The sequence below is a fragment of the Microvirga arabica genome, assembly GCF_016811235.1.
Taxonomy (GTDB): Bacteria; Pseudomonadota; Alphaproteobacteria; order Rhizobiales; family Beijerinckiaceae; genus Microvirga; species Microvirga arabica.
The window spans coordinates 113,589-169,447 of record NZ_JAFBID010000001.1 but is presented as its reverse complement, the minus strand read 5'-3'; the positions used below and the strand labels follow the sequence as shown (position 1 = coordinate 169,447).

Annotated in this window: 54 protein-coding genes (2 of these 54 cut by a window edge); 26 read left to right on the top strand and 28 right to left on the bottom strand. The window is 63.3% G+C overall.

The window, feature by feature from the left end; all coding sequences use genetic code 11:
- Positions 1-1,180: the 3' portion of an ABC-F family ATP-binding cassette domain-containing protein gene (locus tag JQC81_RS00805; RefSeq protein WP_203269813.1), read on the top strand. It extends 413 nt beyond the left edge of the window; only the last 1,180 of its 1,593 coding nucleotides appear in the window; the start codon falls outside the window, past its left edge; it ends in the stop codon at positions 1,178-1,180.
- Position 1,181: 1 nt separating this feature from the next.
- Here the strand turns inward: JQC81_RS00805 and JQC81_RS00800 are convergent, their stop codons facing one another.
- Positions 1,182-4,652 carry an indolepyruvate ferredoxin oxidoreductase family protein gene (locus tag JQC81_RS00800; RefSeq protein ID WP_203269812.1) on the bottom strand — a complete coding sequence of 1,157 codons (3,471 nt, stop codon included), beginning with the start codon at positions 4,650-4,652 and terminating at the stop codon, positions 1,182-1,184.
- A 157-nt stretch (positions 4,653-4,809) separates the two neighbouring features.
- Here JQC81_RS00800 and JQC81_RS00795 point away from each other — a divergent pair, with 157 nt between their 5' ends.
- Positions 4,810-5,265: an Lrp/AsnC family transcriptional regulator gene (locus JQC81_RS00795; RefSeq protein ID WP_203269811.1), complete on the top strand. Its 456-nt coding sequence runs from the start codon at positions 4,810-4,812 to the stop codon at positions 5,263-5,265.
- Positions 5,266-5,279: 14 nt separating this feature from the next.
- Here the strand turns inward: JQC81_RS00795 and JQC81_RS00790 are convergent, their stop codons facing one another.
- Positions 5,280-5,705 (bottom strand): PaaI family thioesterase, encoded by a 426-nt coding sequence (locus tag JQC81_RS00790; RefSeq protein WP_203269810.1) that lies wholly within the window; start codon positions 5,703-5,705, stop codon positions 5,280-5,282.
- A 107-nt stretch (positions 5,706-5,812) separates the two neighbouring features.
- Positions 5,813-7,840 carry a phenylacetic acid degradation bifunctional protein PaaZ gene (gene paaZ, locus JQC81_RS00785; protein ID WP_203269809.1) on the bottom strand — a complete coding sequence of 676 codons (2,028 nt, stop codon included), beginning with the start codon at positions 7,838-7,840 and terminating at the stop codon, positions 5,813-5,815.
- Between the two features lie 201 nt (positions 7,841-8,041).
- Between paaZ and JQC81_RS00780 the strand changes: the two genes are divergently transcribed.
- The 7 genes from JQC81_RS00780 (at position 8,042) to JQC81_RS00750 (ending at position 13,656) form a co-directional block, all read left to right on the top strand.
- Positions 8,042-8,938, top strand: a complete 897-nt coding sequence (locus tag JQC81_RS00780; RefSeq protein WP_203269808.1) for a PaaX family transcriptional regulator — start codon at positions 8,042-8,044, stop codon at positions 8,936-8,938.
- A gap of 225 nt (positions 8,939-9,163) precedes the next feature.
- Entirely contained in the window at positions 9,164-10,159 is a 996-nt protein-coding gene (gene paaA / locus JQC81_RS00775) for a 1,2-phenylacetyl-CoA epoxidase subunit PaaA (RefSeq protein WP_203269807.1), read from the top strand.
- A 14-nt stretch (positions 10,160-10,173) separates the two neighbouring features.
- Entirely contained in the window at positions 10,174-10,464 is a 291-nt protein-coding gene (paaB, locus tag JQC81_RS00770; protein WP_203269806.1) for a 1,2-phenylacetyl-CoA epoxidase subunit PaaB, read from the top strand.
- Complete coding sequence (gene paaC, locus JQC81_RS00765) at positions 10,464-11,222, top strand: 1,2-phenylacetyl-CoA epoxidase subunit PaaC (protein WP_203269805.1); 759 nt, start codon at positions 10,464-10,466, stop codon at positions 11,220-11,222. The genes paaB and paaC overlap by 1 nt, the downstream gene beginning before the upstream one ends.
- A 9-nt stretch (positions 11,223-11,231) precedes the next feature.
- Positions 11,232-11,744, top strand: coding sequence for a 1,2-phenylacetyl-CoA epoxidase subunit PaaD (paaD, locus tag JQC81_RS00760; protein WP_203269804.1), 513 nt, complete (start codon positions 11,232-11,234; stop codon positions 11,742-11,744).
- 16 nt (positions 11,745-11,760) lie between these two features.
- Positions 11,761-12,837, top strand: a complete 1,077-nt coding sequence (paaE, locus tag JQC81_RS00755) for a 1,2-phenylacetyl-CoA epoxidase subunit PaaE (RefSeq protein WP_203269803.1) — start codon at positions 11,761-11,763, stop codon at positions 12,835-12,837.
- A gap of 15 nt (positions 12,838-12,852) precedes the next feature.
- Entirely contained in the window at positions 12,853-13,656 is an 804-nt protein-coding gene (locus JQC81_RS00750; protein ID WP_203269802.1) for a Phenylacetic acid catabolic protein, read from the top strand.
- 29 nt (positions 13,657-13,685) lie between these two features.
- On the opposite strand, the gene JQC81_RS00745 is transcribed toward JQC81_RS00750, so the two are convergent.
- Genes JQC81_RS00745 through paaG form a run of 4 tightly spaced genes read right to left on the bottom strand, consistent with a single transcriptional unit; the run spans position 13,686 to position 16,944 of the window.
- Positions 13,686-14,321 (bottom strand): TetR/AcrR family transcriptional regulator, encoded by a 636-nt coding sequence (locus tag JQC81_RS00745; protein ID WP_203269801.1) that lies wholly within the window; start codon positions 14,319-14,321, stop codon positions 13,686-13,688.
- A gap of 7 nt (positions 14,322-14,328) precedes the next feature.
- Positions 14,329-15,663: a phenylacetate--CoA ligase PaaK gene (gene paaK / locus JQC81_RS00740; protein WP_203269800.1), complete on the bottom strand. Its 1,335-nt coding sequence runs from the start codon at positions 15,661-15,663 to the stop codon at positions 14,329-14,331.
- 13 nt (positions 15,664-15,676) lie between these two features.
- A complete protein-coding gene (paaI, locus tag JQC81_RS00735) occupies positions 15,677-16,153 on the bottom strand; it encodes a hydroxyphenylacetyl-CoA thioesterase PaaI (RefSeq protein WP_203269799.1) in 477 nt (158 codons plus the stop codon).
- Complete coding sequence (gene paaG / locus JQC81_RS00730; protein ID WP_203269877.1) at positions 16,153-16,944, bottom strand: 2-(1,2-epoxy-1,2-dihydrophenyl)acetyl-CoA isomerase PaaG; 792 nt, start codon at positions 16,942-16,944, stop codon at positions 16,153-16,155. Before paaG ends, paaI begins: the two co-directional genes overlap by 1 nt.
- Before the next feature lie 349 nt (positions 16,945-17,293).
- Here paaG and JQC81_RS00725 point away from each other — a divergent pair, with 349 nt between their 5' ends.
- The 5 genes from JQC81_RS00725 (at position 17,294) to JQC81_RS00705 (ending at position 21,836) form a co-directional block, all read left to right on the top strand.
- Positions 17,294-18,460, top strand: coding sequence for an ABC transporter substrate-binding protein (locus JQC81_RS00725; RefSeq protein WP_203269798.1), 1,167 nt, complete (start codon positions 17,294-17,296; stop codon positions 18,458-18,460).
- A 77-nt stretch (positions 18,461-18,537) separates the two neighbouring features.
- On the top strand, positions 18,538-19,410 hold the full coding sequence (locus tag JQC81_RS00720; protein WP_203269797.1) for a branched-chain amino acid ABC transporter permease: 873 nt from the start codon (positions 18,538-18,540) through the stop codon (positions 19,408-19,410).
- A gap of 2 nt (positions 19,411-19,412) precedes the next feature.
- A complete protein-coding gene (locus JQC81_RS00715; protein ID WP_203269796.1) occupies positions 19,413-20,360 on the top strand; it encodes a branched-chain amino acid ABC transporter permease in 948 nt (315 codons plus the stop codon).
- Positions 20,357-21,139, top strand: coding sequence for an ABC transporter ATP-binding protein (locus JQC81_RS00710; protein ID WP_203269795.1), 783 nt, complete (start codon positions 20,357-20,359; stop codon positions 21,137-21,139). The genes JQC81_RS00715 and JQC81_RS00710 overlap by 4 nt, the downstream gene beginning before the upstream one ends.
- On the top strand, positions 21,132-21,836 hold the full coding sequence (locus JQC81_RS00705) for an ABC transporter ATP-binding protein (protein WP_203269794.1): 705 nt from the start codon (positions 21,132-21,134) through the stop codon (positions 21,834-21,836). Before JQC81_RS00710 ends, JQC81_RS00705 begins: the two co-directional genes overlap by 8 nt.
- Before the next feature lie 13 nt (positions 21,837-21,849).
- Here the strand turns inward: JQC81_RS00705 and JQC81_RS00700 are convergent, their stop codons facing one another.
- The 11 genes from JQC81_RS00700 to JQC81_RS00650 form a co-directional block, all read right to left on the bottom strand.
- A complete protein-coding gene (locus tag JQC81_RS00700; protein WP_203269793.1) occupies positions 21,850-22,068 on the bottom strand; it encodes a DUF2783 domain-containing protein in 219 nt (72 codons plus the stop codon).
- Positions 22,065-23,669, bottom strand: coding sequence for an FAD-dependent oxidoreductase (locus JQC81_RS00695; protein ID WP_203269792.1), 1,605 nt, complete (start codon positions 23,667-23,669; stop codon positions 22,065-22,067). Before JQC81_RS00695 ends, JQC81_RS00700 begins: the two co-directional genes overlap by 4 nt.
- A 32-nt stretch (positions 23,670-23,701) precedes the next feature.
- The gene (locus JQC81_RS00690) at positions 23,702-24,658 is read right to left on the bottom strand and encodes an MBL fold metallo-hydrolase (protein ID WP_203269791.1); all 957 of its coding nucleotides are present in this window, start codon (positions 24,656-24,658) and stop codon (positions 23,702-23,704) included.
- Between the two features lie 135 nt (positions 24,659-24,793).
- Complete coding sequence (tolA, locus tag JQC81_RS33735) at positions 24,794-25,693, bottom strand: cell envelope integrity protein TolA (protein ID WP_203269790.1); 900 nt, start codon at positions 25,691-25,693, stop codon at positions 24,794-24,796.
- Between the two features lie 17 nt (positions 25,694-25,710).
- Positions 25,711-26,157 (bottom strand): protein TolR, encoded by a 447-nt coding sequence (gene tolR / locus JQC81_RS00680; protein WP_203269789.1) that lies wholly within the window; start codon positions 26,155-26,157, stop codon positions 25,711-25,713.
- On the bottom strand, positions 26,157-26,843 hold the full coding sequence (locus tag JQC81_RS00675; protein WP_203269788.1) for a MotA/TolQ/ExbB proton channel family protein: 687 nt from the start codon (positions 26,841-26,843) through the stop codon (positions 26,157-26,159). Before JQC81_RS00675 ends, tolR begins: the two co-directional genes overlap by 1 nt.
- Positions 26,844-26,853: 10 nt before the next feature.
- A complete protein-coding gene (locus JQC81_RS00670) occupies positions 26,854-27,318 on the bottom strand; it encodes a Tat pathway signal protein (protein WP_203269787.1) in 465 nt (154 codons plus the stop codon).
- Positions 27,319-28,107: 789 nt separating this feature from the next.
- Positions 28,108-29,625: a D-arabinonate dehydratase gene (locus JQC81_RS00665; protein WP_203269786.1), complete on the bottom strand. Its 1,518-nt coding sequence runs from the start codon at positions 29,623-29,625 to the stop codon at positions 28,108-28,110.
- Between the two features lie 18 nt (positions 29,626-29,643).
- Complete coding sequence (locus JQC81_RS00660; protein WP_203269876.1) at positions 29,644-30,993, bottom strand: TRAP transporter large permease; 1,350 nt, start codon at positions 30,991-30,993, stop codon at positions 29,644-29,646.
- Positions 30,994-31,013: 20 nt separating this feature from the next.
- Positions 31,014-31,625, bottom strand: coding sequence for a TRAP transporter small permease (locus JQC81_RS00655; RefSeq protein ID WP_203269785.1), 612 nt, complete (start codon positions 31,623-31,625; stop codon positions 31,014-31,016).
- Positions 31,626-31,693: 68 nt separating this feature from the next.
- The gene (locus JQC81_RS00650) at positions 31,694-32,680 is read right to left on the bottom strand and encodes a sialic acid TRAP transporter substrate-binding protein SiaP (protein WP_203269875.1); all 987 of its coding nucleotides are present in this window, start codon (positions 32,678-32,680) and stop codon (positions 31,694-31,696) included.
- Positions 32,681-32,816: 136 nt separating this feature from the next.
- Between JQC81_RS00650 and JQC81_RS00645 the strand changes: the two genes are divergently transcribed.
- The 5 genes from JQC81_RS00645 to lpdA all read left to right on the top strand — a co-directional run bounded on the left by JQC81_RS00645 (position 32,817) and on the right by lpdA (position 38,595).
- Positions 32,817-33,533, top strand: coding sequence for a GntR family transcriptional regulator (locus tag JQC81_RS00645; protein ID WP_203269784.1), 717 nt, complete (start codon positions 32,817-32,819; stop codon positions 33,531-33,533).
- 83 nt (positions 33,534-33,616) lie between these two features.
- Entirely contained in the window at positions 33,617-34,849 is a 1,233-nt protein-coding gene (locus JQC81_RS00640) for a 3-methyl-2-oxobutanoate dehydrogenase (2-methylpropanoyl-transferring) subunit alpha (protein WP_203269783.1), read from the top strand.
- 3 nt (positions 34,850-34,852) lie between these two features.
- Positions 34,853-35,866: an alpha-ketoacid dehydrogenase subunit beta gene (locus JQC81_RS00635; protein ID WP_203269782.1), complete on the top strand. Its 1,014-nt coding sequence runs from the start codon at positions 34,853-34,855 to the stop codon at positions 35,864-35,866.
- Between the two features lies 1 nt (position 35,867).
- Entirely contained in the window at positions 35,868-37,193 is a 1,326-nt protein-coding gene (locus tag JQC81_RS00630; RefSeq protein WP_203269781.1) for a dihydrolipoamide acetyltransferase family protein, read from the top strand.
- A 4-nt stretch (positions 37,194-37,197) separates the two neighbouring features.
- The gene (gene lpdA / locus JQC81_RS00625) at positions 37,198-38,595 is read left to right on the top strand and encodes a dihydrolipoyl dehydrogenase (protein WP_203269780.1); all 1,398 of its coding nucleotides are present in this window, start codon (positions 37,198-37,200) and stop codon (positions 38,593-38,595) included.
- Between the two features lie 17 nt (positions 38,596-38,612).
- Here lpdA and JQC81_RS00620 read toward each other — a convergent pair whose 3' ends face one another.
- Genes JQC81_RS00620 through JQC81_RS00605 form a run of 4 tightly spaced genes read right to left on the bottom strand, consistent with a single transcriptional unit; the run spans position 38,613 to position 44,355 of the window.
- Complete coding sequence (locus JQC81_RS00620) at positions 38,613-39,659, bottom strand: adenylate/guanylate cyclase domain-containing protein (protein WP_203269779.1); 1,047 nt, start codon at positions 39,657-39,659, stop codon at positions 38,613-38,615.
- A complete protein-coding gene (locus JQC81_RS00615; RefSeq protein WP_203269778.1) occupies positions 39,656-40,033 on the bottom strand; it encodes a response regulator in 378 nt (125 codons plus the stop codon). The genes JQC81_RS00620 and JQC81_RS00615 overlap by 4 nt, the downstream gene beginning before the upstream one ends.
- A complete protein-coding gene (locus JQC81_RS00610; RefSeq protein ID WP_203269777.1) occupies positions 40,030-43,227 on the bottom strand; it encodes a response regulator in 3,198 nt (1,065 codons plus the stop codon). The genes JQC81_RS00615 and JQC81_RS00610 overlap by 4 nt, the downstream gene beginning before the upstream one ends.
- Before the next feature lie 24 nt (positions 43,228-43,251).
- A complete protein-coding gene (locus JQC81_RS00605; protein ID WP_203269776.1) occupies positions 43,252-44,355 on the bottom strand; it encodes a branched-chain amino acid ABC transporter substrate-binding protein in 1,104 nt (367 codons plus the stop codon).
- Positions 44,356-44,828: 473 nt separating this feature from the next.
- On the opposite strand from JQC81_RS00605, the gene JQC81_RS00600 reads away from it, so the two are divergent.
- Positions 44,829-46,310 carry a mannitol dehydrogenase family protein gene (locus JQC81_RS00600; RefSeq protein WP_203269775.1) on the top strand — a complete coding sequence of 494 codons (1,482 nt, stop codon included), beginning with the start codon at positions 44,829-44,831 and terminating at the stop codon, positions 46,308-46,310.
- Positions 46,311-46,378: 68 nt separating this feature from the next.
- On the opposite strand, the gene JQC81_RS00595 is transcribed toward JQC81_RS00600, so the two are convergent.
- Positions 46,379-47,485 (bottom strand): S8 family serine peptidase, encoded by a 1,107-nt coding sequence (locus tag JQC81_RS00595; RefSeq protein ID WP_203269774.1) that lies wholly within the window; start codon positions 47,483-47,485, stop codon positions 46,379-46,381.
- A gap of 441 nt (positions 47,486-47,926) precedes the next feature.
- On the opposite strand from JQC81_RS00595, the gene JQC81_RS00590 reads away from it, so the two are divergent.
- From JQC81_RS00590 to JQC81_RS00565, 6 genes are all read left to right on the top strand, one after another.
- Positions 47,927-48,088 (top strand): hypothetical protein, encoded by a 162-nt coding sequence (locus tag JQC81_RS00590; protein WP_203269773.1) that lies wholly within the window; start codon positions 47,927-47,929, stop codon positions 48,086-48,088.
- Between the two features lie 740 nt (positions 48,089-48,828).
- Complete coding sequence (locus tag JQC81_RS00585; RefSeq protein ID WP_203269772.1) at positions 48,829-49,236, top strand: DUF1236 domain-containing protein; 408 nt, start codon at positions 48,829-48,831, stop codon at positions 49,234-49,236.
- A 166-nt stretch (positions 49,237-49,402) separates the two neighbouring features.
- Positions 49,403-49,894, top strand: coding sequence for an RNA polymerase sigma factor (locus JQC81_RS00580; RefSeq protein ID WP_203269771.1), 492 nt, complete (start codon positions 49,403-49,405; stop codon positions 49,892-49,894).
- A 30-nt stretch (positions 49,895-49,924) separates the two neighbouring features.
- Positions 49,925-50,674, top strand: a complete 750-nt coding sequence (locus JQC81_RS00575; protein WP_203269770.1) for an anti-sigma factor — start codon at positions 49,925-49,927, stop codon at positions 50,672-50,674.
- Between the two features lie 106 nt (positions 50,675-50,780).
- A complete protein-coding gene (locus JQC81_RS00570; RefSeq protein WP_203269769.1) occupies positions 50,781-51,137 on the top strand; it encodes a DUF1236 domain-containing protein in 357 nt (118 codons plus the stop codon).
- Positions 51,138-51,194: 57 nt separating this feature from the next.
- Positions 51,195-51,929, top strand: coding sequence for a LuxR C-terminal-related transcriptional regulator (locus tag JQC81_RS00565; protein WP_203269768.1), 735 nt, complete (start codon positions 51,195-51,197; stop codon positions 51,927-51,929).
- Positions 51,930-51,993: 64 nt separating this feature from the next.
- Here JQC81_RS00565 and JQC81_RS00560 read toward each other — a convergent pair whose 3' ends face one another.
- From JQC81_RS00560 to JQC81_RS00540, 5 genes are all read right to left on the bottom strand, one after another.
- On the bottom strand, positions 51,994-52,824 hold the full coding sequence (locus tag JQC81_RS00560; RefSeq protein ID WP_203269767.1) for an NAD(P)-binding domain-containing protein: 831 nt from the start codon (positions 52,822-52,824) through the stop codon (positions 51,994-51,996).
- Positions 52,825-52,863: 39 nt separating this feature from the next.
- The gene (locus JQC81_RS00555; RefSeq protein WP_203269766.1) at positions 52,864-53,556 is read right to left on the bottom strand and encodes a 4-carboxy-4-hydroxy-2-oxoadipate aldolase/oxaloacetate decarboxylase; all 693 of its coding nucleotides are present in this window, start codon (positions 53,554-53,556) and stop codon (positions 52,864-52,866) included.
- Positions 53,553-54,275 carry a PIG-L deacetylase family protein gene (locus JQC81_RS00550; RefSeq protein WP_203269765.1) on the bottom strand — a complete coding sequence of 241 codons (723 nt, stop codon included), beginning with the start codon at positions 54,273-54,275 and terminating at the stop codon, positions 53,553-53,555. Before JQC81_RS00550 ends, JQC81_RS00555 begins: the two co-directional genes overlap by 4 nt.
- 30 nt (positions 54,276-54,305) lie before the next feature.
- Positions 54,306-55,394: a 4-oxalomesaconate tautomerase gene (locus JQC81_RS00545; RefSeq protein WP_203269764.1), complete on the bottom strand. Its 1,089-nt coding sequence runs from the start codon at positions 55,392-55,394 to the stop codon at positions 54,306-54,308.
- A 96-nt stretch (positions 55,395-55,490) separates the two neighbouring features.
- A protein-coding gene (locus JQC81_RS00540; RefSeq protein WP_203269763.1) for a LysR family transcriptional regulator crosses the window boundary here: on the bottom strand, positions 55,491-55,859 show its 3' portion. The gene runs 594 nt beyond the window's last position; the window shows 369 of its 963 coding nt (coding positions 595-963); the start codon falls outside the window, past its right edge — the gene reads right to left on this strand; the stop codon is at positions 55,491-55,493.

Sequence of the window (55,859 nt, the reverse complement as noted above, 5' to 3'; positions counted from 1 at the left end):
CTTGTCGGGTGGCCAGGCCACCCGGGCAGGCCTCGCCACGCTTGTCTTCGCCGAGCCCGACTTCCTGCTTCTGGACGAACCCACCAACAATCTCGACCGGGAAGGGCGTGCGGCAGTGATCGATCTTCTCGGCCGATGGCGTGGCGGCGCCGTCGTCGTCAGCCATGACCGCGAGCTGCTCGACACCATGGATGCCATCGTGGAGCTGACCTCGCTTGGCGCAACGCGCTATGGCGGCAACTGGAGCTGTTACCGCGAGCGCAAGGCGCTGGAACTCGCGGCGGCCCGGCACGATCTCGCCGATGCGGAGAAGCGTGTCGCCGAGATCGACCGGAAAACGCAGGCAGTCGCCGAGCGAAAGGCCCGCAAGGACGGGGCCGGTCACAGAAAACGGGCCAAGGGCGACATGCCGCGCATCCTCATGAATGCGATGAAGGACCGGAGCGAGGATACAGGCGGCGAGAACGCGCGCCTGGCCGAGCGGCGGCGCGTACAGGCTCTCGATGCTGCGGCCTCGGCGCGTGAGCGCATTGAGATCCTGCAGCCGTTCTCCGTGGTTCTGCCGCCGACGCACCTGCCGGCCGGGAAGACGGTTCTCACGGTCGACACTGCCAGCGCCGGCTACGCGCCGGAGCGGCCGATCCTGCGCGATCTCTCCTTCTCCATCGTAGGGCCGGAGCGTGTCGCCGTCGTGGGGCCGAACGGCTCAGGAAAGACGACGCTGCTCGCGCTCGTCACCGGAGGCTTGCAGCCTTTGAGCGGGAGCGTGCGGGTCTTCACCGACTTCGCCCTGTTCGATCAGCGGGTGAGCCTGCTCGACCCCAAAACGTCGATCCGTGACAATTTCCGGCGCATCAATCCGACGGCGGACGAGAATGCCTGCCGGGCGGCGCTCGCCCGCTTCATGTTTCGAGCCGACGCCGCCTTGCAGCTCGTCTCCACCTTGAGCGGCGGACAAGTGCTGCGGGCGGGGCTCGCCTGCGTGTTGGGTGGATTGCAGCCGCCCGCGCTGCTGATCCTGGACGAGCCGACGAACCATCTCGACATCGATTCCATTGAGGCTGTCGAGGCGGGCTTGCAGGCCTTTGACGGCGCGCTGCTCATCGTCAGCCACGACGAAGCTTTCCTGGAAGCCGTCGGCATCACGCGCCGGCTCGATCTCGCAAGCCTGCAGGGGTGATTCACGCGTGAGCGGCTTCGCGCTTCCGCGTGTCGATCACCTCCGGCTGCTCCGCCATACGCGACCATAAGCGCTCCACCTCCGCCTGTACATTGTGGATGGCTGTTTCCTTCACGGGGCCGTAGCCGCGGATGTCCATCGGAGCCTTCGCGATGGACAGGAGGTCGGCGAAGCGCTGCCCGTCAAGTCTTTCGAGAATACGCTCGATCTGGGCCTCGTACCAGCCGATCAGCGCCCGTTCCGTGCGCCGCTCGGCCGTGTAACCGAAGATGTCGAAGGGCGTGCCACGAACGATCTTCATCCGGGCCAGCACGCGCATAGGCGTCTGGATCCATTGGCCGAAGGCGCGCTTCTTCGGGCGGCCCCGCGCATCGCGCTTCGAGGACAGGAGCGGCGGCGCCATGTGGTACTTCACCGTGAAGTCGCCGTCGAATTCCTGCTGCAGCTTACCGAGGAAGCCAGTCTCCATGTGCAGGCGCGCCACCTCGTACTCGTCCTTGTAAGCCATGAGCTTGAACAGCGAGCGCGCCACCGCGTCGGTGAGCGCATCGGACCCGAGCGCGGCTTCAGCCTTGCGGACCCGCGACACCATCATCTCGTAGCGGCCGGCATAGAGCGCGTCCTGATAGGCGGTAAGAAAAGCGACCCGCCGCGCGATCACCTGATCGAGCCTCTCGGGCTCCTCCGGCTTGTCGTTCGCCACCTCGTGCACGACGGCCGGATCGGCGCTGAGCAGGCGGCCCCAGGCGAAGGCCTGCCGGTTGCGCTCGACCGCGACGCCGTTGAGCTCGATGGCGCGTGAAAGGGCCTCAAAAGAGACCGGCACGAGCCCCTGCTGCCAGGCGAAGCCCAGCATCATCACGTTGGCGAAAACCGTGTCGCCGAGCAGCGTCTCGGCGAGCGCATTGGCATTGACCGTCGCCATGTTGTCAGCCCCGATGACGCGCTCGATGGCGCGCAGGCGCGTGCGGCTGGCGAGATCCGCATCGCGGAAGCGCACCACGTCGCCGGTGGGCATCTCGGCCGTGTTCATCACGGCCCGCGTGCCATGCCGATAGGTGCCGGAGGCCTTGGGTGAGGAGCTGACCACGACATCGCAGCCGATCAGCGCATCCGCCGCGCCCTGGTCGATGCGCACCTGGTTCAGCGCGCCGGGATGGTTGGCGATGCGCAGATAGCTCAGCACCGGCCCGAATTTTTGGGCAAAGCCCGTGAAGTCGAGCACCGAGACGCCGCGGCCTTCGAGATGCGCCGCCATGCTGATGAGCGCCCCGATGGTCACGACGCCCGTGCCGCCGACGCCGGTGACGAGCAGGTCGAACGGCTTGTCGAGCGCGGGAGGAACAGGCGAGGGCAAGGACGCGGCCCGTGCCGCCGCATCGAAGCCCGACGTGGTCTTCGCCTTGCGCGTGGCGCCCTCCACCGTGACGAAGCTCGGGCAGAAGCCGTCGAGGCAGGAGAAGTCCTTGTTGCAGGTGGAGAGACTGATCTTGCGCTTGCGGCCGAACGGCGTCTCCTTTGGCTCCACGCTGAGACAGTTGGACGCCACCGAGCAGTCGCCGCAGCCTTCGCAGACCAGATCGTTGATATAGGCGAAGCGCTTCGGATCCTCCATCTGGCCGCGCTTGCGGCGGCGGCGCTTTTCCGTTGCGCAGGTCTGCTCGTAGATCAGCACCGTGACGCCGGAAACATCGCGCAGCTCCCGCTGCACGGCATCGAGCTCATCGCGGTGATGGATCGTCACGCCTTTCGGCAGATCGGCCGGCACGAACTTGTCGGGATCGTCCGATACGAGCGCGATGCGCTGCACGCCTTCCGCCCGCACGCTGTGGGCGATGGCGTAGACGCTCACCGGCCCGTCCACCGGCTGGCCGCCGGTCATGGCGACCGCGTCGTTGAACAGGATCTTATAGGTGATGTTGGCGCCTGCCGCCATAGCCTGCCGGATCGCCATGGAGCCCGAATGATAATAGGTGCCTTCGCCCAGATTCTGGAAGATATGGCCCTGGCCGGTGAACTTCGACGAGGCCGCCCAGTTGACGCCCTCGCCACCCATCTGGATCAGCGACGAGGTCTCCCGGTCCATCCAGCTCGCCATGAAGTGGCAGCCGATTCCCGCGAGCGCCTTCGAGCCTTCCGGCACCTTGGTCGAGGTGTTGTGCGGGCAGCCGGAGCAAAAGTAAGGCGTGCGCGTCGCGCCCGGCACCGCGATCACGCGCTCCGCGTCAGGCGACAGGGCGGCGACGCGCTGCGCGAGGTCAAGATCGGGAAAGATGGGATCTAGGCGCTTGGCCAGAACGCCGGCGAGGAAGCGCGGCGTGAGCTCGCCGGTCCAGGGAATGAGGCGCTGGCCTAACTCGTCGTGCTTGCCGACCATGCGCTCGGGCTTGGAGCCCGGATAGTCGTAAAAATATTCTTTGAACTGGCTCTCGATGATGCCGCGCTTTTCCTCGACCACGAGGATCTCGCGCTTGCCTTTCACGAACTCCATGGCGTCGTGCAGCGGCAGCGGCCACACCATGCCGACCTTGTAGATGTCGATGCCGTGCTGGCGGCAGGCGGCCTCGTCGAGGCCGATGAGGCGAAGCGCCTCCATCAGGTCGAGATGGGCCTTGCCGGCCGTGACGATGCCGTAGGAGGCATCGCGAATGTCGTAGATGCGCCGGTCGATGGGGTTGGCCTTGGCGAAGGCATAGACCGCGTGCTTCTTCGCCTCCATGCGCTCCTCGATCTGCGGCCCCGGCAGATCCGGCCAGCGGTAGTGCAGGCCACCGGGCGGCGGTGTCAAGTCGGGCGTGATGAACCGGCGCGGCGGGAGAAGCTCGACCGAGGTGCCGGACTCCACGATCTCGGACACGGCCTTGAACCCGACCCACATGCCGGAGAAGCGGCTCAGCGCATAGCCGTATTCGCCGAACTCGAGATATTCGGCGACGCTCGCGGGATGGAGCGTCGGCATGAACCAGCTCATGAAGGCCACGTCGGATTGGTGCGGCATCGACGAGGACACGCAGCCATGGTCGTCGCCCGCCACCACCAGCACGCCGCCATGGGGCGAGGAGCCGTAGGCGTTGCCGTGCTTCAAGGCATCGCCCGAGCGGTCGACGCCCGGGCCCTTGCCGTACCAGAGGCCGAACACGCCCTCGACCTGCCGGTTGGGGTCCGTCTCCACCTGCTGCGAGCCCAGCACGGCGGTGGCCGCGAGATCCTCATTGACGGCGGGCAGGAACTCGATCCGGTGTTCCTTCAGCTGCTCCTTCACGCGCCAGAATTCGAGATCCACGCCGCCGAGCGGCGAGCCGCGATAGCCCGAGACGAAACCTGCCGTGTTGAGGCCAGCCAGCCGGTCGCGTCTGGCCTGATCGAGCACGATCCGGATGATCGCCTGCGTGCCGGTGAGGAACACCCGGCCGGTCTCGCGGGCATAGCGGTCGGAGAGCCGGTAATCGTCGAGGGACGGAACGCCTGTCATCAGCCTGACCTCAAGGAGAAAGCCCTGTTCTGGCTAACTATGGTAGTCCCGAACGGCTGGTAGGTGCTTTCTCTTTATCCCTTAGAATAGCTTCTTTGTGGTAGATATTCGAACTGTTGGCGTTGTATCTGGTAAAAGTGACCAACGGGAGGGCGCCATGCTGGAGAAGCAGGACGAGCACATTCTGGTGCAGCTGCAGAAGGAAGGGCGCACCACCAACCAGCAACTGGCCGAGGATGTGGGCATGTCCACCTCCGCCTGCTGGCGGCGCGTTCGAGCGCTGGAAGAGACCGGGGTAATCACCGGGTACTCGGCGCTGGTAGACCGGGAGAAGGCAGGCTTCACCACTTCGGCGATCCTGCACGTGTCCCTGGAGCGGCACGACGCAACATTCGTCGACGAGTTCGTCGCACGTGTGACGGAGCGGGCCGAAGTGCTGGAATGCTTCGCCACTACGGGCGATGCCGATTATCACCTTCGGGTCGTGGTGCGCGACATGAAGGCCTACAACGCGTTTCTCGACGAGTTCATGTTCCGCCTGCCCGGCATCCGCTATGTGCGCACCAACGTGATCCTGAAGGAGATCAAGACCAGCGTGGCGCTGCCGTTCTGAACGATGGGCTTGGTTTATTTGGTATCGGGCAGCAGGGCATAGGCGAGCTGCGCGATGGCGACGGTGCGGCTGTCGCCCACGGTCGTGAGCGTCACGCTGCCGAAGGCCATGGTGCGCCCGAGCCGAACGACCTTCGCGTCCGCCAGCACATCGGCGCTCGCAGCAGGGCGGAGGAAATGCATGGTCTGGTCCACCGTGGTCATGGGCCGGTACGCCCTTCCGGCGGAGGAGACGGCAAACACCATGGCGGTGTCGGCCAAACTCATGAGCGCCTGCCCGCAGATCACGCCGTTGTCGCGACACAGCCTCTCCGAGAACGGCATCCGCAGAACCGCGCCCTCGGGGCTGAGGCTCTCGATGGACAACTCGAGTGCCTGGATCCAGGGCGCAAAGACATCGGTGAGCATTCTCTCGGCGGTGGCTTCGTCGAACGCAGACATTGATTCCCCCAATCATTCTTCTTCTGATATCCGCTGCCAGCCGTGACGAAGCGGCGGGTACCAGTCTTATCTCAAAGCAACTGGCATGCGTTGCCAATATTCTTCCATCAGGGACGCACCGCGTTCATGGTGAGAAGGTCGTAGGTCGCGACCGTCTCGTCTTTGTCGGTGGTGATCTCAACGTCCCAGCGCACCTCGCCATACTGCTCGTTGCGCGGCGACTTGGATTTCGCCGTGAGGCGAACCTTGATGGTCTCGCCTGGCTGAACGGGCTTGAGGAAACGCAAGGAGTCGAGACCGTAATTGGCGAGAACCGGCCCGAGATCCGGGTCCACGAACAGGCCGGCTGCGAAGGACAGCAGCAGATAGCCATGGGCGACACGGCCGGGGAAGAACGGATGGTCCTTCGTGGCCTCCTCGCTCATGTGCGCGTAGAAGGTGTCGCCGGTGAATTCTGCGAAGTGCTCGATGTCCTCCAGGGTGATCGTGCGCTCCTTCGAGATGAAGGTCTGTCCGATAGCCAAATCCTCGAAGTGGTAGCGGAATGGATGCCGACCCTCCTGAACCATCGGGGCGCCTTTGATCCAGCTCTGCGTGACGCGCGACAGCATGGCGGGCGAGCCTTGCAGGGCCGTGCGCTGCATGTAGTGGTGGACGCCGCGCATGCCGCCGAGCTCCTCGCCGCCGCCGGCGCGTCCCGGCCCGCCATGGACCATATGCGGCATCGGCGAGCCGTGGCCGGTCTGCTCCTTGGCGCAGTCGCGGTCGATCAGCACGAGGCGGCCGTGGAAAGCGCCGACGCCGAAGACGAGATCGGATGCCACTGCGGGATCGTACGTATAGACGGAGGCGACAAGGCTGCCGTCGCCGCGATTGGCGAGAGCGATGCCCTGATCGAGCCCGTCATAGCCCATCACGGTGCAGACCGGGCCGAAGGCCTCGACGCTGTGCACGTTGGTGGCGCGGATCGGATCCGGGCAGTGCAGCAGAAGCGGCGGGATGAAGGCGCCACGCTCGCGATCCGCGCCCTCGACCGCGAAGTTCTCCGGATCGCCGACGACGATGTCGGCCTCGCTCCGCAGCTTCGCCACCTGCGCCAGCACGTCTCGACGTTGACTGAGACCGACGACAGGACCCATGCGGACATTCTCAAGCTCGGGGTTGCCGACCGTGACCCTGGAGAGCCGCTCGCGCAATGCCTCGATGACCGCAGGAACATGGGTGTTGGGCGCAATGGCACGGCGGATTGCGGTGCATTTCTGTCCCGCTTTGACGGTCATCTCCTTCGCGACCTCCTTGATGAAAAGGTCGAATTCCGGGGTGCCGGGTACGGCATCGGGCGCAAGGATCGCGGCGTTGAGCGAGTCACGCTCCGCAATGAAGCGAACGGATTCTCTGGCAATCACGGGATGCCGCTGCAGCTTCTGAGCCGTGTCGGCGGAGCCAGTGAAGGAGACCACATCCTGGCAGGTGAGGTGATCGAACAGATCGCCCGTGGAGCCGATGATGCACTGAAGCGCGCCTTCGGGAAGAATGCGGGACACCGCGATCATGCGCACCAGGGCATGCGCTACGTAGGATGTGATCGTCGCCGGTTTCGTGACCACCGGCACGCCGGCCAGGATAGCCGGAGCGAGCTTCTCAAGCATTCCCCAGCAGGGGAAGTTGAAGGCATTGATGTGGACCGCAACGCCGTGCATCGGCGCCATCACGTGCTGTCCGACGAAGCTGCCGCCCTTCGACAAAGGCTCCACGGCGCCATCGATGAGGAAGGTAGTGTTGGGCAGTTCGCGGCGGCCCTTGGAGGCATAGACGAGCAGGGTGCCGATGCCGCCGTCCACGTCGATGAAATTGTCGGACCGCGTGGTGCCGGTCTGGTAGGAAATCTTGTAGAGCTGCTCCTTGCGCTCTGACAGATAGATGGCAAGAGCTTTCAGAAGCTCTGCACGCTGATGGAAGGTCAGCCGCCGCAGATTGGGGCCGCCGACCTGCCGGGCATAAGCCAGCACCTCACCCATATCGAGGCCACCGCTGGCGACCTCGGCGACCACGTCACTGGTCACCGCACTGCGAATCTCGGCGAGTTCCTGGCCGGGGGACATCCAACTTCCGCGAACGAAGCTTTCAAGTCTCATGGGGCACCTTGGATGATGAATGGGGGCTGCATTGGCAGCGCCGGATCCTGCAGCATTATTGACCGACCGGTCGGTTAGTCAAGGAATTTTGCCAAGGTCAGGGCGGGCTATATCTCGACAATCGAGGAAAAGAATCGATAGGTGAGAGCTGCGGCCGAGAGGCGAAGCGTCATATTTGACGAGCAAGTGGAGTGGGTTTGAATGGCCGGGTTTGTGGAAGCCCTCCTGGACAGGTTCCATGAGCGGACCCCGATCAGAGCAGGCTCCCTGATCGTGACCGTCTTCGGGGACGCGGTCGTGCCTCGGGGCGGGGTGCTGTCGCTGGCCTCGCTTCACGAGGTCATGCGCGCGTTCCGGATCAGCGACACGCTCGTGCGAACGGCTTTGTCCCGCCTCGTGTCGGACGGATGGTTCGAGCGGTGGAAGTTGGGGCGCAACAGCTATTACCGGCTCGCTCCCCGGGGGCGGGAGGCTTTTGCCCAGGCGACGCAGCGGATCTATGCCGACCTGCCCCAGGATTGGCGGGGCGCCTTCGACCTCCTGCTGCTTGAAAACGCCCAGGACCGGACCGCCCTCAAGGCCGAGTTGTCGGAGGCCGGGTATGGGGTCCTTGGAACGGACCTTATGATTGCCGCTTCCGCATCGGCTGGAGAAGCCGCCGCCTTTCTGCGGCTTTCAGCTGTACCGGCCGATCTGCCCACGGCCCGGCGGCTCGTGGAACGGGCTTGGCCGCTTGCGGAAATCGAGAGCCGGTATCAGCGCTTCATCGACACCTATTCGGGTATGCTCTCGGCGCTTGAGCGAGGGGCCGGGTTCACAGATCTGGATGCCCTCCTGGTCAGGATCCTGCTGATCCACGATTACCGCCGCGCTGTCCTGAAGGATCCCCTGCTGCCGGCGCAGCTCCTTCCGAAGCCATGGGCGGGAGCCCGCGCCCGTGAACTCTGCGGGACGATCTACAAGACCCTGCTACCGGCCTCCGAGCAATGGATCGACACCCATGCCCAGGACGACAAGGGGCCGCTGCCGGAGGCCGGCAGGGGCTTCGCGGAGCGGTTCCAGTCGATTCCGGTCTCGGCCAAGCTGAAGGCGGTCTGAGAAATAGATTACAAGAAAATCTTGAAAAACGCATTTTTTGTGACATATTAAGGAAAGCTCGTGAGACGCTGACGAGGCAATTCGCTTTGCTTTGGAGCGCCGACGACCGGAACAGCGTTGACTATGCGCCTGGATGGGCGATGCCTCCGATCTTTTGAAGCTGCTTGGTCCTTTTTAGGAGGTGGCTCGGGAGGGGGGAACGAACGAAGGCGAGGGAGAAGCGCCGTGTACGCACAGATGGTGAAGACGGGCGTCGATCATGTCCAGTCCAAGGAAGAGATGTCTCCCGAGGAGCGAGCCTTCCAGGACCGCGTCGATCAGGACATCAAGATCGAGCCCAAGGAATGGATGCCGGAGGCCTATCGCAAGACGCTGATCCGGCAGATCTCCCAGCATGCCCATTCCGAAATCATCGGCATGCAGCCCGAGGGCAACTGGATCACCCGCGCGCCGACGCTCGAGCGCAAGGCCATTCTGCTCGCCAAGGTGCAGGACGAGGCGGGCCATGGCCTCTATCTCTACTGCGCGGCCGAGACGCTCGGCGTGAGCCGAGACGAGCTCATGGGGCAGCTCAACAGCGGCAAGGCCAAGTATTCGAGTATCTTCAATTACCCGACGCTCACCTGGGCCGACATCGGCGCCATCGGCTGGCTGGTGGACGGGGCCGCGATCATGAACCAGGTGCCGCTGCAGCGCTGCTCCTACGGTCCTTATTCGCGCGCCATGATCCGCATCTGCAAGGAGGAGAGCTTCCACCAGCGCCAGGGCTACGACATCATGACCAAGCTCGCGCGCGGCACGCCCGAGCAGAAGCAGATGGCCCAGGATGCGTTGAACCGCTGGTGGTGGCCGTCCCTGATGATGTTTGGCCCGTCCGATGCGGAGTCGGTGCATAGCGCCCAGTCCATGCGCTGGAAGATCAAGATCAACTCGAATGACGAGCTGCGCCAGAAATTCGTCGACCAGACGGTGCCGCAGGCCGAGTATCTCGGACTGACCGTTCCCGATCCCGATCTCAAGTGGAATGCCGAACGCGGGCACTACGATTTCGGCGCGATCAGTTGGGACGAATTTTATCAGGTGATCGCCGGCAACGGCCCCTGCAACCGGGATCGGCTGCGCACGCGGGTCAAGGCCTATGAAGAGGGCCGCTGGGTGCGCGAAGCGGCCGACGCCTATGCGGCGAAGAAAGCGGCCCGCGCCAAGGCCAAGGCGGCGTGAGCGGGAGAGGAACGATGACCGACAAGAAGGAATGGCCTCTCTGGGAGGTGTTCATCCGCAGCCAGCACGGGCTCGCCCACCGGCATGTGGGCAGCCTGCATGCGCCTGACGCCGAGATGGCGATCAAGAATGCGCGCGATGTCTATACGCGCCGCAATGAGGGCGTGAGCATCTGGGTGGTGCGCGCATCCGACATTGCGGCGAGCTCCCCTGGCGAAAAGGGTCCGCTGTTCGATCCGGCCAACAGCAAGGTCTATCGGCACCCGACCTTCTACGAAATCCCGGAAGAGCTGGGGCACATGTGATGAGCGGGCAGGATGCGCTCTTCGAGTACCTGCTGCGGCTCGGCGACAACGCGCTGATCCTCGGGCATCGTCTGTCGGAATGGTGCGGGCATTCGCCCGCATTGGAAGAGGACCTGGCGCTGTCCAACGTCGCCCTCGATCTCATTGGACAGACGCAGCTCTGGCTAAACCTCGCCGGCGAGGTCGAAGGCAAGGGGCGCGATGCCGACAAGCTCGCCTATCTGCGCGACGCCCGCGACTTTCGCAATCTCCTGCTCGTCGAGCAGCCGAACGGCGACTTCGCCGCCACCATGGCGCGCCAGTTCTATTTCGATGCCTGGCACTACCTGCTGCTGCGGGAGCTCACGGGCTCGAAGGACGGGCGCATCGGCGAAATTGCCGCGAAGGGTCTGAAAGAGGTGACCTATCACCTGGAGCGCAGCCGCGACTGGATCCTGCGCCTCGGCGACGGCACGGAAGAGAGCCATCGCCGCATGCAGGCGGCCATTGACGATCTCTGGATGTACACGGGCGAGATGTTCGAATCCGACGAAGTGGAACAGGCCATGATGCGCGAGGGCATCGGCGCCGATCTCTCGTCGCTTCACGAGCCATGGCTCGGCCTGATGCGGGCCACAACTGATGAGGCCACACTGACCCTGCCTCAACCCGGATGGGCGCAGCGGGGCGGCAAGCGGGGCATGCATTCGGAGCATCTCGGCTACATCCTCGCGGATCTTCAGTTCCTGCAGCGGGCCTATCCGAACGCAGTGTGGTAGGGGGCGGCGATGACGAGCAGCCTGACGCGGCCGGATCTGGAGCAGATCAGAACTTGGCTGGAAGAGGTTTCCGATCCGGAAGTGCCTGTCGTCTCCGTCGTGGATCTCGGCGTCGTCCGCGATGTGCAATGGTCGGGCGACGACCTCGTCGTGGCGATCACGCCCACCTATTCAGGCTGCCCTGCCACGAGCGTCATTGCGCTCGACATCGAGTCAGCGCTGCGGGCGAAGGGCGTTGATCGCCTGCGCGTCGAACGCAGGCTGTCGCCGCCTTGGACGACGGACTGGATCAGTGCTGAAGGAAGGCGCAAGCTCGAAGCCTACGGCATCGCGCCGCCGGCCGAGAGTGCGGGTGGTCCGTCGGTCTTCGACCGCCTGCTGCGCAAGCCGCTGGTAATCGCCTGCCCGCGCTGCAAATCCGAGAACACGACGCGCGTGAGCGAGTTCGGCTCGACGCCCTGCAAGGCGCAGTACCGATGCGACGATTGCCTCGAGCCTTTCGACTATTTCAAGTGCATTTGAAACGAGCGGACGCTCCATGACAAAGTTCTACCCCGTCACAGTAGCCGATGTCAGGCGCGAGACACGCGATGCCATCATCCTCACGCTGGACGTGCCGGATGAGCACAAGGAGGCATTCAGCTTCTCGCCAGGGCAATACCTGACACTGCGCACGAATATCGACGGCGACGAGGTCAGGCGGTCCTATTCCATCTGCGCCGCGCCCATGGAGGGCAGGCTCCGCGTCGGCATCAAGAAGATTGCCGGCGGCGTGTTCTCGAATTGGGTGAGGGAGCAGCTGGCTCCCGGCCATGTGATCGAAGCCATGCCGCCGATGGGCAACTTCTTCGTGCCCCTCGATCACACGCAGAAAAGGCACTTCGTGGGCTTTGCGGCGGGCAGCGGAATCACGCCGCTTTTGAGCATCGTCAAGACGACGCTTCTGGCGGAGCCGCAGTCCTTCTTCACCCTCTTCTACGGCAACCGCGCATCGAGCTCCATCATGTTCCGGGAGGAGCTGGAAGATCTCAAGAACGAGCATCTCGAGCGCTTCAGCCTCATCCATATCCTCAGTCGCGAGCAGCAGGACATCGACCTGTTCAACGGCCGCCTGACCAAGGAGAAGTGCGACCAGCTCCTTGAGCACTGGGTTGACGCGTCCACCATCGACACCGCCTTCATCTGCGGGCCGCAGGACATGATGCTGGGGGTCGCGAAAAGCCTTGAGGAACACGGCCTCGACAAGCGCAAGATCAAGTTCGAGCTCTTCGCCACATCCACACCAAGCCGCCGCCCGCGCAAACTCGAAGAGGAGCAGGCCAGGAACCACAAGGATCTCTGCGAGGCCACCATCGTCATCGACGGACGCGCCCGCACCCTGTCTTTCGAGAAGGGCACCGCATCGGTGCTCGATGCGGCCACTCAGGAAGGGCTCGAGCTGCCTTACGCCTGCAAGGGCGGTGTCTGTTCCACCTGCCGGGCGATGCTGGTCGAGGGCGAGGTCGACATGGATGCCAACTTCGCCCTGGAGGATTACGAGATTGCCCGGGGCTACATTCTCACCTGCCAGAGCTACCCGGTAAGCGACAGGATCCTGGTCGATTTCGACAAGTGACCGACGAGGTGCGCCATGGTCGATGAAGAAGGCCTTGTCAGTTTTGTGGCCGGCGGCGGCCGCCTGAGCGCACCGGATAACGTGACGCCCCGTTATCGCGCGGAGCTCATGCGCCTGATGTCGATCTTCGTCGACTCCGAGATGGCCGGCGCCTCAGGCTTTGCGGATTGCATCAATCTGGCGCCTGGCCTCAGAGAGCGGATCACGGCCACGCACATCGTCCTGCAGAAATTCGATCATGCCCGGCAGGTTCTCCAATTGATGGAGCAGTTCGGGGCCAACATGGATCAGTATGTGGGGGCTCATCCCTGGGCCTCGCGCCTCGATCGCAGCGTCAATCTTGGCACTCGGCGCATGGACGGAGACATGCGCCTCAACGTGTTTCACTATCCGATCAACGGCTGGGTTGATGCGGTGGTCATGAACTGCCTGATGGAACAGGCGACCGTGGTGCAGCTCGATGAGCTCAGCCGCGGCTCCTACCAGCCTCTTGCCGATGTCCTCACGGTTATCCTTCCTGTCGAGAGGCAACATGCGGAACTCGGTGAGCACGGGCTGCAGGCGGAACTGGAGAGGGGTCACGACAAGACGGATGCTCAAGCCTCGGTGAACTACTGGTATCCGCGGGTTGCTGATACGTTCGGCAGCAGCATGTCGGATCATTTCACGCAGCATAGGAAATACGGATTGCGCCAGAAAGGTAGGGAGGAACTTCTCGCCCAATGGCAGGGTATCGTCCGCCCGCTTCTCTCGCGGTTCGGTCTTCTTGCTCCCGGCGATGCGCCGCATGATATCGACGAGCAGGTCTCCTTACAGTAATCTCAATCCCGCGCAGATTTGACCGTTGGCTATTCCGCGGCCGTGGCACGTCGTGGCGCCGCTGCGGATTCGGCCTGGAGATTGCGGGTTCCGTCCACGATCAGCTGCGAGACAAGCTCCGCGTAGTCCGCCCGTGTCACCTGGCCGTTGCTCTTGAACCAGAGATAGTGCCAGTTGATCATGCCGAAGAGCGACATGGTCACGGGCTTGAGCAGCTTCGTTCCCTTGAGTTGAGGTGCGACGCCCGCCACAGCGTCGGAGAAGATCTTCACCAGATCGCGCTCCATGGATTTGAGCTCGGCTTGACGGTCGGACGGCAGCAGGCGAAGGCCGTTGATCTGCACGCTGTGTTGGGCATCCGCGTCCCGGTAGGCTTCAAGGATCGCAGCAACGAGCGTCCTGAGACGATCGCCGGGTGCAAGGTCCGGCCGGTCGGCGGCTTCCACCACCTCGAGCAGTTCCTCCAGGTGAAAGCGGATCACGTCGAAGAGCAGTTCCTCCTTGTCCCGGTAATAGTGATAGAGATTCGCTTTCGAGACCCCGCAGGCCTCGGCGATCCTGCTCATGGAGGCGCGGTCATAGCCATGCTCGGCAAAGAGCTCGGCCGAGCGATCAAGGATCGCCCGGCGCTTGTCGTCGTAATTGCTGGCGCGGGTGCGGGCCATGAGTTTGCTATTCTTTCGGTCTGCGGTCGATCACGCGCTTCGCCTTGCCCAGCGAGCGCTCAATCCCTTCGGGGTCGAGGACGTTTACCTGAGCCGTGATGCCGATGGTATCCTTGATTGCCTGGCCCAAGCGGTCGGAGGCGGCCTTGCGGGTTTCCGGGTAGTCGGCCTCGGGCCGGATCTCGGCCCGGATCTCCATTTGGTCCATGCGGCCTTCGCGGGTCAGCACGATCTGGTAATGGCCAGACAGGCTCGGGATCTGCAGGAGCTTTTCCTCGATCTGGGTAGGGAAGACATTCACGCCCCGGATGATCATCATGTCGTCGGTGCGGCCCGTGACCTTCTCCATGCGCCGCATGGTGCGCGCGGTGCCGGGCATGAGCCGGGTCAGGTCGCGGGTGCGGTAGCGGATGACCGGCATCGCCTCCTTGGTGAGCGACGTGAAGACGAGCTCGCCTTCCTCGCCGTCCGGCAGCACCTCGCCGGTCACTGGATGGATCACCTCGGGATAGAAGTGATCCTCCCAGATATGCAGGCCGTCCTTGGTCTCGATGCACTCGCAGGCAACCCCCGGCCCCATGACCTCGGAGAGGCCGTAGATGTCCACCGCATGGATGTCGAAGGCCTCCTCGATCTCGGCCCGCATGGCGTTCGTCCAGGGTTCCGCGCCGAAGATGCCTACTTTAAGCGACGATTGGCACGGGTCGAGACCCTGCTTGCGGAATTCGTCGAGGATCGCCAGCATGTAGGACGGCGTGACCATGATCACGTCGGGCTGGAAGTCGTGGATGAGCTGCACCTGGCGCTCGGTCATGCCGCCCGACATGGGGATCACCATGCAGCCGAGGCGCTCGGCGCCGTAATGCGCGCCCAATCCGCCGGTGAAGAGACCGTAGCCGTAGGCCACGTGCACCTTCATGCCCGGCCGCGCACCGCTCGCCCGGATCGAGCGGGCCATCACGTCGGACCACGTATCGATGTCGCGCTTCGTGTACCCAACGACCGTGGGCTTGCCGGTGGTGCCCGACGAGCCGTGCACGCGGGCGACCTGATTCTGGGGAACGGCGAACATGCCGAAGGGGTAGTTGTCGCGCAGGTCCGCTTTCGTCGTGAACGGAAATTTGGCGAGGTCGCTCAGTTCCTTGAAGTCATCCGGATGGACGCCAACTGCGTCGAACTTCGCCCGGTAGTGCGGCACGTTCTGGTAAGCATGGCGCAGGGACCAGGCGAGACGCTCGCGCTGCCATGCGGCCAGCTCGTCACGGGATGCGCGTTCGAGACGGTCGAGGTCAGGGGCCTGGGGGTTGAGTTCGGACAGCTTGCGGAGCGGAATCTGATTCAAGCAAACCTCCCATTCATGTTCTTGTTGGTTCCGTCTCGTCCGCGCCTGACGCGAGCAGCGTGCCGGAAATCGTGCGCGAATGTCCGCGGAACTCGGCGACGACCTCGCCCTGGCCGTTGCGAACCGTCACGTCGTAGATGCCGGAGCGGCCCGAGCGATTGCGCTCCACCGCATGCGCTGTGAGCATGTCGCCCCGGCGGCCAGGCTGCAGGAACGTGACATTGCATTGCTGCGCAACGGTGCGCTGGTCGTAGGTGTTGCAGGCGAAGGCAAAGGCCGAGTCGGCCAGCGTGAAGATGAAGCCGCCGTGGCAGATGCCGTGGCCGTTCGTCATGTCGGGCCGGATCAGCATGGACAGAACCGCCTCGCCCGGCGCGACCCGCTCCACAACCATGCCGAGGCCCTGGCTTGCCTGATCCTCGGCCCACATGGCCTGCGCGCAGGCTTGCGCGATGTCGTGGGCGGCGATGGCGGAGGAGGGCGCGTCCATCAGGCTTTCCCCGTGAATTTGGGCTGCCGCTTCTCGAAGAAGGCCATGACGCCTTCCATATAGTCCGGCGTGCGGCCGGCCCGGCCCTGCAGATCGCGTTCCAAGTCGAGCTGCTGACTGAGATCATTCGTCTGCGAAGCGTCGAGCGCTTGCTTGATCAGCCCGAGCCCGATGGTCGGCTGCGTCGCGAAGTGCGCCGCGAGTCGATGCGCTTCGTCCATCAGGCTTGCATCGTCGACCGCCTTCCAGATCATGCCCCAGGCCTCCGCCTGTTCGGCCGCAACCGGCTCGGCAAGCAGAGCGAGAGCGCGTGCGCGCGCCGAGCCGACGAGGCGCGGCAGGAACCAGGTGCCGCCTGAATCGGGGACGAGGCCGAGCTTCGCGAACGCCTGGATGAACTTCGCCGAGCGGGCCGCCAGAACGATATCGCAGGCGAGCGCAATGTTGGCGCCGGCACCCGCGGCTACGCCGTTGACGGCGCAGACCACTGGCATCTGTAATTCGCGCAGCTTGCGTACCAGTGGGTTGTAGAGCCGCTCCAGCGTCGAGGAGAGATCGGGAGCCTGCCCCGGGCTGAAGACCCGGTCCGACAGATCCTGGCCTGCGCAGAAGCCGCGCCCGGCGCCTGTGATGATCAGCGCTCGGCAATCCGTGTCGGCCTCCGCATCGAGAAGCGCCGCCATCAGGGCCGCGTGCATCGCCTCGTTGAAGGAGTTGAGACGATCGGGCCGGTTGAGGGTGATGACGCGGTATCCCTCTCGCCTGTCCGTGAGGATGAGATCAGTCTCCACCATGGCCCTCCCGAATTCTTCGCTGATGGCAAGCGGGTGGTCTTGCGACTTGTTTACTATTGACCAACCGTTCGGTCAATTATATTGATGTTACGCAAAGGGTCAATGAGAGCATTCACAGCTCGCACGGAGCCGCATGAGATGGGATTTTTCGAAGACCATCGGGATACGCTCACCCAAGCCTCGCAGGCTGTGACCACACACGACCGCCGAAGCATCCATCCCTGCTTCACCACTACTGCTTTCCCACCCCGCTGTGTTCGAGCCGCCGTGACCTGAAGGGCCGTGGGGGACCGATTCACCGTGCAAGAACGAACAATAATAAACGACAACAACCAGGAGGAAACGGATGAAGTCACAAACGACGCTCAAGATGATGCTGGCCGCAGGTGCGTTCAGTGTCGCTATGTCTCACGGCGCCCATGCGCAGGACACGGTCAAGATCGGCTCGGTTCTGTCGGTCACCGGACCGGCCTCCTTCCTCGGTGAGCCTGAGGACAAGACGCTCAGACTCTATGTCGACAAGATCAACGCGGCCGGCGGTGTTGCGGGCAAGAAGCTCGAGCTGGTGATCTACGACGATGGCGGCGACGCCAACAAGGCGCGCACCTTCGCGACGCGCCTCGTCGAGGATGACGAAGTGGTCGCCATGGTCGGCGGCACGACGACCGGCACCACCATGGCCATGATCCCCGTGTTCGAGGACGCCGAGATCCCCTTCATCTCGCTTGCGGGTGCCATCGAGGTGATCGATCCCGTGCGCAAGTTCGTCTTCAAGACGCCTCATACCGACAAGATGGCCTGCGAGAAGATCTTCGAGGATTTGAAGAAGCGCAATCTGACGAAGATCGGCCTCATCTCCGGAACCGACGGCTTCGGTGCCTCCATGCGGGCGCAGTGCGTGAAGGTCGCGCCCAATTACGGCATGGAGATCGTGGCGGACGAGAATTACAGTCCGCGCGACAGCGACATGACCGCTCAGCTCACCAAGATCAAGAACACGGCCGGCCTGCAGGCGGTGGTGAATCCCGGCTTCGGCCAGGGACCCGCCATCGTGACCCGCAACTATGCCCAGCTCGGCATGAACACCATTCCGTTCTACCAGAGCCACGGCGTGGCCTCGAAGAGCTTCATCGATCTTGCCGGCGCTGCGGCGGAAGGCGTGCGCCTGCCGGCCGCGGCGCTGCTCGTCGGCGACAAGCTGCCGGCCAACGATCCGCAGAAGAAGGTGGTCACGGAGTACAAGCAGGCCTATGAGGCCGCCACCAAGCAGCCGGTTTCCACCTTCGGCGGGCATGCCTATGATGGTCTCTTCATTCTCGTCGAGGCCATGAAACGCGCCAACTCCACGGATTCCGGCAAGATCCGTGACGAGATCGAGAAGACCAAGGGCTTCGTCGGAACCGGCGGCATCGTGAATATGTCGCCCACCGACCACCTCGGTCTCGATCTCTCGGCCTTCCGCATGCTCGAGATCAAGGGCGGTGACTGGAACCTCGTGGCATCGGGCAGCTGATCCTCGGTGATATGGACTGAACGGGAGGCGGATCATCCGCCTCCCGTTCGCCGATCCAAAGGTCGCGGGATATCATCATGGCCGAGTTCCTCCAGTTTCTCGTCTCAGGGTTGACGGTGGGTGCCGTCTATGCGCTTGTCGCGCTGGGCTTCACGCTGATCTACAACGCATCCGGCGTGGTGAACTTCGCCCAGGGTGAGTTCGTGATGCTCGGGGGCATGGTGACCGTGTTCGCATCGGCCGCCGGCGTGCCGCTGCCGCTGGCCGCTGTCATTGCCGTGGTGGCCGCCGTGGTGATCGGGCTTCTCCTGCATCGCCTCGCCATCGAGCCTGCCCGCGGCGCATCGGCCGTAACCCTCATCATCATCACCATCGGCGCGTCGATCCTGCTCCGTGGATTGGCCGCAATCGTCTTCGACAAGCAGTTCCACAAGCTCCCCGGCTTTACGGGCGAGGCGCCCATCGACATTCTCGGCGCGGCCGTTCAGCCGCAGAGCTTCTGGGTTCTCGGCGGAACAGCCGTGGTCGTGGTGGCACTCTATGTCTTCCTCGAACACACGCTTCTCGGCAAGGCTGTTCTGGCAACGGCCGCCAACAGGCTGGCCGCGCGGCTGGTCGGCATCAACACGACCACGATCATGGCGCTGGCCTTCGGAGGCTCCGCGGCCATTGGAGCTATCGCGGGCATTCTCGTGACGCCGATCACCCTGACGAACTACGATGTCGGAACGCTGCTGGCCTTGAAAGGCTTCGCCGCCGCCATGCTGGGGGGCATGGGCAATCCGCTGGGCGCCGTCGTGGGCGGACTGCTGCTGGGTCTGCTGGAGGCCTTCGGTGCCGGCTATCTGAGCTCCACCTACAAGGACGCTTTTGCGTTCCTGGTCATTCTCATCGTCCTGTTCGCAGCCCCGCAGGGCCTGTTCGGACGTCGAGCCGTCGAGAGGGTGTGAGAATGGGTGCTCTCCTGAACCAGCGCTTCCTGACACTCGCCGTGCTGGCGGTTGTCATCGCAGTGCTCCCGCTCGTCTTTCCATCGAGCTATTACTTCCGCGTGGCGTCGCTCGTCTGGGTGTCGGCGCTGGCTGCTATTGGGCTCAACATTCTCATGGGGCAGGCGGGGCAGGTCAGTCTCGGCCACGCGGCGTTCTTCGGGATCGGAGCCTATTCCGTCGCCATCGGGCCGGCCCATCTCGGCATCCCGCCCTGGGCGGCGCTTTCCATCGGAGCCGCGCTGTCCGCCGTGCTCGCCTATCTCGTAGGACGCCCGATCCTGCGGCTGAAGGGACATTATCTCGCCATCGCGACCCTCGGCCTCGGCGTGCTGGTCGCGCTCGTGATTTCCACGGAAAGCCGTTGGACCGGTGGACCGGACGGCATGCCGGTCGAGCGCCTGACCCTGTTCGGCTGGCGCGTGAGTGGATCATACACATGGTATTGGGTGACCGGCGCGCTCCTGCTCGTCGGAACCTGGATCGCCCTCAACCTCGACGAGACGCCCACGGGACGGGCCTTCCGCGCTCTGCATGACAGCGAAGTGGCCGCGCAGGTGGTGGGCGTCGATGTCGCCCGCTTCAAGCTGCAGGCCTTCGTGATCGCCGCCGTCTATGCGTCGATCGCCGGCTCGGCGCTGGCCTTCATGAACGGCTTCATCAACCCGGATCAGGCAGGATTCCTGCATTCCGTGGAACTCGTCACCATCGTGGTTCTCGGCGGGCTCGGATCAGTTGTCGGCAGCATCGTCGGAGCGGCCGTTCTGGTGACGCTGCCGCAAGCTCTGACAGTCTTCCACGAATACGAGCATCTGCTGCTCGGCCTCATCATCATCGTGTCCATGATCTTCATGCGCAGCGGCATCGTTCCGAGCCTCTCGGGTTTGTTCCTGAGGAGGGCACGGGCATGAGCATCCTAAAAGCAAACGATATCGGCATCTCGTTCGGCGGCGTGAAGGCCGTCGACGGCGTGAGCTTTGCGGTCAGTCCTGGCCAGATCCTCTCGATCATCGGGCCAAACGGAGCCGGCAAGACGACCCTCTTCAACATCGTGTCCGGCATCTATGCGGCAAGCCGCGGCACGATCCGGTTGGCCGACGAGGATGTGACTGGCCTGTCACCCCACAAGTTGGCGGAACGCGGGCTTTCCCGCACGTTTCAGAACCTGCAGATCTTCCAGCGCATGACGGCCTGCGAGAACGTGATGGTCGGGCGCCATTTGCGCGAAAAGTGCAGCCTGCTGCCGGCACTGTTCAGAGCCCCGTCCGTGACGCGCCAGAACAGGGAGACGCGAGCGGCGGCGCTCGATCTCCTTGCCTATGTGGGGCTGAAGGATGTGGCGGACATGCCCGCAGGATCGCTTCCCTACGGCGCCTGCAAGCGCCTCGAAATCGCCCGAGCCCTTGCGGCAGAGCCGCGCGTCCTGCTCCTCGATGAGCCGGCGGCCGGCTGCAATGCGGTCGAGACCGAGGAGATCGACCATCTGATCCGGCAGGTTGCCGACCGGGGTGTGGCGGTCGTGCTCGTGGAGCATGACATGAAGCTCGTGATGAAGATTTCCGACAGGATCCTGGTTCTGGAGCGAGGCAGGCCGCTGGCCGAAGGAACGCCGCGGGAGGTGCGCGATGATCCAAAGGTCCTTGAGGCTTATCTGGGACAGCACGGAGCCCAGGAGGCTGCCCGTGCTTGAAGTGGAGAACCTGCGCAGCGCTTATGGCCGGATCGAGGTCCTAAAAGGTGTCAGCCTCGAGGTTCGAACGGGCGAAGTCGTGGCGCTTGTTGGCGCAAACGGCGCCGGAAAGACCACGCTGCTGCGCGCGCTTTCCGGTGTGCAGCCGATCACCGGCGGTGAGATCCGTTTCAAAGGACAGCGCATCGATCGCCTGCACCCCCACCAGCGGGTGGAACTCGGCATCACCCAGTCGCCCGAGGGCCGACAGGTGTTCGGGCCTCTGACCGTCGAGGACAACCTGCGGCTCGGAGCTTACAGGCGGCGCGACAAGGAGATCGAGCAGGATCGCGACCGCGTCTTCGCGATGTTCCCGATCCTGGCCGAGAAGCGTCACCTCCTGGCGGGCGGTTTGTCGGGCGGCCAGCAGCAGATGCTAGCCATCGGCCGGGCGCTGATGGGCCGCCCCAAGCTCCTGCTGCTGGACGAGCCCTCGCTCGGCTTGTCGCCGCTTCTCGTCGATCAGATTCTCGATGCCATCGTGTCTCTGAGGAAGAACGGCATCACGGTGCTTCTCGTGGAGCAGAACGCCAGTGCGGCGCTAGGCATCGCCGATCGCGGCTATGTGCTTGAGACCGGTAAGGTGGCGTACAGCGGAACAGGTTCCTCCCTGCTTGCAGATCCTCAGGTGAAGGCGGCCTATCTCGGGGTCGCGTGATCCGTTCAGGCGTTCACTTGGATGCGTCATTGACTGGTTCCATGCTCTGCTTAGCGAGAGCAATGGCCTCTTGGAGAACCGCATGCTCGCCGATGTGGTTGGCCAGGATCAGGACCAGGCGGCTGTTGAGCGCAGCGCTGTCCTCATCCGACAATCCCCGATGCGCCTCGATCAGCGCACGATAGGTACGATCCGGATCGGCCAAGCGGCTCTCGGTGGCGAGCACTTTCATACATGGTCTCCCTCAAACCCTCGCAGTCGACGCGAGGCGCTCTCAAGCAGCGAGGGCGTCCCATGACGCCAGCGCGCCGCAAGGTGCTGATCGGGGCGCACGAGATAGGTGCTCCCGGGACTTGCATCGAACCGTTGAGCGAAGACGCCGTGCGCGTCGATGAGATCGTCTCCGAGAACGATAACGCGGGAGCCTTGCTGCGGCGGAGTGCCGTTCGGCACCTGCAGGATCGTCTCCTCGCCGCCAATCGCATCAAGCAACCAGATCGGTTGCCCTTTGCGGTCGCGCATGGGAGCGTCGGGAACAGGGGCGCCGAGGCGCGCGGAGCCGGACCAGGTGTCCACGTCCGGGGTCGAGAGAGGCGTGTCGTAGGTGGACGGCATCGACAGCCTGCCTGAATTCACCATGCGCTTTGCAAAGGGCGTGTGTCGCGCAAGTGTAAGGGCCGCATTTCGGAAGCGAAGTTCCTGGGCTGAGCGCGGTGCGATGAAATCCGTCGAGCGGGTCGAGTGACCGATATTCTCATCGGCCGCAGCGGAGCGTTCGAGATCGTAGGACTCGATCAGCCGCTCCGGCGCCTCACCCTTGATGATAAGAGCAAGCTTCCACGCCAGATTGTCCGCATCCTGAATGCCGGAATTCGCGCCGCGCGCGCCGAAGGGCGAGACCTGATGGGCTGCGTCCCCGACGAACACTACATGGCCATGCACGAAGCGCTCCAGGCGACGGCACTGGAAGGTGTAAACCGAGACCCACTCGAGCGAGAAGTCGTCGTGGCCCAGCATCTGCCTGAGGCGCGGCATCACACGCTCGGGCGTCTGCTCGGCCTTCACGTCCGCATCGCGCCCGAGTTGCAGGTCGATGCGCCAGACATCGTCCGGCTGCTTGTGCAAGAGAGCGGAGTGACCCTCATGGAACGGCGGATCGAACCAGAACCAGCGCTCCGGCGGGAACTCGCCCTTCATCTTCACGTCGGCGATGAGGAACCGATCCTCGAACACCTCGCCCCGGAAGGCGAGGCCGAGCATGCCGCGCAAGGCCGAGCGCGCCCCGTCGGCGGCCACAACCCACTCGGCATCGAGATCGTAGAGACCTTCGGGCGTCTCGACCGTGAGCGTGGCGCCGTCGTTGCGGCGGTTCAGATTGACCACCTTGTTGCGCCAGCGGATCTCGAGGTTCGGGAGTGCTGCAGCTCGCTCCACAAGGGCGTGTTCCAGATAATATTGCTGGAGATTGATGAAGGCCGGCATCTTGTGCCCGTCCTCGGGCAGAAGATCGAAGGCGTAGAGCAGGTCGTTGCGCTGAAAGACCTTGCCGACCTTCCAGGTGACGCCTTTCTCAAGGCAGGGATCGGCAACACCGAGACGGTCGAGGATCTCGAGCGTGCGCTCGGCGTAGCAGATGCCGCGCGACCCTTCGCCGATCCGGTCCGCATCGTCGAGGAGCACCACCGGAATGCCGCGCTGCGCGAGGTCGATGGCGGAGCACAGCCCGACAGGCCCCGCGCCGACGACGACAACGGGATGCCGGGCGGCAGAGGGGCGGTCCTGATCGGCGCAGCGGCGGTAGCCGTATTGATAGAGGGCTTTGCGGGTGTTCATCACGCCTCTCAATTCTCCTCCCCGTCTGACCGTCAGCCCTGAAGGGCCGCCCACATCTCGCGGTCGCGCTCGGCCGTCCAGATCACCGGATGGTCGATGCCCGAGGCTTCGTCGAAGGCGCGCGAGACATTGAACGGAAGGCAGTGCTCGTAGATGGCGAAGTCCCCGAATTTCGGGTCCATCGCCTCGCGTGTCGCCGCAAAGGTCTCCTTCAGCGAGCGCCCGCGCGCCACCGACAGTTCGGCCGTCCCATAAAGGCTGGTGACGAAGTCGCGGGTCATGGCCGCTGCCTCGCGCACCTGCTGGCTGCCGCGCAGGGCATCGCCGCGGCCGGGCGCGATGGCCTGCGGTTGGAAGTCCAGAATGGCATCGAGCGTCAGCGGCCATTCGCGTAAGTGAGCATCGCCGCAATAGCAGGCCGAGCGATATTCCACGAGATCGCCGGTGAACATCACCTCCGCGTCCGGCACCCAGGCGATGATGTCGCCTGCCGTGTGGCCGGCGCCGAGATGGAACAGCTTCACCTCGCGTTTGCCCAGAAACACCGACATGCCGCTCTCGAAAGTGAGGGTGGGCCAGGTGAGGCCCTCCGGAATGCTGCTCTCGCCCTTGAACAGGCGCGGGAAACGGCCGATCTCGGACGCCTTGTCCTGCTCGCCGCGCTCGACGATGAGGTCATACGTGGCATTCGAGGCGATGATGCCCTGCGCATTGTACGCCGATGCGCCGAGAACGCGCACTGCGTGGTAATGGGACAGAACCACATACTTGATCGGCTTGTCGGTCACGGACCGCACGCGGGTGATCACATCCTCGGCCATCATCGGAGTGGCCTGAGCGTCGATCACCATGCAGCCGTCGTCACCGACGATCACACCGGTATTGGGATCGCCCTCGGCGGTATAGGCGTAAAGATCCGGCCCTATCTCGGTGAAGGACACTTTCTTGTCAGACATGTCTCCCGTCGAGGCGAAAGCCTTTTCGGTCATGGCGTTATTCCTACCGATAATGTGTTCTTACCGATCTCGCCCAGTCGTGTGCAAGGTCGCGAAGAAACAAGCGCTTATTACCAATAGGTTAATCGCGATCCTACAAGCGTCAAGGAAAACGAATACAGGAGATCCTTAGCGCGGGCTAAAGCGTAGCGGCGCTGTAATTGTGAATAGCTGCTGTGGCACAGAATCTGGCGGAGATGGCAGGGACGAGCCGGGCCGTGCCGTCGCTAGCGCTGCTTGATCCAGCAACGGATTGCCAGTGCTGCGCACCAGAGAAACGCTAAGAACTTGCCCTGAGCGGTCCAGTGTGAAGCGTATCTCTGCAGTCCCGACTATTCCTCGGCTCTCTGCCGATGAAGGATAACGTAAACGACTCTTCACCGCAGCATAGAGAGTTGCTCTGTAACGATTGAGCGCAGTCGGATCGGCCGAGGCCGCGGCGCCTCCCATGTTCTCACGCGAAGAGGACGCCTGTCCTTGACGTGCCTCAGAGGGCTGCTGCTGCTGCTGGGCGACAGTCCGGCGTGCAGGAGGTTTCCGCTCCACGGGCTTAGGCGGTGGCGGCTTTTTCTCGGGCTTCGGCGGAGGTGGCTGCTCAGCAGGCTTTGCGACAACAACCTCGGGTGGGGGAATAGCCACGACAGGCTCAGGCTCCACCGCCATCTCCGCTTCGGCCGGGGGCACTTCCGTCGTGTCTTGCGGTTCAGGGAGTTCCGCTACTTCCACAGGCTGCTCAGCCGTCACTTCTTCGGGCGACAGAGGCTCGATGGTTTCCGGTTGCAGCGGCACCGGTTCCGGTTCGACTGGAGGCGCTGCAACTGCGGCCATCTCCGCAGGTGCGACGGACACTGCTTCTTCCATGGCAGGAGCAAGATCAACGGTGATCTCCTGCTCACCCGGGGTGTTATCTACGCTGGATCGCCAGAACGTCAGCGCTCCCAGAGCAGCCCCATGCAGGGCAAGCGCCGTGATGAAGGCGATTCCGAGCCGGCTTGGCTCCTGCGTCGAACGGATGCTTTGTGCGAACATCGAGCTTGGTTCAGGTCCTACCTGGCCGGCATTCCGCCCGGCGCCTGGGCGATGAGCGAGACCTTGCTGAAGCCGGCTGCACTGACTTGCCCCATGATCTCGACAATGCGTCCATAGGGAACAGACCTGTCTCCGCGGACCAGCACAACCTGCGCTGGATCGGCACTCGCAAGCGCCTTGAGCTTGGGCATCATTCCATCCGGCGTGAGTGGCTCCCTATCGAGAAACGGCTGACCCTGCTCGTTGATGCTGATGACAACAGGCGCCTTCGGTTGCGACACCTTCGCCGCTGCCGTTTTCGGCAGGTTGACCGGCACGCCGACGGTCATCAGAGGGGCGGCCACCATGAAGATGATGAGCAGCACGAGCATGACGTCCACAAGCGGCGTGACGTTGATCTCGGACAGAGGCGCAACGCCGAATTCGTCGTCCGGCTCGCCGGCGCGGAGGGGTCCTATGCCCATTATTCGGCAGCCTCTGCGCGCAGATGAGGCTTGCGGTCGCGCGCGAGCCTGTCGCCGAGCGATGTGATGCCTGCCGCAAAGGATTGCTGGAGGCGTCCGAGATCCGTCGTGAGCTTGTTGTAGGCGATCACCGCCGGAATGGCGGCCACAAGGCCGATGGCTGTGGCAAACAGGGCCTCGGCAATACCAGGAGCCACCACCGAGAGGCTGGTGTCCTGGCTTGCTGCGATGGCGGAGAACGAATTCATGATGCCCCAGACTGTGCCGAACAGGCCGATGAAGGGCGCGGCCGATCCTGTAGTGGCCAGAAACGGCAACCCTACCTGAAGCTGCCGCATGTCGGCCGACAGGGCAGCGCGCATGGCCCGCTCAATCCGCTCCCGACGCTCTGCGCGACTCTCCGACGGGTCCTGATCACGCCAGGCTTCTTGACCGGCGGCGACGATCCGCCCCGTCGTCCCAGCCAATTTCTGGTGAAGTTTGTCAGCCGAACGCACAGCCATTTCGAAGGCGCGCGCCTGGCGACGGACGCTCTTGAAACGCAGGAGCTTTTCGACAACAATCGTCCAGCACCCGAGCGATGCCAGCACGAGCAGGATCATGACGCCTTTGACGATGGGGTCGGCCTGCAGGAACAATCCAACGAAGGAGAGATCGTGCGGAGTGGCGGGTACGATGTCGTTCATCACAGCGATCTCATTTCGTGAACGAAACAGTGTCGATCTTGGAGGATGTTTCGAGGGCGGACAGACACTCCTCCCGTGAATTCGCAACGCCTTCGCAGGTCATGACATCTTTGAGGAGAACGCGTCCGAACCGGGAGCAGCTCAAGCTAGGAAAATCGAACAGCTTGATGAGGGTCTTGCGGCCCGGCACCGGGCCAACTTCAACAGCCAGCCTCTTGGCCGCGACACCCTCCATATCAAGGGCGAAAAGATCGAGCTTCAGAGAGCGCCAGCTGTCGCCCTTCTGATTGTCGATCAGGAAATAGGTTCGGCAGTTCTCGCCAGCAGCCTCGATCTTGTTCAGCTCGATCCGCAGAGGCGAGGGCGAGGCACGATCCTGAGCCAGAGCCGCTCCGCTGAAGGGAAGAAGCAGGGCGAGGCATGCCCAGATTCCTGCTTTCGAATAGCCGGGCTCGTTCCACGTGCTTGTTCCCATGAACTCTTCCTTCCTCGTTCGTGTGGACGAGTGCGCGAATGCGCGGTCGCACGGATGCGAGATCGAACGCTGGCGCCTCCGTGGTCCGCCGGTCGGGCGCATGCCTGAGATCGGCGGGAACGTCCCGTGAGGCGATGAGAGGAATATCTGGGAGAAGCTATTCAGATCAAGGGGTTAGACGAAAGTCAGAGGCGTTCTAAAACAGGTGCTACGATGTTGAGAACGGGAGCGATTTCGCTTCCTTAAAAAGTCTTCAAAGTAAAATTTTCTGTTTTCAGCTGCGCGGGAGCTTGCCGGGTTCCCTCAGAAACACCCCAACAGTGTTTCACAAAAATACCGTTTTGGAAAATGACAAGGGATCGACATGGGGCTTGCATCGAGGAGTTTCAGCGTGGGTTTCAATGGTCACGAAAAGCCATTTCCAACTTGGTATCCCTATGCTCTGATCGGCGGGATCGCTGCCCTTGCAACGGCGTTTTATGTGTTGGGCTGATGTGGCTCGAGTCAGGGCGAGAGTCAGGCCAGCGCCTGCGCCGGGAATCCTTGATCTCATTCATGTCCGAGGATGAAGGCGTGGGCTTCAGGAAGCCCTGACACTGCATCCCAAAGCGAAGCGAGGCAGTACATCCGTGCCCCGTTCACTTTTGGGAGAGTGTTGATCCTCATGTGGATCAGCCCGGGCATGATCGCCGGAAGATGGTTAACACATCGTTAAACGATGCTTCCTTTTGGTAAGGATCCACTTATGTCGCAGCCTGTCGGCTGCTCATGGAAGCGGTCAGCCCTCCGCTACATGACGGCGCCCACTTGCCAGGGAACGAACTCGAGGTCGCCATAGCCCAGCTCCTCGGATTTCGTGGGCTCTCCGGAAGCGACCTTCAACAGGGTCTCGAAGATTTCCTGTCCCTTCTCTTCAAGAGAGACACCGTCGAGGATATCGCCGCAATTGATGTCCATGTCGTCGATCATGCGGCGGTAGATATCCGAGTTGGTGGCGAGCTTGAGGGATGGTGCAGGCTTGCACCCGAACGCGGAGCCGCGCCCCGTGGTAAAGGCGATCAGGTTTGCCCCGCCGGCCACCTGACCCGTGGCGGCGACAGGATCGTAGCCGGGTGTGTCCATGTAGACGAAGCCGCGATCCTTCACCAGTTCGGCATATTCGTACACGGCCCGAAGTGTGGAGCGTCCGCCCTTGGCGGCTGCCCCCAGGGACTTCTCGAGAATCGTCGTGAGGCCGCCGGCCTTGTTGCCGGGTGACGGGTTGTTGTTCATCTCGCCGCCATTGCGCTCCGTGTAGGCCTCCCACCACTTGATCCGCGCCACGAGCTTTTCGCCGACCTCTCGGGTTGCGGCGCGGCGGGTGAGCAGATGCTCCGCGCCGTAGATTTCCGGCGTCTCGGACAGAATGGACGTCCCGCCGTGCCGCACGAGCAGATCGGACGCGACGCCCAGGGCCGGATTGGCGGTCAGGGCGGAATAGCCGTCCGACCCACCACATTGAAGGGCTAAGACCAGCTCCGATGCCGGACGGGTCTCCCGCTGCGCCTTCGCAACGACAGGGAGCATGCTCTTCACGGCATCGACGATGGCCTGCACGGTCTTTCGCGTGCCGCCTGTCTCCTGGATCGTCAGGGTGCGGAACGTGTCCGTCTCCGAGAGTCCGTATTCCTGTTTCATGCGCCCGATCTGGAACACCTCGCAGCCGAGACCGACCATGATCACGCCGGCGAAGTTGGGATGGCTGGCATAGCCCCACTGCGTGCGGCGCAGGATCTCGAACCCTTCGCCATAGGCCGCATGGCCGCAGCCTGTGCCATGGACGATGGCCACTATGCCGTCGATGCCTGGATAGTCGCGCAGGATTCCGGAGCGCTCCACTTCGGCAGCCGCGAAGCGGGCGACCGAGGCCGAGCAGTTCACGGAGGTGAGAATGCCGATGTAATTGCGGGTGCCTGTCCTGCCGGAGGCGCGCCGGTATCCCTGGAAGGTCGCCTGCAGTTCCGGCGGCAGCAGGCTGTCGTCTCCTGCCTCGGCGCAGAAGGCATAGTCCCGCTCGAAATCGTGCAGGCCGACATTGTGTTCATGCACCCACTCGCCCGGCGCGATATGGATTTTGGCAAAGCCGATGATCTGGCCGAACTTGCGGATGGGCTCTCCCTCGCGGATCGGCTCCACGGCCATCTTGTGGCCGCGCAGGATGCGCTCCCGCGCGGTCAGGCCTGCGGCGTCAGAGCCCTGGTTCACGAGGTCGATGGCGATGGCCACGTTGTCGTCGGGGGAAAGGCGGATGGTACGGGAGGTGCTCATGATAATAGCTTTGCAAAATCAGAGGTAGCCGAGTTCCTTCAGGAACTGCGGCAGCCAGAGGACGGTTTCAGGGACGAATGTGATGAGGAGAAGAACGATGAACAAGGGCACCAGCCACGGTGCGCATGCCTTCATGCACTCCTCGAAGGAGATCCTGGCTACCCTGGTGAGCACGTAGAGAACCATGCCGACAGGGGGCGTCAGGAGGCCGATCATCAGGTTCAGCACCATGATGATACCGAAGTGAACGGGATCGATCCCGAGCTTGATGGCCACCGGCAGCAGCACCGGCGTGAGAATCGTGATGGCCGCGATGGTCTCCATGAAGCAGCCGACAACCACCAGGAACACGTTGACGAGGATCAGGAAGGTGATGGGATCGGCCGCGAAGGTGATGATCCACTCGCCCAGCGCGTCGGTGGTGCGGGTGGTGGTCAGCACCCAGCCGAAGATCGAGGCTCCCGCGACGATGAAGAGAACCACGGCCGTCGTCTCGATCGTGTCCATCGTCACGCGGATGAACTGGCGCAGGCTCAGAACCGAATAGCGGGGTCGCTGGCCGCGGGCGCTCAGCACCAGATTGAAGCTGCCGTGGATCACCGTCGAGAGGAGCAGCGCATAGGCGCAGGCGAAGACGGCCGCTTCCGTCGGCGTGAACAGACCGAAGCTCATGCCGCCGATGATTATGGCCGGTGTCAGGAGCGGCAGAAAGGCATTCAGGAAGGAGCGCCCGAGACGCCCAAGCTCGAAGCGCGCATCCCGCCCGATGCCGTAATGATGGGCATAGAGGGCCACCGTGGCCGACATGAAGAACGCCATGATCAGGCCAGGCAGGATGCCAGCCACGAAGAGCGCGTTGATTGAGGCATTGGCGACGACGCCGTAGATGACCAGCGGCAGGGACGGCGGGATGATCGGCCCGATGGTCGAGGAGGCGGCGGTGAGGCCCACGGCGAACTTCGTGTCGTAACCATGGTCGCGCATTGCCTTGATCTCGATGGTCCCGATGCCGCCTGCATCGGCCACCGCGGTTCCGGACATTCCGGCGAAGATGACGGAGCCTGCGACATTCACGTGGCCCAGGCCGCCTCGCAGCCAGCCCACCGCCGCGACGGCGAAATCGTAGATCTGCTTGGTGATGCCGGCGGAGTTCATCAGGTTGCCGGCCATGATGAAGAAGGGCACTGCCAGGAGCGGAAAGGAATCGACCCCGTTCACCATCCGGTGGATCACGGTGATCACCGGGGTGGTGACTTCGCCCGTCAGGTTTCCGACGAGCAGGAACAGGAGCGAGGAACCTGCCAGCGCCACGGCAATCGGCACGCCGATGACGATCATGACGAGGAGCGCGACAAGCATCAGGGTGATGAGCATGTGAATCTCCGCCGTCAGTCGAGAGCCAAGCCGTGAGGGGCATCGGCCTCACGGCCGCGAAGGCGCCGCAGAAAGCGTAAGCTCGCATGCACGGTCACCCCGGCCAGGGCTGCGGAAACTGCCCAATAGATGTAGCTTTTCGGGATATCGATGGACACCATGTAGCCTGGGGCGAGCGCACCGAGCCGATAGGCGTACCAAGCCATCGCGCCGCAGAAGAGGGCCACGAGCCCGTCAACCGCCACGAGGGTCCAGTGTCTGGCTCCGCGCGGAAGATAGATCAGCAGGGCTTCGACGGCGATGTGCGAGCCCTTGCGCATGGCCGTCACCGAGCCCACGAAGGTGATCAGGATCAGAAAGTACCGTGCGATCTCCTCCGTCCATCCCAGCGAGTTGTTCAGCACATATCGCGTGAAGAACTGCAGGAAGACGATTCCGAACAGGATCCAGAAGATCGCGAAGACCAGCGCGTCCGACCAGCGCAGATCGGAGAGGTCCACATGCGATTCCTCCTCCTGCCATTGCTCGAACAGCTCATCCACCTCCTGGTGAATATCCTCCGGCGGCGCCGAGGCGCTTCTCGGGTCGACAAGGGTAGGAGTCTGGCTGTTCTGCATCGCGGGCATGGGCGGGCTTTTCTCACTGGATCGGAAAGGGCCCTCTCCGGAATGGGAGAGGGCCGAGGAGCGTCGATTCAGTTCGTGGTTGCCTTGATGGCCTGCAGACGGTCGTAGACTGCCTTATCCCAGGTGGCGTCCGGTCCCATGTGCATCTTGACCACTGCTTCGCGGAACGGCGCGCGATCCACCGCCGCCACGTTCTTGCCTTGGCCTTTGAACCACTCGACCAGTTCCTTCTCCATCTTGGCGATGTCGTCGGTGCACTTGTCGGCCGCCTCCTGGAGGATCGCTGTCAGGGCCTTCTGCTCGTCCGCCGACATGCGCTTCATCGTGCCGCCGGACACGATGGTGAGAAGAGCGTCGGTGATGTGTCCGGTCAGCACGATGTTCTTCTGAACCTCGTGGAACTTCTTGGCCTGGATGGTGACGAGCGGGTTCTCCTGCGCGTCGACCACGCCCTGCGAGAGCGCCAGATACACCTCGGCGAAGGCGATCGGCGTCGGGTTGGCGCCGACGGCTCTAGGGAACATGGTATAGAGCGGCGCATCGGGCACGCGGATCTTCAGCCCCTTCATGTCCTCGGGCTTGGCGATGTCCTTGTTCGCCGTCACATGACGCTCGCCGTAATAGGTGAGGCTCACGACCCGGTGGCCGGTCTTCTTCTCGTATCCGTCACCGAGCTCCTTGAAGAGATCGGACTTGCGGAAGGCATTCCAGTGGCCGAAGTCGCGGAACATGTAGGGGGCGCCGCCGATGGCGACCGGGCCATGGGCGCGGCCGGCGAAGAGCTGGCCGGTATAGATGATGTCCACCGTGCCGAGGGACAGTCCCTCGTTGATGTCGCTTTCCTTGCCAAGCGACGAGGCCGGGAAGACCTCGATCGTGTACTTGCCGTTGGTCCGCTTCTTGAGCTCCTCCCCGGCCCAGAGGGCCCATTTGTGATAGGGCTCGGACGTCTCGTAGACATGGGCCCATTTGAGCTTGGTCTGGGCGCTGGCCGGCAGGGCGGGCAGGGTGACGGCTGCGGCGGCGATCAGGCTGAAGGCTAGGCGGCGGGTCAAAGATGGCATAGGCGTTCCTCTGAAAAGTAGCCCGGCTCTTCGTCCGGTTGATGGTGGTCGGCGGGCCGATGACCCGTCCAGGACATCCGACAAGCTGTTGGCATTTGCCCGTCGGCTGAACTAACATGTTAGGCATATGGACGCGTTCGACAAGCAAAAATGCTACGAATTCCTTACGCCCCTGCCGCGGGGGCCTCGGGGGAATACGACCGAGCAGGTCGAACGCGCGCTCCGGTCGGCCATCGTCGTCCTCGATTTCCAGCCCGGGGAGTTCATCGACAAGGGGGCGGTCTGCCTTGCCCTCGGCGTGTCCCGGTTCCCGGTCTCTGAGGCGCTCGCGCGCCTCGCCACGGAGGGGCTGGTGGAGATCCTGCCCCAGCGCGGCACCCGTGCCGCGCGCATCCGCCTGCCGGAGATCAGGGAATCGATGCTGATCCGCCAGGCTCTCGAGTGCATGGTGGCGGAACAGGCGGCCGAGCATCTGCCGAAGCCCGATCTGGAGGCCCTTCGCCGGAACCTGCAGGCCCAGCAGGAGGCCGTCGAACGGGGGGATCGTCCCGGCTTCTATGCTCTGGACCTCGTTTTTCATACGATCCTGGTCGAAGGGCTGAACCTGCCGCGCATGGCAGCCGTGATCGATGCCTCCCGGGCCAATATCGACCGGGTGCGCCGGCTCCTCTCGTCGCCCCGCCGCCATACCGTGACCCTGGCCGAGCATCGCGAGATCTTCCACGCACTCGAAACCCGTGACCCTCAGGCGGCGCACAGGGCCATGGCGGCCCATCTCCAGGCGGTCATGGAAGAGCTGGGGCGCTTCTCGACCGAACACGCGGACGTCTTCGTGCATACCTGAGGGCGAGCCCGGCATCCCCATCGCTGCACCTATGGCCGGATGGCGATTCATTCCTAGTTTTCTCCCCAGGAGAACAAAGAACCATGACGACTGACGCGCCCCTGTCCCTTCACGTGCCGGAGCCGGCCGTTCGTCCGGGAGGAACCCCGGATTTCTCGAATGTCAAAATACCCAAAGCGGGAGCCGTCCCCAGGCCCAACATCGATGTCGATCCGGAATCCGTCCGGGATCTCGCCTTCTCGATCATCCGCGTTCTGAACCGGAACGGCGAGGCGGTCGGTCCATGGGCTGGCCTGCTCAGCGACGAGGAACTGGTCGAGGGCATGCGTCACATGATGACGCTGCGCACCTTCGACGCGCGAATGCTCATTGCCCAGCGCCAGGGCAAGACATCCTTCTACATGCAACATCTCGGCGAGGAGGCGATCAGCTGCGCGTTCCGCAGGGCGCTCTCGCCGGGCGACATGAATTTCCCGACCTACCGCCAGGCTGGCCTCCTGATCGCGGACGGCTATCCTATGGTCGACATGATGTGCCAGATCTATTCCAACGCGCGCGATCCGCTCAAAGGACGCCAGCTGCCCGTCATGTACAGCTCCAAGGAGCACGGCTTCTTCACGATCTCCGGAAACCTCGCGACGCAGTACATCCAAGCCGTCGGCTGGGCAATGGCCTCGGCGATCCGCAACGATACCAAGATTGCCGCAGCATGGATCGGCGACGGCTCGACGGCCGAGTCGGATTTCCACGCGGCGCTCGTCTTCGCCTCTACCTACAAGGCGCCGGTGGTCCTCAACATCGTCAACAACCAATGGGCGATCTCGACCTTCCAGGGCATTGCGCGCGGCGGCTCGGGCACCTTTGCGGCGAGAGGCCTGGGCTTCGGCATCCCGTCGCTCAGGGTGGACGGCAACGACTATCTCGCCGTCTATGCCGTGGCCAAATGGGCTATCGAGCGGGCCCGTCGCAATCTCGGGCCGACGCTCGTCGAGTACGTGACCTACCGGGCTGGCGCGCATTCTACGTCCGACGATCCGTCGGCCTACCGGCCGAAGACCGAATCCGACGCCTGGCCTCTCGGCGATCCGATCATCCGCCTGAAGAACCATCTCATCGTGCGAGGCGTCTGGTCCGAGGAGCGGCACAAGCAGGCCGAGGCCGAGATTCTCGACACCGTGATCGCCGCCCAGAAGGAGGCGGAGAGCTACGGCACGCTGCATGCCGGCGGCAAGCCATCCGCACGCGACATGTTCGACGGCGTCTATGCCGAGATGCCGCCTCATCTGCGGCGGCAGCGTCAGCAGGCGGGGGTTTGATCCATGGCACGCATGACGATGATCGAAGCCATCCGCGATGCGATGGATGTGATGATGGCGCGCGACGAACGCGTCGTGGTGTTCGGTGAGGATGTGGGCTATTTCGGCGGCGTCTTCCGCTGCACGGCGGGCCTGCAGCAGAAATACGGCAAGACCCGGTGTTTCGATGCCCCGATCAACGAGGCCGGCATCGTGGGCGCGGCCATCGGAATGGCGGCCTACGGGCTGCACCCCTGCATCGAGATCCAGTTCGCCGATTACATGTATCCGGCCTATGACCAGATCGTGTCGGAGGCGGCGCGTCTGCGCTACCGCTCGAACGGCGAGTTCACTTGTCCGCTCGTGGTCCGTATGCCGACGGGCGGCGGGATCTTCGGAGGCCAGACCCACAGCCAGAGTCCCGAAGCCCTGTTCACCCACGTATCCGGATTGAAAACCGTCGTGCCGTCAAACCCATACGATGCCAAAGGCCTCCTGATCGCAGCCATCGAAGATCCCGACCCGGTGATCTTCCTGGAGCCGAAGCGTCTCTATAACGGCCCCTTCGACGGTCACCACGACCGCCCGATCACGCCCTGGTCGAAGCACGATCTCGGCGAGGTGCCGAACGGCCATTATACGCTTCCGCTCGGCAAGGCATCCATCGTGCGCGAGGGAGCGGCCGTCACGGTGCTGGCCTACGGCACGATGGTGTATGTCGCGCAGGCGGCTGCGGCGGAAACGGGCGTCGATGCGGAGATCATCGACCTGCGCACCCTGCTTCCCCTCGACATGGAGACTATCGTGGCATCGGTGAAGAAGACGGGCCGCTGCGTCGTCGTCCATGAGGCGACGCTCACCTCCGGCTTCGGGGCGGAGCTTGCATCCCTCGTCCAGGAGGCCTGCTTCTTCCAGCTCGAGGCGCCGATTGCCCGCGTGACGGGATGGGACACGCCTTACCCGCATGCGCAGGAATGGGACTACTTCCCAGGACCGGCCCGGGTCGGGCGCGCGCTCGTCGAAACGTTGGAGGCCTGACATGGGTGAGCACCTGATCAAGATGCCGGATGTCGGCGAGGGCATCGCCGAAGCCGAACTCGTGGAGTGGCACGTGAAGGTCGGCGATCTCGTGCGCGAGGATGCCCTGCTCGCGGCCGTAATGACCGACAAGGCCACGGTGGAGATTCCCTCTCCCGTCGATGGCGAGGTTCTATGGCTGGGCGCGGACATCGGCGACGTGGTGGCGATCGGATCGCCCCTGATCCGCCTGAAGACAGGCGACGAGGAGGGTGCTGCCTCCGCGCGTGATACCGACAAGGCGCCTGAAGCGCCGGCCCGGCCGAAGGAGATCGAAGCTCAGGCCGATGGTGCAGTGAAAACTTCGGATGCCATCGTCGAGAAGCAGGCGAAGGAGGCTCCCCAGCCTCGTCCAGTCGAGGCGCCGCAGAGCCCGCCCGTACGGATGCACCGCCCGTCCGCCCGGCGGATGGAAGGCGACAAGCCGATTGCCTCCCCGGCCGTGCGACTGAGAGCCCGCGAAGCGGGCATCGATCTGAGGCAGGTTCCGGGCAGCGGTCCGGCCGGGCGGATCACGCACGAGGATCTGGATGCCTTTCTCGCGCATGGGCCGCAGGCTGCCGGAGCAGAGGGGCTTTCTCAGGATACATCTGTCCAGGCCATTAAGGTGATCGGCTTGCGCCGCAAGATTGCGGAGAAGATGGCGCTTGCGAAGTCGCGCATCCCCCACATCACCTATGTGGAGGAAGTGGACGTGACGGCACTCGAGGATCTGCGGGCGTCCCTGAATGCGAGCAAGCGCGCAGAGCGGCCGAAACTGACGATCCTTCCGTTCCTCATGCGCGCCATGGTCAAGGCCATCGCCGAGAAGCCGAACCTGAACGCGATCTACGACGACGAGGCGGGCGTCGTTCACCAGCATGGCGGCGTTCATATCGGCATCGCCACGCAGACCGGGTCGGGCCTCATGGTGCCGGTCGTCAGGCACGCGGAGGCGCGGGACCTGTGGGATTGCGCCACGGAGCTGAATCGTCTCGCCGAGGCCGCCAAGGCGGGGCTTGCCACCCGCGAGGAACTGAGCGGCTCGACCATTACCATTACGTCGCTCGGCGCGATGGGCGGCATCGTGACGACGCCTGTCATCAATCATCCGGAGGTTGCCATCGTGGGCGTCAACAAGATCATGGTGCGGCCGGTCTGGGACGGCTCCACCTTCATCCCGCGCAAGATGATGAATCTCTCCTCCAGCTTCGATCACCGCATCGTCGACGGCTGGGACGCGGCGGTCTTCGTGCAGCGCATCAAGACGCTGCTGGAGACGCCCGCCATGATCTTCGTAGAGGCTTGACGTTATGAAGGATATCTCCTGCAAGCTCCTCGTCATCGGAGCCGGTCCGGGTGGCTATGTCTGCGCCATCCGCGCCGGGCAGCTCGGCATCGACACGGTCATCGTGGAAGAAAGAAAGCCAGGCGGCACCTGCCTCAATGTGGGGTGCATTCCCTCCAAGGCGCTCATCCATGCGGCCGAGGAATACGACCGGATCGCTCATCTCGCATCGGGCGCGAACCCGCTCGGGATCAGGACCACACAGCCCGAGATCGACCTGTCCCAGACCATCGCCTGGAAGGACACCATCGTGGGCCGCCTGAACAGCGGCGTGTCGGGCCTCCTCAAGAAGTCCAAGGTCAAGATGGTGCAGGGACGGGCGCACTTTCGCGACGGCAAGACCGTCGAGGTGGAGACCGAGACCGGCCGGCAGATCATCCGCGCCGAAAGCGTCGTGATCGCCACCGGGTCGGCGCCCGTCGAACTCCCCGGCCTGCCCTTCGGCGGAGCCGTGATCTCCTCGACCGAGGCGCTCTCGCTCACATCGGTGCCGGACCGGCTGGTGGTGGTCGGCGGCGGGTATATCGGCCTCGAACTCGGCACGGCCTTTGCCAAGATGGGCGCGAAGGTCACCGTCGTCGAGGCGCAGGCGCGCATCCTGCCGCAATACGATGCGGAACTCACCCGTCCTGTGTCCAAGCGGCTGCAGGCGCTGGGCATCGAGGTCATGACGCGCGCAAAAGCCAAGGGTTTGGCCAAAGGCGGCAGCGCTCTTCTGGTGGAAACCGAGAACGGATCCGAAGTGTCGCTTCCGGCCGACAGGATCCTCGTCACGGTGGGCCGGCGGCCGGTCACGCAGGGGTGGGGCAGGGAGGAACTCGTCCTCGACATGGACGGACCCTTCATCCGGATCGACGAGCGGTGCCGGACCTCCATGCGCGGCATCTATGCCATCGGCGACGTGACGGGCGAGCCGATGCTGGCCCACCGGGCCATGTCGCAGGGCGAGATGGTGGCCGAGATCGTCGCGGGCCATCAGCGGGTGTGGGACAAGCGGGCCATCCCGGCCGTGTGCTTCACCGATCCGGAGATCGTCGCGGTCGGCATGACGCCCGACGAAGCGCATAAGATCGGCAGCGAGGTGCGTATCGGCCAGTTTCCCTTCGCGGCCAACGGGCGCGCCATGACGAAGCTCGGCGAGGAGGGCTTCGTGCGCGTGGTGGCGCGGGCGGACAACCATCTGGTGCTCGGCATCCAAGCGGTCGGGCAGGGCGTGTCCGAACTCTCCGCTGCCTTCGGTCTTGCCGTTGAGATGGGAGCGCGCCTCGAGGACATCGCCGGCACCATCCATGCACATCCCACGCAGGGAGAGGCATTCCAGGAGAGCGCGCTGAAATCGCTCGGACGCGAGCTCCACATCTGATCTGCCGTCCGCTCCGTCTAGTCGGGAGGCGACACCCTATAGGCTTCCACATCGCCCTTGCCCTTGATCGGCACGGGCCCGAGGGGAGCGGCGTCGATCCGCGTGCGCACCCGCTCCCAGGCGGCGGCGCTGAGATTGATGCCGCTCTGTCTCCCATATCCGGCGAGCCGTGCGGCAACGTTCACTGTGTCACCCCAGATGTCGAAGCTGAACTTCTGCCGCCCGACGACTCCGGCCACGACCGGGCCCACATGGATGCCGACGCGCACATCCCACGGCAGCGGCAGGATGCGGGCGGAGGCGATGGTCGCCATGGCGCAGGCGATGCTGGCCATCACCGGATCCGGATTGTCCAGGAGCAGGCCGGCCGTGGCGAGAAACCCGTCGCCGACCGTCTTGATCTTCTCGAGGCCGTGCTGCGAGGCGATATCCTCGAAGGTCGAGGCGTAGACGTGAAGGTTCGCGACGATCACCTCCGGCGCGAGGAGGTCGCAATAGGCCGTGAACCCCACGATGTCGGCGAAGAACACCACTACGTCGTCATGACGGCGGGGTGTGACGGTTTGAAACTGCTCCAGTTCGTCCACGGCCTGCGAGGGCAGAATCGCATGGAGGAGAGCCTCGGCCCGCCGCCGCTGGCGGTCGATCTCGGCCAGATAGCTGAGCTCCTGGTCATGCAGCCTCTTCTTCTCGAGGCAGGCTCCCACGCGTGCCCGCAGCAGCGCTGGGTTGAAGGGCTTTGGCAGGTAGTCCTCGGCTCCGAGCTCGATGCAGCGGACCACGCTCTCGAACTCCGACAGGGCGGAGATCATCAGAACCGGAATGTCGCGCGTGGATGGATCCGTCTTGAGGTGCCTCAGGACCTCGTAGCCGTTGATCTCGGGCATCATAATGTCGAGAAGGACGAGGTCAAAGCGCTCCCGGGCGATGCGGTCGAGCGCCTCGCGCCCGTTCTCGGCCGTGGTCAGATCCATCCACCCCTCCCGCTGCAGCCTGCGCGTCAGCGTGTAGCGGTTGTCCTCGTTGTCATCCACCACGAGGATGCGCACCCCGGCATCGGTCATGGAGCGCCCCGCGTCCGGATCAGGGCATCGATCTTCTCAAGAAGCCTTTCGAAATCGATGGGTTTCGCATCGTAGTCGTCGCAGCCGGCGTCCAGCGCCTTTTCCCGGTCTCCCGGCATCGTGTGCGCGGAGAGAGCCAGAATGGGAACGTCCTTCGTCTCCGGCATCTGCTTCAGCTGCCGGGCCGCAGTCCAGCCGTCGAGAGCCGGCAGGCTGAGATCCATCAGGATCAGGTCTGGCTTCTCCCGGCGCGCCATGTCGATTCCTTGAGCGCCGTCCGACGCGATGCTGACCGTGAAGCCATGCCGGGTCAGGCGTTGGGTCAGCATGTAGACATTGTCCTCGTTGTCCTCGACATAAAGAATTCTGGTCATGCCCGCTCCTGGTGCTCCGGCCGGCTGAGCCGCAGGCAATCGGCGATCACGTCCCGCAAGGTGGCGATCACCTCGTCCCGGCCGCCGAGCTTCTTGCGCAGGATCTTTCGGATGCCCCCGCTCAAGCGGCGCTGGGCCTCCTCGTCCACATCGGCGGCCGTCAGCACGACCAGGGGAAGATGCCGCGTCTCCTCCTTGCGATGGATCTCATCGACGAACGCGAAGCCGTCCATCTCCGGCATCATCAGGTCGAGCAGGACGATGTCGGGGCGGACGAGCGGAAGCCGCTCCAGGGCAACCCGCCCGTTCTCTGCCTCGGCCACTTCCCATCCATCCTCGCGCAGAATCCGGGCGAGCCATCCCCGGGTGTGTGCGTCGTCCTCCACCACCAGAACCCGCGAGTTCGCCGGGCTGGTGCGGCAGGCGGCAAGAGCCTTCAGGAGGCACTCGCGGTTGACGGGTTTCGTCAGATAGGCGGCGGCTCCCAGGGCATAGGCCTGGTTCTCCTCGTCGACGATGGTGACCATGATGACGGGAATGTCCTGCAACTCGGGATCGCGCTTCAGCTGCTGGAGGGCGCTCCAGCCGTCGAGGCCGGGCATCAGCACGTCCAGGGTGATCACCGTCGGGTGGATCCTGCGGGCGATCTCGATTCCCTCCTGGCCGCTTTCCGCCGTCACCACGTCGAAACCCTCGCGGGTCAGGATCTGGCGCAGGATCTCCCGCGATGTCAGCTCGTCGTCGATGATCAGCGCGCGCTGCCCGCGTCCGAGCGGCTGCGGACCCGCCAAGGGGTTTCCGGCGCTGGGACGCCTCCTGGGCCGGCCGGCGACCCCGCCTGCCGGCAGGGATACGGAAAACGTGCTTCCGACCCCAACGGTGCTTTCTACCGTGATGTCCCCGCCCATGAGACGGCAGAGCCGGCGGCTGATGGCAAGGCCGAGCCCCGTGCCGCCGAACTTGCGCGTCGTCGTGTTGTCGGCCTGGCTGAATTCCTGGAAGAGCCTGTCCCGCTGTTCGGCCGTCATGCCGATGCCCGTGTCGTGGACGGAGATCGCAATCCTGTCGCCTTCCCGATCCGTGATCCGGGAAGCCCTCAGCGTGACGGTTCCTCCTTGGGTGAATTTGCAGGCATTGCTCAGCAGATTGAGCAGAACCTGCCGCAGGCGCACGGGATCGGTCTGCATCCGGCCGATGTCCGGAGCAATCTCGACCCTGATCGAGTTGCCGTTGCGCTTTGCGAGAGGCTCCGCCGTCATGGCAGCATCCCGGAGCAAGAGCTGGAGATCGACCTCCTCCGGATGGAGTTCCAGCTTGCCGGCCTCGATCTTGGCGAGGTCGAGAATTTCATTGATCAGGGCGAGCAGATGGGTGCCCGCGTGACGGATCCTGTCCAGGGGCTCGACCAGAGGCCTGTCGCCCGTCTCCTCAGCCTCCTCCTTGAGCATCTCGGTAATGCCGATGATCGCATTCAGCGGCGTCCTCAACTCGTGGCTCATATTGGTGAGAAACTGGCTCTTGGCCCGCGTGGCAGCCATGGCCTCGTCGCGAGCCAGTTCGAGTTGCGCGGCATGGTGCTTGATTTCCGTGATGTCGGTATAGACCGCGACGGTGCCGCCTCCCGCGATCCGGCGTTCGCACACTTGGATCCAGCGGTTACCCTGGCGCTGCTGGATCTCGGCCGCGACCGGGTTTCTGTGCCGCGCCAGCCTTTCGGCCACCCAGGCATCCACCCGCCCTTTCGCCTCGAGGATAAGGCCGCGCTCCGCCGCACGCCGGATCACCGTTTCGAATGGCGTTCCGGGCTCCATGGGGGCATCGGATCCAGGGTAGAGGAGTTCTTCGTAGCGGCTGTTGCACAGGATGAGCCGATCGTTGGCGTCGTACAGAGCAAAGCCCTCGTTGATGCTCTCGATGGCGTCGATCAGCCGTTGCCGGGCATCGGCCACCTCGCGCAGGTTCTTTTCCTCGACCTCGATGGCCGTGTCTCGGAAGACCGCGAGAGCCTTTGCCATCTGGCCGATCTCATCTCCGCCGTCCTTGGGCAGAGGAGCGCGCAGGTTACCGCCGGCGATCGCCAGCATGCTGTTGCTCAGGCTTTGCAGCCGCGCGACGAGGTTGCGGTCGACATAGAACCAGACGATCAGCAGGGAGCTCAGCAGGCTGAGGGACACCACGGTCAGCAGGATGCTCCGGCCGACGCGCTGTGCCGTCATGGCCTCCGTGCTGGCTGCGCGGATGTCGTTCCGGGCCGCCGCGATGAGCCCGTCGACCGCTTGTGTCAGTTGTGCGGAAAGACCGGCATTCTCCACAAGAAGCCGTTCAGCATCCTCCACGAGGATGAGCTCCGTTCTCCGTGCGGACAGGATGCTGTCCTGTCCATCGGTCAAACGAGCAAAATCGGAGATACGCTGATCGAATCGGGATCGCAGACGTTGGTCCGCCAGTTCGGAGGCGATTTGGCGCAAGGCTGCCAGGGAGCGGTTGAGAGGAAAGCTCATTACGGAGATATCGGCAGGCTTCTCGGCAAGCGACGCCTTGAGCAGGCCGTCACTGATCGAAGCGAATTCGAGCTGCGCCTTCTGCATGAGAAGATTCTCAGCAATCTCCTGGACAATCACCGAAGGAGGTTGCGGAAATCCGGCCGTTGTCTGCTCGCCGCGGTCTAGGCGGCGTGAGGCTGCAAACTTTGCGTCCAGAACCACCAGGGCAGGGGCGATCAGGCGCTGCGCGGCGACCGTTGCGTTCGTAAGGCGCTGGACGAGCGCATCCTTCTGTGCACCCACTGCGAGACGCCCCGCTACCAGTCCGGCAAGCGCTGTGAGGTTGCGCCGCAATCCCGCGACGGCAGGCTCCATGGCAGCGACGGCCGCGGGATCACCCTCGCTCCGGATCCGGGCCAGCAGGTCTTCAAGACGTTCCACCTCTGTCGAAATGGCAGCGGAGATCTCCCTGTACTGTGCCTGTGAGCGGGCCGTGAGAAGCGTCGGCGCCGCAGCAACGGTACGTTCTGCCTGTCGTGACAGGTCGAGAGCGGTAAGGGCGAAGGGTACGCGCTGTTCCGTGATCCGCTCGATCACGGCAGCCATCTGGCGGAAGGCATAGGTTCCCGTAGCCGCAGCCAGCACGGCGAAAGCGCTGATGCCGAGAAATGCAAGAAGCAGACGCCAGCGGACACTCAGGTGAAAAGGCATGCCGTCAGGGGCAGAGCCCCTTCCTCATTCCAGAGGTACATATCGACCACTCCGCCAGATGAACCATTCGAAGCCGGGTTGCCGCACGTCTCCCCTGGCATCAAAGCTGATGCGCCCGAGAATGGTCTCGAACGCGTGCGACCGAAGCGCGCTCACCACGGCTTGTGGCTGGATGGAGCCCGCTTTCGTGACCGCCTGGGCCCAGGCCTGAACGGCACCGTAGCTGTAGAGCGTGTAGCCCTCGGGCTCGAATCCCTGGCGTCGGAATCGCTCAACGAGAGAGGCTGCGCCGGGATTTCGGCGCGGGTCTCGAAAAGACGTGAATACGGTTCCTTCGCCGGCCTCATCGGCAACCTGGATGAAGGCTTCGCTCGCGATGCTGTCGCCGGATACCAGCTGCAGGTCATAGCCCTGTTCACGGGCATTGCGGATCAGGATGGCGGCTTCCCGGTAATATCCGCCGAAATAGGCAATCCGGATTCCGGCGGACTGCAACTTTGCAATCAGGGGAGAGTAGTCGCTCAGACCCGGATCAAGGGTGTCATACAGCGCTTCCAAAGCGCCGCGATTGCGCAGGTGGCGCTGGGTTTCCTTGGTGATCCCATCCCCATAGATCGAGCCGTCGCTGAGGATGGCGATCTTTGAATCCTGCCCTCGCGACGCGAGATAGGCGGCGGCTATCTCGCCCTGCTGGTCGTCTCGTCCACAGATGCGGAAAACATTCGCGCGCCCCTCTTCCGTCAATCTTGGATTCGTCGAGGCCGGGGTCATCTGGATGATGCCGGCTCGCTCGTAAACACCGGCTGCTGGAATGGAGGCGCCCGAGCACTGGTGCCCGACCACGAACGCTACCTGCTCGGCCACGAGCTTGTGAGCCGCCGCGATGGCCTGGCCGCTGTCGCAGGCATCGTCGACGGAGATGAGACGCAACGGCTGTCCGAGCACGCCGCCGGCAGCGTTGATGTCGACGATGGCCATCTCAACGCCCTGCTGCTGCTGCTCGCCCTGATAGGCATTGGGACCGGTGAGGGCTCCTGCCATGCCGATGAGGATTTCAGCCCCGGCCGAGCCAACCTTCGCCACGGCGAAGACGATCGCCGCTGTGAGACGCAACAGGTTTCGGTCCATGGCGAGCCTCCCGCCATCAGCTGCATCGACGTCCTCGGAGCGCACACACGTCGCAGAGCAGTGCTGTCGTTATAACGAGCCCGGTTTGTTTTGCCGGTCATGCGCAAAAGAGCCGGTGCTCTGCTGCAAGGCAAAACAAGTCGTCCGCCGCAAGTGATCGCTTGCGCTCCGCATCGCATCCTAAACGATAGGACAGCCATGGTCGATTCTTGAATGGTGTCGGCGGATGCCGCGCCTGGGCAATAAGGGAATACACCATTGGGAGTGCAGTCGAGGTCGATTCAGCGAAACACATTGCAGAAAGCCGCTGCACGGATCGCGATGGAAACTCCGCTGGTGCCGGTCCGATCTAAGCCCATGTCGGCAATGCCGGCCATTCGGCCGGGACGTTGACATTGTTACAGGCGACGGCAATGGATGAGGCGATGCCGCTCTTCCGACAGCTCCCTATCCAGCCAACCGAGACCCATCCCATGAGCCGTGCCTTGAACCTCATCCATCTCGCGGATCTGCCGCCCGCCATCGCAAAGCCGGGCTATGAGCGCGCGCAGTTGCAAGCCGGCATCCTCCACATCGGCGTCGGCAATTTTCATCGTGCGCACCAGGCCGTGTACCTGGATGATCTCTTCAATGCGGGACGGGATCGCGACTGGGCCCTGATCGGCGCGGGCATCCGCCCTAACGACAAGGCAATGCGGCAGGCGCTCGAGTCTCAGGACTGGCTCACCACTGTGGTGGAACTCGAGCCCGGCGCCAACCATGCGCGGGTGACCGGCGCGATGGTCGACTTCGTGCCCGTGGAAGACGACGGCCGCGCGATCATCGCGGCGCTCGACGATCCGGCCCTGCGGATTCTGTCCCTCACCGTCACGGAGGGAGGCTACTGCATCGATCCGGCCACGGGCGCCTTCAATCCCAAGCATCCGGACATCCTTCACGATGCCGCTCACCTGCACGCGCCCAGAAGCGTGTTCGGCGTGATCCTTGCCGCGCTCAAGCGCCGGCGGGATGCGGAGCTTGCGCCCTTCACGGTGATGTCGTGCGACAACCTTCCCCATAACGGACGCGTCGCCCAGGAGGCCGTCGCCGGGCTGGCCAGCCGGATCGATCCTGCCCTTGCAGCCTATGTGCGCGAGCAGGTGGCCTTTCCCAACAGCATGGTCGATCGCATCACGCCGGCAACCACGGACAGGGAGCGCGCCGCCCTGACGGAGCGCTTCGGCATTCGGGACAACTGGCCCGTCTTCTGCGAGCCGTTTCGTCAGTGGGTGCTGGAGGATCATTTTCCCGCCGGCCGGCCGGCGCTCGAGGAGGTCGGTGTCACCTTCACGCCCCATGTGGCGGCGTACGAACTGATGAAGCTGCGCATCCTCAATGGCGGCCATGCGGCCATTGCCTACCCGGCCGGGCTCCTGGGCATTCACTTCGTCCATGAGGCCATGCAGGATCCGCTGGTGCGCGGCTTCCTCGATAAGCTTGAGGCGGAGGAGATCATCCCCTGCGTGCCGCCTGTGCCGGGGGTCGATCTCCAGGACTACTACCGGCTGATCGCCCGCCGCTTCAGCAATCCCGATGTCGGCGACACCATTCCGCGCCTCGCCCAGGACGGCTCCAACCGGCAGCCCAAGTTCATCCTGCCCTCGACCCGTGACCGGCTGAAGGCTGGCGGCGACGTCCCAGGACTCGCCCTCGTTTCGGCCCTGTGGTGCCGCTCCTGCGTGGGCCTGGACGATCAGGGCCGGCCCGTTGCTCTCGACGACCCGAATGCCGGCCGCCTGCAACCGGCCGCATTGGCCGCACGGGAAGATGCCTCTGCGTTCCTGAACCTGACCGACATCTTCGGCGACCTCTCCGGGAACCCAGTCTTCCGCTCCCGGTTCGAGGCGGCGCTGAGCGGGCTCTGGCGCGAGGGCACCCGTGCAACCCTGCAGGCCTATCTCGGTGGTGGGCTCTGATCCATCGGGAGCAACCTGCTTCCAGTCTATCAGGAAGCTCCTGCCAGACGTCTCTCCGTCCGTGCGCCTCAAGGAATGCTGGGGGGCACGTTCACCTTCGATTGTGCGACAGGTGTTTCGTCCGCCTGAGGCGCACACAGGTTTGCGGCCTGCAGGAGTCCGTTTCCGTAGGTCTTGTCACGGCCCGGCTTGCCCAGGTCCATTGTGCTGCTCTCGAGAGCAGCCTTGAGGTCGGCCGGTTTCAGTGTTGCGTTGGACGCGTGCAGGACTGCCGCAGCCGCGGAGATGAATGGCACGGCATAGGATGTGCCGCTTTTCGCAGTTCCGCCTCCGCCCGGCGCAGCAACCCACAGATCCACCCCGGGCGCGGCAAGGTCGATGTAGTCGCCCTGGGTCGCGCGGCGGTAGACATCGCGCTTGTTGTCGACAGCCGTGACGGCGATCACGCCCGGATAGGCGGCAGGGTAGGAGGGTTCGGCGCCTGCGCCATTGTTTCCGGCGGCCGCGATGATGACCATCCCCTTCGCCTGGGCGGACTCGATGGCTCTCCTGAGCACCTCGTTGGGAGGCCCGGACAGGCTCATGTTGACGACGCGGACGTTTTTCTCCGCCAAGGCCTCCAGAGCCATCACAAGTGCCGTCACATCCGTTCGGTCCGCCGTTCCGCCATCACGATAGAAAGCGTCGACGGCCAGAATATTTGCGTCAGGCAGGAGGCCGGGCGCGCTGCTTCCGCTCCGGCCGACGAGAAGTGCCGCCACAGCCGTGCCGTGGTCGCGCTGAGAGGGCTTGCCGCGCAGTTGCAGTCCGGAGACGATCTCGATCGATTGGCCCTGAAGGGCCTCGTGCTCGCGGTCAATGCCCGTATCGATGAGGCCGATTGTTGGCACTGGGCCGCATTGTCGGGCGACCGGCAGGTTCCAGCCGACGAGGGAGACAGCCTCGCAGCCGGTGCCGGTGCAGCCTGCAGCCCCATCCGTGTAGTAGAAATGATCGAAATCAGCGGTAGCCCCGGCATCCGCAACACGCACGGCACGCTGTGCCTGAGCAAGTGACATGCCGCTTGGCGGAATGAGCCGCACCACGCTCGCGAGGGTGCCCTTGGTCTGCCTCTCGGCTTGGAAGCCCTGCGTCTTTAGCCGGGCCAAGCTCTTCGACGTCAGGCCGACAGCCACGATCGAGCGCGATGCCTGTCTGGGCTTGGGAAGGGCTTGATCTGCTGCCGCATTCGCCGCCTGGGATCGTCCCGGCTGGGGCGGTACGTTAGCAAGAGGTCTGGAGGGTTTCGCAGCACCTGCTGCGGCCTTGTTGGGAGCAGGCGCAGCCTTCCCTGTCTGGGCTGCCTTCCGCGATGAAGTCGGCCGGGATTTCGCAGATCGAGCGGGGTTGCTTTTCGGTGCGCTCTTGGGAGCCAAAACCTTCTCAATGGCCTTGACAGGTGCCGTTGCAACAGGGCGAAGGCTGTTCGTGACCGTGCCGAAAACCCCCGGCAGTCCTCCATGTGCTGTGGAGCGCGAGGCGCGGCTGTTCCCAGATGCATTCCCTTGGGCGGAAGAGTTGCCTCTGCCTGAGGCGCCGCCAGCGTTTGCGGAGTCGCTCTGGCCTGAAGATCGGCCTTGACCGGCGCCTTCGTTGCCACCACCTCTGCCGTTGCCGTTGCCGTTGCCGTTGCCGTTGCCGTTGCCGTTGCCGTTGCCGTTGCCGTTGCCAGAGGCATTGCCTCCCGAAGAATTTCCGGCTCCTCCGGCATTGCCGTTCGCGTTGCCGTTGTTGCCTGAACCTCCCTGACCTCCTGCGTTTCCGCTGCCGCCGCGATCGCCTGCGTTGCCGCTGTTCCCGCGATCTCCGGAATTGCCGCTGTTCTCTCGGTCGCCCCCATTGCCGTTGTTGCCGGAGTTTCCAGGAGACCCGCCGTCTCCTCTCCCACCCCCATTGCCGCCTCCGTTCCCGCCATTGCCATTGCCGCCATCATTTCCAGGCTTGGCCATGGCTGGAACTTCGGTGAGAGCCAATCCGACACCGTTTCCGATTCCAAACTGGACCTTGGTCGGACAGACAATGGCAACACAGGATGCCAAAACCAGCAGGGAGCGTCGTTTCGATGTCATCATCCCGGCTCGCTAATGCGCCGCAACAGGGCCCTTGTTCCCTCAGTGGCTTTGCAGGTCCACTAAACCTTAGATAACGGTCAAGGCGGCAGCTTGTTTCAAGTGCGCCTGAATTTCCAGAGGCTCCTGGTGCCTTCAGCAGATTGCAGGTGTTAATCGGGAAATCCGTGCCTTCATAAGGTTAGGAAATTCGCTAAAATGAATATGTTGGTGCTAAATGTCATCTTCCGCGCCCGCATTGTTCAGAATTTTTGATGAATATTAGAGATAAGTCATATTCATCCTGTGTTCATAATTTTCCATGCGTCAGAGGTTCGTAAAACCGGACTGGTTGCTTGGAAACTACTTCGACAATGACGCGTTGTCGGTTGCCGGGTGTTGATCCCGAAGCAAAATTCAGGAGTCAGATCATGTCGAAGAAGCTTCTTCTTACCAGCGTCGTTCTCGCTGCTCTCGCCCCTGCAGCGGCTTTTGCGCAGTCCGGCGGTGCCGCTGCGGGCGCAGCCACAGGTGCGGTCGGCGGCGCGGTCGTTGGCGGCCCGGTCGGTGCGGCCGTGGGCGGCGTCACGGGTGCCATCGTGGGTGGTATTGCCGATCAGCAGCAGCCCGAGTTCCGCTCGTATGTGACCACCCAGAAGGTGCCGTCCTACACCTATCGCGAAGAGGTGCGCGTGGGCGCGACCCTGCCGGAAGCTGGCGTGACCTATTATGAGGTGCCGGCCGAGTACAAGGTGAAAGGCTACAAGTACACCGTGGTCAACAACACCCCTGTGCTGGTGGAGCCCGGCAGCCGCAAGATCGTTCAGGTCATCCGCTAACGACTATCGGCTCTGGTACTGAGCTTGGGGCGGCCTTCGGGCCGCCCTTTCGTTTGTGATCTGCCGAAGCAGCCCGCCGGTCCCTCGGCGAAGCGGTGTCCTCTTGAGATTGGAATAAAACGATTAGCTTTCCCGTTATGGTTCTATCAGGTCACGCGGAGCAGGAATGGCAACAGCCATAGGACAGGAACTCGTGGCGCTTCTCCCGAGGCTCCGGCGCTTTGCGCTGGTGCTCTGCCGCTCGCAACCCCTTGCGGACGATCTTGTCCAAGGGGCCTGCGAGCGCGCACTCGCCAAGGCGAACAGCTGGACGCCCGGAACACGGTTCGATGCATGGATGTTCCGAATTCTCCGCAATCACTGGATCGACCACTTGAGACGAATGAAAGCCGAAGGCATGATGGAAGACGTGGAGTCTCAGACGCACCTGATCGGTGACCCTGGCGAGGAGCCGATCATGAACAGGCTCGCCTTAGCGGAAGTCCAGCGGGCCATCGACAGCCTGCCTCAGGAACAGCGCGAGGTGCTTGCTCTGGTGTGCGGCGAGGATCTCACTTACCGGGAGGCCGCAGAGGTGCTGAACATCCCTGTCGGGACGATCATGAGCCGCTTGGCTCGGGCCAGGAAGCGACTGGTCGAAGTCACAGCGGCTGCCTGAGGGTACATGAGACGAGAGTGGAGTAGGACGATGTCGGAGCTGCATCTCACCGATGAAATCCTGATGGCCTTTGCGGACGGGGAACTCGACGAGCCCGTGGCAGCAGCCGTTGCCAGGGTTATGGCACAGGATCCAGCGGTCGCACGGAAGATCGTCGAGTTTCAGCAGAGCCGTCGTCTGACACGCTCCGTTTTCGCCAGCAATCTGACACCCGATGTTCCAAGCGAACTCCGCGCAGCCATTTCAGCCCAGATTGAGGCCTATGAGGCCGCGAGTGCGGCTGGCGAGAAGCGCCAACCCGTGGAGGCAAAGAGCTTATGGGCCCGCGGGGCGTTTCCGATCCAGATGGCTCTGGCTGCCTCCCTCGCGGCCGTCGCCGTGACTGCGGGATACCTCATAGGGCAGCAATCGCAGCCAGTGGCAGGTCGCCTTGCGCAGCTGGAAGACCCCCGCGTCCTCAGGGAACTCAGCCGCCTCGAATCCGGACGTGAGGCGGAGCTGCCGGTTGGACGGTTGAGAGTGATTTCGACATACCGTCTTCCAGACCAGTCGTTATGTCGTGAATTCAGGCTGCAATCCACCTCCACGGCAACCGGTGCTGTTGCCTGCCGAACGGATGAGTGGACGGTAACCTTTGCTTTGGCAGAGCCTGCCAAGGGCGCTGAATATGTGCCAAGCTCAGGTGGTGACCTCGTTGAATCCTATCTCGGCAATCTCGATGCCGGGAACCCGCTCGAAGGCGAGGCGGAGGTCAAGGCTCTGGCTGAATCCGTCCGCTAACCTCCCATCTACTCCGGAAGAGGTATGCCCTTTTTTGTAAAGGGGCGGAATAAACGCTTTGACCGGTCCGTTCTCTATCCTGACAGGCTAGTGATAGAGGGTGACCATGCGTGCCGCGTATTATCTGGCTTTAGCGGTGTTCTTCATGGGCAGTGTTTCGATGCCCACCATAGCCCTGAATGCACCCCATGCGGCTGAGCCGTCCTTGCCGGCGGACCAGCAACACGCGTCTCTCGATGCTGCGCGCAACGATGTTCCTGCTGCCCCAGGGAAGAGCGGTTCGCACCCGGATGCGCTCTTGGCCTCTCATTTCAGCCGCGGCGCCCTGATCGGGGAGGCCTTGCCTGAGGAGATCGATCTCCACCCGATCCCGCGCCATGAAACCTACCGCTACGCGGTTGTAAGCGACCATCGGGTCATCGTGGACGCCGCTTCGCGCAGAGTCGTCTACGTCGTGCGTTAGGATCGGCTCCGGATCCGCGGAAGAAAAGTTTTGTTCATAAGAATAGCGAGTTGATTCATGTCATTGCACAGCTTGATGGAAGACCGGCGAAGCTATCGCCAGGAAGAGAAGCCAACGACGAAAGTGTTTCCAATCTGCAGCAATCCATTGCTGCGGATCGGCCTAGAGACAGTGCTTGCAGGCGAAGGGTTTGACGTCTGCCATGAGGCCATCGACGACATATCGACCTTGCCAGAGATTCCGGAGGGACAGCATGCCCTCTTCATCATCGATGGCGAAATCCGCAGCGACGCCATTATCGACACCATCAATCAAATAAAGACGAGCTTTCCCGATGCAAAAATCGTGATTGTGGCGGAGACGTTCGAAGCCGCTGCAGTATCGGCTTTCTGGAAGGCCGGAGCACACGGTTTCTGTCTCTCCAATAGCCAAAGCGAAATCCTTGCTGGATCTCTCCATCTCGTCATGCTCGGCGAAGTTGTTCTTCCAGCGGCTCTTGTGCTCTCCATGACCGAGACGAAAGCGAACCATGCGGTAGCTGTGCCGGCGGATAATCCAGGAGGGAATATCGATCTCCGATTGTCAGGCCGACGGCTCTCGATGAGAGAAACCCAAATCCTGGCCTTCTTGAGAGAGGGGGCGCCCAACAAGGTGATTGCACGTAAGCTCAACCTCTCTGAATCGACCGTGAAAGTGCACGTCAAGGCAATCTTGAAGAAGGTCGGTGCCTGCAATCGGACTCAGGCTGCGCTTTGGGCGACACACCACGTTTCGGCGGAGATCGAAGCCTAATCGGGTTGATCGGTCATACCGAAATGGCTGGTGCAGGAGGAGAGATCCTTTAAGTCCATTGCATTCAAGTGCTGCTTGGCTCTGACCCGGATCTCGCAAAACTCTCGTGCCTCTCGGCGATAGCCGCGGCCAACGATCCATCGAGCCCGAATTCGGCAATCATGCGGCTTGCCTCTCGCATTTCTGCTGCCCGCCGCACGCCGTGCTGCTTCACGCGAGACATCATGGCCTTCGCGATGTGATCCCAATCCATGCCAGGATAGGACACCGTCAAGCTCGCCAGAACGGCTGGCATCACGCCTGCCTTTTCGGCGGCCAACGTGAAGTCCACCATCAATGCCTCCATGCCCTTGATGACGATGCTGCGGCATAGCTTCGTTGCGGAGGCCGTTCCGATTTCAGAGCTGACGGGGGTAATCTTCATCCCCAATTTGTTCAGGCGAACCGAAGTTGTTTCCGCCGTTGCACCGCCACTGAGAATAGGAACCTCAATGCCGACGCCGCTCACGGGAGCCATGACGGCAAACTCGATGAAGGCTGCGCCTCCCTGGCGGACCTGATCAGCCACGTCCCTCTTGGTGGCTGGCGAGACGGAATTCAAATCGATGTAAGTTTGGCGTGGCCTGAGATGAGGCGCAGCCTGCCGGGCCGCCATGATCGCAGAATCCGCCGTAACAGCCGAGATAACGATGTCTGCCGTTGCACAGGCGTCAGCCACGCTGTCTGCGGCATGGACCTTGTCGTCCGACGCTCGCTGCTTCAGCTCGCGGCCTCGGATTGGGTCGTCAAAGAGGATATCGTATACACTCACGCGCACGTCGGCCTTCGTCGCAAGCTGGCGCGCGAAGAGTTGCCCGACCTCGCCGTAGCCGATGAAGGCGATCTGAAGACTCATGAGTTCTCGCTGCATCTCAGCAGGCAAAGGGCCGCGCCCCTACTGCTCATCCCTGTATTCCACATAAACGAGGCCCGCTTTCTCCAGGGGTTCACGCATCTTGTAGAGGTCGAGGCCAAGAACGCCGGAGGCGAGTTGCTCGCGTTTCGAACCTTCATTGGCGACACGGGCTTCGCCTGCGACCGCCACGGCCTCCGCTTCCCGTCGCGGCACCACCAGGACGCCGTCGTCGTCGGCGATGATTACGTCACCCGGCTTTACCAGGGCGCCTGCGCAGACCACGGGAATGTTCACGGAGCCGAGGGTCGCTTTCACGGTTCCCCTGGCCGATATGGCGCGCGACCACACAGGGAATCCCATCTCGGTCAGGGTCTTCACGTCGCGTACGCCGGCGTCAATCACCAAGCCGACCACGCCCCGCGCCTTGAGCGATGTCGCCAACAGATCACCGAACATGCCGTCAGTGTTATCGGTGGTCACGCCGACAACCAAGATGTCGCCGGGCCTGCACTGTTCGACGGCCACGTGGATCATCCAGTTGTCGCCGGGCTGCGCCAGCACCGTCACGGCGCTGCCGGCCACCTGGGCTCCCGGCCAGATCGGCCGCATATAGGGCTTCATCAGCCCTGAGCGGCCCATGGCCTCATGGGCGGTTGCCACGCCGAACTCGGTGAGCCGGCCGACAATCTTCTGGTCGACGCGCGGCGTGTTGGTGACGACAACCGGCTTCATGCGAGTTCCTCGACGATTTGGGGGAAGATGCGCTGATAGGCTTCACCGTAGGTCATGGCGCGCCCGGAGTTGCGCCCGCCCTGCATGCCGCGGTTCAAGGCCACACGGGTGTAATATTCCCACAGGTGCTTTTGCGCGGCCAGGATCTCGAAGGCCCTACGCTTGGTCTCCCACACATCGTCGATGTTGAGGATCACGTTGGGTTTGTAGTTGCACTGTTCCGGCTGGTGAGGCTCGAACAGGAAGACCGGCGGCGCATTATAGGCGAGGTCCGGGTTCGGCTTGTGCCCGGCCGCCTGGGCAATGATGCGGGCCTCCTGCGCAAAGCGCGTCGCCTCCGGATGATCCACGTTGTACGGATCTTCCAGAGAATGAGTGAGCACGAAGGAGGGCTTGAGTTCCCGGTAGATGTCGACCAGACGCTCCAGCATCTCCGGCGTTGTGTGGAGCGGGTAGTCGCCAGCATCGAAGAACTCGATCTCGGCGCCGAGCACCTCGGCAGCGCGCTCGGCCTCCTCGCGCCGCTGCGCCTTGACCTCGGTCAGTGAGACATCACCCTTCTTCCAGGCCCATTGGCTTTCGCCCCGCTCGCCGAACGAGAGACAGACGATCTTCATGCGATGGCCCTTTTTCGCATGAAGGGCGATGGCGCCGCCTGCCCGCCATACAAAGTCGCCGGGATGGGCGGTGACGACGAGTCCGGTCTTTTCAGCAGTCATAAGGACCTCGAGAAGAAGTGTTCTAACGATTCAAGCCGCATCACGTCCGGCTTCGGCAGGGTGCGCGAGAGATTCATGGGCGAAGGCATAGCCTTCGAAGAGCAGGCGGGCGGTGCGAAGAAGGCCGGCCTTCTCGACAACCGGACTCTCCTCAGTCCCGCCCACTTCGATCACCACGCTGAACTCGCCTGTCGGATGCTCGACCGAAAGGGTTTTCTCGCGCCCAGGTGGAATTTGGGCGACCCGCGATGCAGGAGAGCCCGGCAGCACACAGGCCGTCGCAACCGTCACCGCGGCAAAGACACCGATGGAGGCATGGCATTCGTGCGGAATGAAGCTGCGGGTACAGACGTGCCCGCCCGCAACAGGTGGCGCCACCAACGCCATCTTCGGGACGACCTTGGAAGAAACGTCACCGAGGCCCATGAGCTTGCCGGCTTCAAGCCGAATCTCCTCCAGGCGCGCCTTCAGCTCCGTATCCTTGTCGAGCACATGGCGTGGTTCGTATCCCGTGCGCCCTACGGCGGAGGCTTCGAGCACGACAACCGGCATGCCGTTGTCAATCAGGGTCACGTCAATTCCCGCCACGCGGTCCACCACATTGCCGGTCGGCAGAAGGGAACCGCAGACGGAGCCGGCAGCATCAAGAAATTCGACAGCAATCGGCGCTGCGGTGCCCGGCACCCCGTCGATGCGGGCATTGCCACCATAGATCACATCGCCGTCGCGCGTCTGCACCGCCAGCTCTGCGATGGTTCCCGTGTTGACCGTATGGACCCTGACCCGGGTGACAGGATCGGCGGCCGTCACAAGCCCCCGCTCGATGGCGAACGGCGCAACGCCCGCGAGGATGTTGCCGCAATTGGGCGTCACATCCACCTTCGGCTTGTCGACGCCCACTTGGCCGAACAGGAAGTCGATGTCGCAATCGGACCGCTTGGACTTCGACACGATGGCGATCTTGCTCGTCAGCGGATGAGCACCGCCGATGCCGTCGATCTGGCGCGGATCCGGCGAACCCATGATGGACAGAAGCAGCGCATCGCGGTGCGCCGGATCGGACGGAAGGTCGTCAGCCAGGAAGTAGGCGCCTTTGGAGGTGCCACCCCGAAGGATCATGCAAGGAATGCGAGGCTGAATGGTCCTTCTCCCCTGATCTGGCGAATAATGTCCGGGGAGGGTGCATCAGGGGACTTCATGCAGCAAATGGTTTGTTTATGGCTTTTGATGAATTTTTTTCATAATTTGCGTACGCTTCTTGGCTGAAGTCTTTTGAGGAGCGTTTTCCTCGCCGGCGAAAGCCTCAACAATGATCTTTCGAAGCTCGTCGGCCAATGGCGACAGAGGTGTTCCCCGCCGTGAGACAATGCCGAGCTGGCGGGTGATGCTCGGGTTGCGCAGGGGCACGAGCCTGAGGCCGCGCTCGTCAACGGAGTCGAAAGCGCGGCTCGGAATAACCGTCAGCGCGACTCCAGCTTTGACCAAGGCTACAGCCGTCTGGATGTGCTGAACCTCGAAGCGCCACGTCAGGCCCTCCCGGCGGCTGCCCAGGGCATCGTCGATGATCATGCGATTGCCTGTCTG

What these genes read in the sequence shown, in the direction of transcription:
- paaC (WP_203269805.1), top strand. Translation starts at nt 10,464, where the DNA reads ATGAGCGGGCAGGATGCGCTCTTCGAGTACCTGCTGCGGCTCGGCGAC.
- JQC81_RS00655 (WP_203269785.1), bottom strand. Translation starts at nt 31,625, where the DNA reads ATGCCCGCGATGCAGAACAGCCAGACTCCTACCCTTGTCGACCCGAGA.
- JQC81_RS00585 (WP_203269772.1), top strand. Translation starts at nt 48,829, where the DNA reads ATGTCGAAGAAGCTTCTTCTTACCAGCGTCGTTCTCGCTGCTCTCGCC.
- JQC81_RS00600 (WP_203269775.1), top strand. Translation starts at nt 44,829, where the DNA reads ATGAGCCGTGCCTTGAACCTCATCCATCTCGCGGATCTGCCGCCCGCC.
- JQC81_RS00580 (WP_203269771.1), top strand. Translation starts at nt 49,403, where the DNA reads ATGGCAACAGCCATAGGACAGGAACTCGTGGCGCTTCTCCCGAGGCTC.
- JQC81_RS00545 (WP_203269764.1), bottom strand. Translation starts at nt 55,394, where the DNA reads ATGATCCTTCGGGGTGGCACCTCCAAAGGCGCCTACTTCCTGGCTGAC.
- JQC81_RS00720 (WP_203269797.1), top strand. Translation starts at nt 18,538, where the DNA reads ATGGCCGAGTTCCTCCAGTTTCTCGTCTCAGGGTTGACGGTGGGTGCC.
- JQC81_RS00750 (WP_203269802.1), top strand. Translation starts at nt 12,853, where the DNA reads ATGGTCGATGAAGAAGGCCTTGTCAGTTTTGTGGCCGGCGGCGGCCGC.
- JQC81_RS00615 (WP_203269778.1), bottom strand. Translation starts at nt 40,033, where the DNA reads ATGACCAGAATTCTTTATGTCGAGGACAACGAGGACAATGTCTACATG.
- JQC81_RS00745 (WP_203269801.1), bottom strand. Translation starts at nt 14,321, where the DNA reads ATGGCCCGCACCCGCGCCAGCAATTACGACGACAAGCGCCGGGCGATC.
- JQC81_RS00695 (WP_203269792.1), bottom strand. Translation starts at nt 23,669, where the DNA reads ATGAACACCCGCAAAGCCCTCTATCAATACGGCTACCGCCGCTGCGCC.
- JQC81_RS00780 (WP_203269808.1), top strand. Translation starts at nt 8,042, where the DNA reads ATGGCCGGGTTTGTGGAAGCCCTCCTGGACAGGTTCCATGAGCGGACC.
- JQC81_RS00670 (WP_203269787.1), bottom strand. Translation starts at nt 27,318, where the DNA reads ATGGGAACAAGCACGTGGAACGAGCCCGGCTATTCGAAAGCAGGAATC.
- JQC81_RS00575 (WP_203269770.1), top strand. Translation starts at nt 49,925, where the DNA reads ATGTCGGAGCTGCATCTCACCGATGAAATCCTGATGGCCTTTGCGGAC.
- JQC81_RS00710 (WP_203269795.1), top strand. Translation starts at nt 20,357, where the DNA reads ATGAGCATCCTAAAAGCAAACGATATCGGCATCTCGTTCGGCGGCGTG.
- JQC81_RS00795 (WP_203269811.1), top strand. Translation starts at nt 4,810, where the DNA reads ATGCTGGAGAAGCAGGACGAGCACATTCTGGTGCAGCTGCAGAAGGAA.
- JQC81_RS00640 (WP_203269783.1), top strand. Translation starts at nt 33,617, where the DNA reads ATGACGACTGACGCGCCCCTGTCCCTTCACGTGCCGGAGCCGGCCGTT.
- JQC81_RS00635 (WP_203269782.1), top strand. Translation starts at nt 34,853, where the DNA reads ATGGCACGCATGACGATGATCGAAGCCATCCGCGATGCGATGGATGTG.
- JQC81_RS00725 (WP_203269798.1), top strand. Translation starts at nt 17,294, where the DNA reads ATGAAGTCACAAACGACGCTCAAGATGATGCTGGCCGCAGGTGCGTTC.
- JQC81_RS00550 (WP_203269765.1), bottom strand. Translation starts at nt 54,275, where the DNA reads ATGACTGCTGAAAAGACCGGACTCGTCGTCACCGCCCATCCCGGCGAC.
- lpdA (WP_203269780.1), top strand. Translation starts at nt 37,198, where the DNA reads ATGAAGGATATCTCCTGCAAGCTCCTCGTCATCGGAGCCGGTCCGGGT.
- JQC81_RS00675 (WP_203269788.1), bottom strand. Translation starts at nt 26,843, where the DNA reads ATGAACGACATCGTACCCGCCACTCCGCACGATCTCTCCTTCGTTGGA.
- JQC81_RS00800 (WP_203269812.1), bottom strand. Translation starts at nt 4,652, where the DNA reads ATGACAGGCGTTCCGTCCCTCGACGATTACCGGCTCTCCGACCGCTAT.
- JQC81_RS00700 (WP_203269793.1), bottom strand. Translation starts at nt 22,068, where the DNA reads ATGAAAGTGCTCGCCACCGAGAGCCGCTTGGCCGATCCGGATCGTACC.
- JQC81_RS00620 (WP_203269779.1), bottom strand. Translation starts at nt 39,659, where the DNA reads ATGACCGATGCCGGGGTGCGCATCCTCGTGGTGGATGACAACGAGGAC.
- paaB (WP_203269806.1), top strand. Translation starts at nt 10,174, where the DNA reads ATGACCGACAAGAAGGAATGGCCTCTCTGGGAGGTGTTCATCCGCAGC.
- JQC81_RS00570 (WP_203269769.1), top strand. Translation starts at nt 50,781, where the DNA reads ATGCGTGCCGCGTATTATCTGGCTTTAGCGGTGTTCTTCATGGGCAGT.
- JQC81_RS00565 (WP_203269768.1), top strand. Translation starts at nt 51,195, where the DNA reads ATGTCATTGCACAGCTTGATGGAAGACCGGCGAAGCTATCGCCAGGAA.
- JQC81_RS00555 (WP_203269766.1), bottom strand. Translation starts at nt 53,556, where the DNA reads ATGAAGCCGGTTGTCGTCACCAACACGCCGCGCGTCGACCAGAAGATT.
- JQC81_RS00665 (WP_203269786.1), bottom strand. Translation starts at nt 29,625, where the DNA reads ATGAGCACCTCCCGTACCATCCGCCTTTCCCCCGACGACAACGTGGCC.
- JQC81_RS00645 (WP_203269784.1), top strand. Translation starts at nt 32,817, where the DNA reads ATGGACGCGTTCGACAAGCAAAAATGCTACGAATTCCTTACGCCCCTG.
- JQC81_RS00790 (WP_203269810.1), bottom strand. Translation starts at nt 5,705, where the DNA reads ATGTCTGCGTTCGACGAAGCCACCGCCGAGAGAATGCTCACCGATGTC.
- JQC81_RS00605 (WP_203269776.1), bottom strand. Translation starts at nt 44,355, where the DNA reads ATGGACCGAAACCTGTTGCGTCTCACAGCGGCGATCGTCTTCGCCGTG.
- tolA (WP_203269790.1), bottom strand. Translation starts at nt 25,693, where the DNA reads ATGTTCGCACAAAGCATCCGTTCGACGCAGGAGCCAAGCCGGCTCGGA.
- paaI (WP_203269799.1), bottom strand. Translation starts at nt 16,153, where the DNA reads ATGGACGCGCCCTCCTCCGCCATCGCCGCCCACGACATCGCGCAAGCC.
- paaD (WP_203269804.1), top strand. Translation starts at nt 11,232, where the DNA reads ATGACGAGCAGCCTGACGCGGCCGGATCTGGAGCAGATCAGAACTTGG.
- JQC81_RS00560 (WP_203269767.1), bottom strand. Translation starts at nt 52,824, where the DNA reads ATGAGTCTTCAGATCGCCTTCATCGGCTACGGCGAGGTCGGGCAACTC.
- tolR (WP_203269789.1), bottom strand. Translation starts at nt 26,157, where the DNA reads ATGGGCATAGGACCCCTCCGCGCCGGCGAGCCGGACGACGAATTCGGC.
- JQC81_RS00630 (WP_203269781.1), top strand. Translation starts at nt 35,868, where the DNA reads ATGGGTGAGCACCTGATCAAGATGCCGGATGTCGGCGAGGGCATCGCC.
- JQC81_RS00690 (WP_203269791.1), bottom strand. Translation starts at nt 24,658, where the DNA reads ATGACCGAAAAGGCTTTCGCCTCGACGGGAGACATGTCTGACAAGAAA.
- paaZ (WP_203269809.1), bottom strand. Translation starts at nt 7,840, where the DNA reads ATGAGACTTGAAAGCTTCGTTCGCGGAAGTTGGATGTCCCCCGGCCAG.
- JQC81_RS00715 (WP_203269796.1), top strand. Translation starts at nt 19,413, where the DNA reads ATGGGTGCTCTCCTGAACCAGCGCTTCCTGACACTCGCCGTGCTGGCG.
- JQC81_RS00610 (WP_203269777.1), bottom strand. Translation starts at nt 43,227, where the DNA reads ATGCCTTTTCACCTGAGTGTCCGCTGGCGTCTGCTTCTTGCATTTCTC.
- paaE (WP_203269803.1), top strand. Translation starts at nt 11,761, where the DNA reads ATGACAAAGTTCTACCCCGTCACAGTAGCCGATGTCAGGCGCGAGACA.